Here is a 56,551-nt window from a genome sequence, read left to right as displayed (position 1 = left end):
TTGAGCGGTTGATGACGCGTCAGGCAGATAATTCGCAAACGCGGCCTGCGCCGACGCTAAAGCGTACAACCATGCGTATACTGATAGGATTATTAGTCCAGAATCCTGAGCTGGCGCCATTAGTGCCCTCTCTGGCAGCGTTAGACAAAACAAAGCTGCCAGGACTGGAGCTCTTTACCGAGCTGGTTAATACTTGTCTTTCGCAGCCTGGTCTGACCACCGGGCAGTTGCTCGAACATTATCGCGGTACAAAAGAAGCCGCTACCCTTGAAAAACTCTCAACGTGGGACGATATAGCAGATAAGGATATCGCAGAGAAAACGTTCACCGACGCGCTGGACCATATGTTTGATTCGGTGCTGGAGTTGAGACTAACAGAATTAATCGCCCGCTCGCGCACTCAGGGACTTAACGCGGCGGAGCGCGAAGAAGTGCGCATCATAACCGAAGCGCGCGCAAAGAAATAAATTCCGCGGCTTAATTGCCGATTGACGATCGGGTGCACCCGAGAGCCGCACTGCCGGGCAGCGGCAATAATAAAACAGCCCGCACCGCCCTGTGGATTTATATCGCTGTCGAAGCGTTCAGGCACTCAAGAGACGCCGTCGCTTGCAACATGTTGTGATATGAAACCCGGGGCATACGTTATTGTTGGCGGCAACGCCTACCGACACCAACCTCATGAAATAAGTGTGGATACCGTCTTATGGAGCAAAACCCGCAGTCACAGCTTAAGCTTCTTGTCACCCGTGGTAAGGAGCAGGGCTATCTGACCTATGCCGAGGTCAATGACCATCTGCCGGAAGATATCGTCGACTCCGATCAGATCGAAGACATCATCCAAATGATTAACGACATGGGCATCCAGGTGATGGAAGAAGCGCCGGACGCCGACGATCTGTTGCTTGCTGAAAACTCAAACAGCACCGACGAAGACGCGGAAGAAGCTGCGGCCCAGGTGCTCTCAAGCGTTGAATCTGAAATCGGGCGCACCACTGACCCGGTTCGTATGTACATGCGTGAAATGGGTACCGTTGAACTGTTGACCCGCGAAGGCGAAATTGACATCGCTAAGCGCATCGAAGACGGTATCAACCAGGTTCAGTGCTCCGTCGCTGAATACCCGGAAGCGATCACCTATCTGCTGGAGCAGTACGATCGCGTTGAAGCGGGCGAAGCGCGTCTTTCCGATCTGATCACGGGCTTTGTCGATCCGAACGCCGAAGAAGATCTGGCGCCTACCGCAACGCACGTCGGCTCTGAACTCTCTCAGGAAGAGATGGATGATGACGAAGATGAAGACGAAGAGTCTGACGACGACAGCAGCGACGACGACAACAGCATCGATCCGGAACTGGCCCGCGAGAAATTCGGCGAACTGCGTACCCAGTACGAAGTGACCCGCGACACTATCAAAGCGAAAGGCCGCAGCAACGCGGCGTCTCAGGAAGAGATCCTGAAGCTTTCTGAGGTGTTTAAACAGTTCCGCCTGGTGCCGAAACAGTTCGACTACCTGGTGAACAGCATGCGTATCATGATGGACCGCGTGCGTACCCAGGAACGTATCATCATGAAGATGTGCGTTGAACAGTGCAAAATGCCGAAGAAGAACTTCATCACTCTCTTCACCGGCAACGAAACCAGCGAAACCTGGTTTAACGCGGCTATCGCCATGAACAAACCGTGGTCTGAAAAGCTCCACGACGTGGCGGATGATGTTCACCGCAGCCTGCAAAAACTGCAGCAGATCGAAGAAGAAACCGGCCTGACTATCGAGCAAGTTAAAGATATCAACCGTCGCATGTCTATCGGCGAAGCGAAAGCCCGTCGTGCGAAGAAAGAGATGGTTGAAGCAAACTTGCGTCTGGTTATTTCTATCGCCAAGAAATACACCAACCGCGGTCTGCAGTTCCTCGATCTGATTCAGGAAGGCAACATCGGTCTGATGAAAGCGGTAGATAAGTTCGAATACCGCCGCGGTTATAAGTTCTCCACCTACGCCACCTGGTGGATCCGTCAGGCCATCACCCGCTCTATCGCGGATCAGGCGCGCACCATTCGTATTCCGGTGCATATGATTGAGACCATCAACAAGCTCAATCGTATCTCCCGCCAGATGCTGCAGGAGATGGGCCGCGAGCCGACGCCGGAAGAGCTGGCCGAGCGCATGCTGATGCCGGAAGACAAAATCCGTAAGGTGCTGAAAATCGCCAAAGAGCCTATCTCCATGGAAACGCCGATTGGCGACGATGAAGATTCGCATCTGGGCGATTTCATCGAGGATACCACCCTCGAGCTGCCGCTGGACTCCGCGACCACCGAAAGCCTGCGTGCGGCGACGCACGACGTGCTGGCCGGTCTCACCGCGCGTGAAGCGAAAGTGCTGCGTATGCGTTTCGGTATCGACATGAACACCGACCACACGCTGGAAGAAGTGGGTAAACAGTTCGACGTTACCCGCGAACGTATCCGTCAGATCGAAGCGAAGGCGCTGCGTAAGCTGCGTCATCCGAGCCGCTCTGAAGTGCTGCGCAGCTTCCTGGACGATTAATCGTCTCTGGCAACGCCTTTAAAAAGCCCTCTCCGGAGGGCTTTTTTATTGGCGACAGAAATAGCTGTGGCGGTGTTTTCGCCGTTCCTTTCAACAAACTGGCATGCAACAATAAATTGCCGTGATGTACGTGGATTAATCAGAAAAAACAATTTGTCACAGATATGGATTCTGCGTAATTTGCTGGGAGATTTTGCGTATAAAAATGAACCGTCGCGTTGATAACTTTGCAAGGACCCGGGATGAACAAGTCGCTGTTATTCATGACATGCGTTTTACTGGCCGGATGCGCCAGCCAGCCGCCAAAAAGCCAGGTAACGCCACTCGCGCCAGCGCCCGCTCCGGTCGCCGCCTCGCAGCCTGCGCAACAGGCGCCTGAAAGCAAACCTTTCGCCGCTGCCTCTGAAAGTACCGACAGCATGTCGACCTGCCGTAAAGAGCTCGACGCGCTCAAACATTACGGCCCGAAAACCTACAGCCGTTACGCTGCCGAAATGGATGCGTTATCCGCAAGATCGGGTAAATATCTGGCGCTTAAAGACGGGATGACGCCGGAACTGAACGACATCGTCATCACGATGTATCAGTCGCAAATCAAGACGCTCTGCTTCCGCATCCAGTCATCGCTCGGTAAGCTGATTATTGAACAGGCCGGCGGCTAAGCCACCTGCCCTCTTGAGAAGATAACGGCGCGGCGCAGGCTGCGCCGTTATATTATCTGCCGCGCGCCACCAGCGCTTCGTCGAGTTCCCGGTAGGCTTCTACGAGCTTATCGAGCGAGGCGCGATTCAGCCCGCTCGGGTTAGGCAGCACCCAAATCTCTGTCTTGCCGATTTTCAGATTCTGTTTACCCCATTTAACGCCGCGCTGGCTGAACGCCTGCTCGTACGCTTTTTTGCCCAGTACCGCGAGCGCGTCCGGCTGGAAATCCTCAATTTTTTTAACCAGATTACGCCCGCCTTCGTGCAACTCTTTCACGTCCACTTCGTTTGCCTGCACCGTAGGGCGCTCTACCAGTTTCGTAATGCCGCAGCGCGTATCCAGCAGATGCCGCTCTTCCTCAGGCTTCAGCTGGCGATCCGTGAACCCTGCCAGATGGATAACTTTCCAGAAGCGATTGCCAGGATGCGCAAAGTGAAAGCCCGTATGTGCGGACGACTTTCCCGGATTGATCCCACAAAAGACCACGCGCAAGCCCGGCTCAAGAATATCGTTGATCATGTCCTCTCCCGTTAACTCTCGGATCTGTAAAGTATAAAGCTTTACGCCGCGCTTGCTTACAAATTCAGCAGCCGCGACACCGAGACTGGATTGGCATCGCCAGTTACTTTATAATCCAGCGCCACGGCCCCTTAGCTCAGTGGTTAGAGCAGGCGACTCATAATCGCTTGGTCGTTGGTTCAAACCCAACAGGGGCCACCAAATTTTAGCTGTAAAATCATATAATTAAGCCACCTCGCAAGGGTGGCTTTTTTGTTGACTGTTGGGCTTCTGGCAACACAATAGAGGATTAAAAGGTACTTCAAGAGCAGCCTGCGTATATATATCGGGTCAACACCCGAAATGATGTAATCGTCTTAAATCCCCCAAAACCACTACTCACACCCGGCATAAAAATCATCTTTAGTATCCCCAAACCAGGCCATACATTTTTTGGCACCGGCTGGCACCTTCAGCGTGATTTTTTTTGCGGTGCCCTGATACTGGCACACCAGAAAAACGGCTGTGTTATGCGCCTTTGCATAGTTTTGCGAATCGCTTAATGTCCATACCATTTCATCGTCCGTATCCGGCAATAAGGACGCGAGTTCTTCCGGCGGGCCCTCAAACACATCGACCAGATTCAGCCTGTGGACGTGATTTTTATCTGGCAGAGTATTCGGGCACTGAATTTTTTCAGCCCATGCCGCGCCAGAAGAAAACATTACACCAATACTGATTAGAGCGGCTTTACTCCACCACATAATCATTATCTCCAACATACTCCAGGCGCGGCTGAGGAATAAAACGAATGAGGCGCTCACTAACGGAATGCGGTTTCGATACTCGCCTGCTATTGCTGTCAAGAGCATGCCCCATCCATTAATTCACCACAACGATGCCATGAGCGTTCTGTCCCGGATATATAGCTGCATGCGAACGCCCATCCGTATGATTACCATACCTTCCATTTTGATCGAATGTAGCTATCGCGGTTCCTGGAGCAATACTGTCATTGCCTTTTACTAATGCGCCTCGACGCCACGCTATGGTATGAGGCATATTGGCTGCTCGTTGTGTAAATGCGACACATTGACCATTACCAACAACTTGTCCTGTGTAAGCCCGCGGTGTTGTCGCAATGTAAGCCATTATTCTTTCCTCCCTGTTTTATCCAGCTTTATTCTCCAGAACGTTTTAAAATCAACAATATCCTTACTCGCACAAATCAAAAATCCAGAAACGGCTTAACGTGAACCCGTAACTTGCCCCCCTTTCCAACCGAACCGGGCAAACTCCACTACACTTTTCCCAACTTCCCCATGCTGAGGATTTCCCATGCTGCGTCCGTTACTGCTCATCTGCACTCTGCTGCCCTTTTTCGCCTGTGCGCATAATCTGGCGCAAGGAGAACGGGTGGCGCCGGTCGGCGTGGATGAGCGCGGCGAACTGACGCTTAATCAGGGCGAGATAGATTATCGCGACTGGAACAGCGCGCGGCTCAGCGGCAAGGTGGGGCTTGTGCTGCATGTGGCAGGCAGGCTCTCGGCGAAAGATCTGAATAAAGGCATCAGCGACGCCATCGCGGCGGCCCGCCTGCCGGCAGATAAATTTCAGGCCACCACGATAATCAACACTGACGATGCCATTCCAGGCAGCGCCATCTTTGTGCGCCGCAGTCTGGAAAGCACCAAAAAAGAGTACCCTTCCTCTATCTTCGTGCTCGACGGCACAGGCGCGGTGCAACGCGCCTGGCGGCTTCAGCCGGGCGGTTCAGCCGTGGTGGTACTGGATAAAGATGGCCGCATTCGCTTCGCCAAAGATGGCGCGCTGACGGCGGATGAAGTGCGCCAGGTCATGACGCTATTGCACACGCTGCTCATATAAACCTGTACAACGCGCCACAGAAATGTAAAGTTTTGTGCCACGTTGGGGTTAGCCGAAGAAATTTTTCGGGATTACGCTACGCTTTTTAAGAAAGCACCCGGAAAGTTGACCGTGAAGATAATCAGTTGTCCAGACACAAAAAATCCCACATTTCGCCTGATGCGACGACTGTTGCACGCCTGATGGCGGCACGCGCGCGCAGTTGCGCTTTCAATTTCTCCCATTCCACAGCGATAACGGACACCATCAGAGGCCTTAACATGAACGCTAACGCCGTGACATCTTCAGGGCAGGAAATCGAATTGCAGGCGCTGCACGATGCGCTGCAAACCCGCCTTGACGAGCTTCTGCCGCCGGGCCAGGAGCGCGATCTGGTCTGCGCCGCGATGCGCGAAGGCGCGCTGACGCCCGGTAAGCGGGTGCGCCCGTTGCTGCTTATCCTCACGGCGTGCGATCTCGGCTGCGACGCCAGCCAGCCTGCGCTGATGGATCTCGCCTGCGCCGTGGAGATGGTGCACGCCGCCTCGCTGATGCTGGACGACATTCCGTGTATGGATAACGCCCTGCTGCGCCGCGGTAAACCGACCATCCACCGCCAGTATGGCGAAAGCGTGGCGATCCTCGCGGCGGTCGCGTTGCTCAGCCGCGCATTCGGCGTCATCGCGCAGGCCAGCCCATTATCCGATAGCTGCAAAACCCAGGCGGTCAGCGAGCTTTCCAGCGCCGTCGGGTTGCAGGGGCTGGTACAGGGGCAGTTTCGCGATCTCAGCGAAGGCAACCAGGCCCGCAGCGCCGAGGCGATACTCGCGACCAACGATCTCAAAACCAGCGTGCTCTTTGACGCCACGCTGCAAATCGCCGCCATCGCCGCAGGCGCTTCCGCTTCAGTACGCCACAAGCTGCGCGAGTTTTCGCGCCATCTCGGCCAGGCGTTCCAGCTGCTTGACGATCTGGCGGACGGCCTGAGCAATACCGGCAAAGACATCAACAAAGACGCAGGAAAATCGACCCTGGTGGCGATGCTCGGCCCGGAGGCGGTGCATCAGCGCCTGCGCGATCACCTGCTGCGCGCCGACGAACATCTCGCCGGCGCCTGTTCACGCGGCGCGTCCACCCGCCGTTTTATGTACGCCTGGTTTGATAAACAGCTGGCCATGTTTGGCTGAACGCGCCCCGTGCCGCCGACAGCGACTGTTACTGGAGTATGAATGAAGGACATGGAACTGAGCCAACGCAAGAACGATCATCTGGATATCGTGCTGCACCCGGAGCGGGCTAAACAGACTGTTCGCACCGGCTTTGAACAGTGGCGCTTCGAGCACTGCGCGCTACCGGAGCTCTCGCTCGACGACATCGATCTCAGCACTCGCCTGTTTGGCCGCGCGATGAAAGCGCCGCTCCTGATTAGCTCCATGACCGGCGGCGCGCGGCGCGCGAGCGATATTAACCGGCATCTCGCCGAAGCGGCGCAAACGCTGGGGCTGGCGATGGGCGTCGGCTCGCAACGCGTGGCGCTGGAGAGCGAAGATAACTGGGGGCTGACGGGAGAGCTGCGCCAGTACGCGCCGGATATCCCGCTGCTGGCTAATCTCGGGGCCGCGCAGATAGGCAGCCTCCAGGGACTCGATTACGCCCGGCGCGCCGTCGATATGGTGGAGGCGGATGCGCTCATTATTCATCTCAATCCGTTGCAGGAGGCGCTCCAGACCGGCGGCGATCGCGACTGGCGTGGCGTGCTGGCGGCGATTGAACGCGTCGTAAACGCCCTGCCCGTGCCGGTGGTGGTGAAAGAAGTCGGCGCCGGGCTCTCGGTGCCGGTAGCGCGCCAGCTTAAAGAGGCGGGCGTCGCGATGCTGGATGTGGCAGGCGCAGGCGGCACCAGCTGGGCCGCGGTCGAAGGCGAACGCGCCGCCAGCACGCATGCGCGCAACGTGGCGATGGCCTTCGCCGACTGGGGCATTCCCACCGCCCAGGCGCTGCGCCAGATACATCAGGCGTTTCCGTCAATGCCGCTTATCGCCTCCGGCGGTATTCGCGACGGCATCGATGCCGCCAAAGCGCTCGCCATGGGCGCGACCCTGGTCGGCCAGGCCGCGGCGGTGCTCGGCAGCGCGACGACGTCCACCAGCGCCGTACTGGATCATTTCGCGGTGGTGATTGAGCAGTTGCGGGTCGCCTGTTTCTGTACCGGCAGCGCCAGCCTCAGCGCGCTGCGGGAAGCACGGCTGGTGCGCGCCGGGGATGAGGAATGAGCCACTACGCCGTCATCACGCCGCCGCTATACAGTCACGTTCATGCCATGCAGGCGCTCGCGCAGGCGCTTATCGCGCGCGGGCACCGCATCACTTTTATTCAGCAGGCCGAGGCCCGCACGCTGCTTGACGATCCGCGCATCGGCTTTTACCCGGTGGGCGAAGCGAGCCATCCGCCCGGCAGCCTCGCCCGCACCTTACGCCTGACCGCCCATCCCGGCGGCCCGGCCATCTTAAGCCTGATTAACGATCTGGCGCGCACCACCGACATGCTGTGCCGGGAACTGCCCGACGCGCTGACGCGCCTTGGCGTGGATGGGCTAATCGTCGATCAGATGGAAGCGGCAGGCGGTATCGTCGCCGACGCGCTGGGGCTGCCGTTCGTCTCGGTCGCCTGCGCCCTGCCGGTCAACCGCGAGGCGGGCCTGCCGTTGCCGGTGATGCCGTTTCGTTATGCGCAAACCCCGCGCGCCCGCAAAATTTATCAGACCAGCCAGCAGGTGCACGACTGGCTGATGGGGCGTCAGGGTAAAGTGATTGCCCACCACGCTCAGCGCTTTGGGCTGTCGCCCCGCCGCGGCCTGCATGACTGCCTCTCGCCGCTGGCGCAAATCAGCCAGACGCTCAGCGCGCTTGATTTCCCGCGCCACGCGCCGCCGCCCTGCTTTCACGCGGTCGGCCCGCTGCGCCCCCCGCTGCCGCCGGTAGCGGAAACGGCGCAGGATACGGCGCGCCCGCGCGTATTCGCCTCGCTCGGCACGTTACAGGGGCATCGTTACGGGCTGTTCCGCACCATCGCCCGCGCCTGCCGCGACGCGGATGTCGAGCTGCTGGTCGCGCACTGCGGCGGTCTGAATGACGCCCAGGCGAAAGCGCTGACGGCCAGCGGCGCCACGCAGGTGACCGCATTTACCGATCAGCCGCTGGCGCTCAGCCAGTCGCAGGCGGTTATTACTCACGGCGGGCTGAATACGGTGATGGACGCCATCGCCAGCGCCACGCCGCTGCTAGTGGTGCCGCTGGCGTTCGACCAGCCCGGCGTGGCGGCACGGGTAGAGCACTGCGGCATCGGGCAGCGCGTCTCGCGCTTCGCCGGACGCCATACTTTTGCCCGCAAGCTGAAAACGCTGCTTGGCGATACCAACGCCCGCACGCGCCTTGCCGCCATGCAGCGCGCGCTGGCGCAGGCGGGCGGCGCCGTCCGCGCGGCGCAGATTACCGAACAGGCGCTGGACGAACGCCGCCCTGTTTTCGCGCAGGCGCCCTCATGACGACGCAATGGGATCTGATTCTGGCGGGCGGCGGTCTGGCAAACGGGCTTATCGCCCTGCGCCTGCGCGCGCTGCAACCGGCGCTCAACGTGCTCTTACTGGAGGGGGGCGACGCGCCCGGCGGCAATCACACCTGGTCATTTCACGGGGCGGATCTCTCGGCCGAACAGCACGCCTGGCTCACACCGCTGGTGGCGCACCGCTGGGATGGCTACGAGGTGCGCTTCCCGGCGCTGACGCGCACGCTCGATGGCGGCTACTACAGCATTACGTCTGAGCGTTTCGCTCAGGTATTGCAGGAGACGCTGGGCGAGCGCCTCTGGCGCAACGCGCCGGTGGCAAGCCTGACGCCGCAACGCGTGACGCTTAGCGACGGGCGCACGCTGCACGCACGCGCGGTTATCGATGGCCGCGGCTGGCAGGCCAGCCCGCATCTCACCGTCGGCCAGCAGGCGTTTCTCGGCCAGCAGTGGCAGCTTGCCGCGCCCCACGGCCTGACGCGCCCTGTCCTGATGGACGCCACCGTGGCGCAGCAGGGCGGCTACCGGTTTGTATACACGCTGCCGCTCACGCCCGATTCCTTATTGATAGAAGACACCCACTACATCGACAACGCCACGCTCGATCCCGACCGCGCGCGGGAAAATATCGCCAGTTATGCGCGAGCGCAGGGCTGGCGGCTTGCGACCCTTGAGCGTGAGGAGCGCGGCAACCTGCCGATTACGCTCACCGGCGCGCCGCAGGCGTTCTGGCGCGAGGCGCAGGGTGTGCCACGCGCTGGCCTGCGCGCCGGACTGTTTCACGCGACGACCGGCTATTCGCTGCCCCACGCGGCAACGCTTGCCGACCTTATCGCCGCACAGCCGCCTGCGTCGTCAGCGGCGCTGTATGGGCTTACGGCAGATTACGCGCAGCGCCAGTGGCGGCGTCAGCGCTTTTTCCGGCTGCTGAACCGGATGCTGTTTCTGGCCGGAAAACCGGACCGACGCTGGCAGGTGATGCAGCGCTTTTATGGACTGAATGCGGGGCTTATCGCCCGGTTTTACGCCGGACGACTGACCCCAATGGATATGGCGCGACTGCTGACAGGCAAACCCCCGGTACCGGTGGGCGAAGCCATGCAGGCCGTGCTAAAGCAAACTCCCCGGCTGCGAGCTTTTCATCATGACTAAAACTGTTGTTATCGGGTCCGGCTTTGGCGGCCTGGCCCTGGCTATCCGCTTACAGGCGGCGGGCGTGCCCACCTTATTGCTGGAACAGCGCGATAAACCCGGCGGCCGAGCGTATGTCTATGAGGATCAGGGGTTTACTTTTGACGCCGGTCCGACGGTTATCACCGATCCCTCGGCTATAGAAGAGCTGTTCACGCTTGCCGGTAAAAACATCGCCGATTATGTCGATCTTTTACCCGTCACGCCGTTTTACCGCCTGTGCTGGGAGAACGGCCAGGTCTTTAACTACGACAACGATCAGGCGAGCCTTGAAGCGCAAATCGCCCGCTTTAACCCGCGCGACGTCGAAGGCTATCGCCAGTTCCTGGCATATTCACAGGCGGTCTTTAAAGAAGGCTATCTGAAGCTTGGCGCGGTGCCGTTCCTCTCGTTTCGCGATATGTTGCGCGCGGGGCCGCAGCTGGCGCGCCTTCAGGCCTGGCGCAGCGTCTACGGCATGGTGTCGAAATTTATCCAGGACGATCATCTGCGCCAGGCGTTCTCTTTTCATTCGCTGCTGGTGGGCGGCAATCCGTTCGCGACATCGTCTATCTATACGCTGATCCACGCGCTGGAGCGCCAGTGGGGCGTCTGGTTCGCCCGCGGCGGCACCGGCGCGCTGGTGCAGGGGCTGGTGAAGCTGTTTACCGATCTGGGCGGCGAAATCGAACTTAACGCCAAAGTCACGCGCCTCGACACCCAGGGCGATAAAATCAGCGGCGTGACGCTCGCCGACGGGCGACACATCCCCGCGCGCGCCGTGGCGTCGAATGCCGACGTGGTGCACACCTATAGCCATTTGCTGGGCCACCACCCGCGCGGCGTCGCGCAGGCGGCCTCGCTGCGCCGTAAGCGCATGAGCAACTCGCTGTTTGTGCTCTATTTCGGGCTTAATCACCACCACAGCCAGCTGGCGCACCACACCGTCTGCTTCGGGCCGCGCTACAAAGAACTGATCGAAGATATCTTCAAACGCGATTCACTCGCAGACGACTTCTCGCTCTATCTGCACGCGCCGTGCGTCACCGATCCGTCTCTGGCCCCGCCAGGCTGCGGCAGCTATTACGTGCTCGCGCCAGTGCCGCACCTCGGCACCGCGAACCTGAACTGGGATGTCGAAGGCCCGCGCCTGCGCGATCGGATTTTCGACTACCTGGAGCAGCACTACATGCCAGGCCTTCGCGATCAACTGGTGACGCACCGCATGTTCACGCCGTTCGATTTCCGCGACCAGCTCGGCGCCTATCATGGCTCGGCGTTTTCGGTGGAGCCTATCCTCACCCAGAGCGCCTGGTTCCGCCCGCATAACCGCGACGGTCGTATCGATAACCTCTATTTAGTCGGCGCGGGCACTCACCCCGGCGCGGGCATTCCGGGGGTTATCGGCTCGGCGAAGGCCACCGCCGGGCTGATGCTGGAGGGGCATGCATGAGTGACAAACCGCTGCTGACGCACGCGACTGAAACCATCGAAGCAGGCTCGAAAAGCTTTGCCACCGCCTCGAAACTGTTCGATGCGAAAACCCGGCGCAGCGCGCTGATGCTCTACGCCTGGTGCCGCCACTGCGATGACGTCACCGACGGCCAGACGCTCGGTTTTAAGGCGACGGATGCGCCCACCGACACCCCACAGGCGCGCATCGCCCTGCTGCGCGCATTGACGCTTGAAGCTTACGCGGGCAAACCGATGCGCGAGCCGAATTTCGCGGCGTTTCAGGAAGTTGCGCTGGAACATCAGATCCCGCCCGCGCTGGCGCTCGATCATCTGGAAGGCTTCGCGATGGACGTGCGCGACGAGCGCTATCACACCTTTGATGACACGCTGCGCTACTGCTATCACGTGGCGGGCGTGGTGGGGCTGATGATGGCGCGCGTGATGGGCGTGCGCGATGAGGCCGTGCTGGATCGCGCCTGCGATCTGGGCCTCGCGTTTCAGCTCACCAACATTGCGCGGGATATTGTCGAGGATGCCGCCATCGGGCGCTGTTATCTGCCTGAAGCGTGGCTTAAAGAGGAAGGACTGCGCGCTGACACGCTGGCAGACCGCGCGCGCCGCCCGGCGCTGGCGCGTCTCGCCGCGCGGCTGGTGGAGGAAGCGGAGCCGTATTACGCCTCGGCGCGGGCCGGGCTTGCCGGACTGCCGCTGCGCAGCGCCTGGGCTATCGCCACCGCGCATGGGGTCTACCGGGAGATCGGCGTGAAGGTGAAACGCGCGGGCGTCAACGCGTGGGATAAGCGTCAGGGCACCAGCAAGGCCGAGAAACTGGCCCTGCTGGCGAAAGGCGCCGCAATGGCCGTCAGCTCTCGCGGCGCGGCGTCGTCGCCTCGTCCTTCGGCGCTCTGGCAGCGGCCGCACGCGCAGGACGACCATTACGCTCACGCAACACCGCCTGCAGCTTAGCCACCGGCGGCGCGTAGAGAAAACCAAAGGAGACGCAGCCTTCGCGACCGCGCACCGCGTGATGCAGCCGGTGCGCCAGATAGAGCCGCTTCAGGTAACCCCGGCGCGGCACGTAGCGAAACGGCCAGCGCTGGTGAACCAGCCCGTCATGCACAATAAAGTAAAGCGCGCCGTAAAGCGTCATCCCGGCGCCAATCCACTGTAGCGGCCAGCGCCCGCCTGCGCCAAGCGCGATAAGCAAAATCGCCACGCCGGCAAACACCACCGCATAAAGATCGTTGACTTCAAACCACCCTTTGCGCGGCGAATGGTGGGAAAGGTGCCAGCCCCAACCCCAGCCATGCATCACATATTTGTGCGTCAGCGCCGCCGCCACTTCCATCGCCGCGACCGTCAGCAACACGATCGCCACGTTATACAGCACAATCATAATCTCTCCTGGGCCCGGTTGAAGGGAACGTCCTGTTGCCGGGAAACGTAAGCGCTATTCGCGCCGCAACCCAGAGAGTATAGCAACCCAGGCGGCGATGTCGGGGTTTCGCCGCCCCAGGCCCGAAGAATAAAAAACCCCGGCAAGCCGGGGTTAATGTGTGCCTGGGTTGACGCTTAAAAGTGTTCCCAGTCGCCCTGGGCGCCTGCCACGGCGAGCGCTTTGGGCGCAGGCGCAGTCATGACGACAGGGGCGGCGGCGGGCGCCGAAGGGCGCGGCGCGGCGGTGCCGACGTTAAAGATGGCGACCATCTGCTCCAGTTCGCGCGCCTGCTCTTCGAGCGACGAGGCTGCCGCGGACGACTCCTCCACCAGCGCGGCGTTCTGCTGGGTCGTGGTGTCCATTTCCGACATCGCCTGGCCAATCTGGGCGATGCCGCGGCTCTGTTCCGTACAGGCGCGGGCAATCTCATCCATAATCTCACGCACCTGGGCGACGGAGCCGACGATATCTTCCATCGCCTCGCCCGCGCTCGCTACCAGCTGAGCGCCGTTTTCAACGCGCTGGTTCGCTTCAGTGATAAGCGCGCCAATCTCTTTGGCGGCCGTGGCGCTGCGGCTTGCCAGCGTGCGGACTTCACCCGCCACTACGGCAAACCCGCGGCCCTGCTCGCCAGCGCGCGCGGCTTCCACGGCGGCGTTCAGCGCCAGGATGTTGGTCTGGAACGCGATACCGTTAATGACGCTGATGATATCGGCGATTTTCCCGGAGCTTGCCTGAATATTACGCATCGTCTCGACCACTTCGTTCACGACTTTCCCGCCGCGATCGGCGTTGGAGGAAGCCTGCGCCGCCAGCTGGCTCGCCTGCTGGGCGTTACCGGCGGTTTCTTTCACGGTCGAGGTCAGTTCTTCCATGCTCGCGGCGGTCTGTACCACAGCGGCGGACTGTTCTTCGGTGCGCGATGAGAGATCGATATTCCCGGCGGCGATTTCCGACGACGCGCGCGAAACGTTATCCACGCCGTGACGCACGCGGGTAATGATGCTCTTCAGGCTGTCGTTCATGGTGCCGACCGCCTGCATCAGCAGGCCCGGTTCGTCGCGGCGCAGCGAAGAGACGGTCACGGTCAGATCGCCCTGCGCGATGCGGTTCGCCACATCTAACGTTTCACGCAGCGGGCGAGTGATATTACGGGTAATGAAGGCGGCAACCAGCAGGCCAAACAGGACGCCTGCCAGCGTGCCGCCGAGCATCAGCGTTTCGACATGGGTAATGGATTTCGCCATGCGCATTTTACGAAACTCGTGGAAGTCGCTGACTGTTTCGTTCAACTGACTGGCGGCAGCGCTAAGCGCGGTCGACTGCGCCTGCTGTTCGCCAAACGCTGAAACAAACAGCGCGGCGCTGCTGTGCAGCATACGGGTCTGATCGGCAAGGGCGGAAAGCCACGGAAGCGGCGTATCCCGGGTGCTGGCGCCAAGCAGCGAGGCAGTCGCGTCGATGCCGGTCAGAAGGTCGTTGAGTTGATTCAGCGTTTCACGGTCACCGCGGCTAACCAGCGCGTCGACGGCGCTCTGCACCTGCTGCGCTTTCGCGGCGAGACGGGCGGCCAGCATGGCGGCCTGCGGGCTGGCGTCAGCCTGCTCGCTGTACATCGATGCCTGGTCGATAAAATGCGACGGCCACTGTTCATGCAGATCGGCGGCCAGCGTATTGCGCTGGCGCAGCGTTTGAATATATCTATCGCGTACTGTCAGATAGCTTTGCAGGTTCGTCTGCATGGCGGCAAACCGGGTGCGGCCTTCAGTATCCATATTAAATAGCGACAGCGAAGCGAGCTGTGATTCTACCTGACGCAGCGCATTCGCATTCAGCTCGGCATATTTTTCTTCACTGGTCAGCTGGAACAGCGTGCGGTTAATTCGCGCTTCGTTCAGGGCAGTCACGATACTGACGGTGAGCGTTTCCTTACGGGCGTTTTCATCCACCTGGCGGAAACCATAAATCCCGGCGCCAGCAATCAGCAGCATAATGCACAACACAATAATAAAACCCGACGTCAGTTTTTTGCCGACGCTGAGGTTATTCACTTTCTCGCCAAACGACGTCACTAAAGCCATTGCATTCACCATCACATTAAAATGATAAAAATTGTTTAACTGTTTATCGTCAGTGAAAGAATGATCCTTTAGCGAAGGGCCTCTCAAAACCCCATTCAAAAAAATTCAACGACTTTTACTGGCCGTATAAATTAAACGCAACGAAACGGCTAAATATATGTTAATAAAAATAGGTTCTCCCGCTCAATAAATTGCAAAAGTAGGCACTTAAGCGCAATTACTTTTCAGTAATCTCCACCTTTTCCTTTTTCCTTTTAACGCAAATTTTTGTTGCAGGCGCAGCGCAGTTTCCGACGGACTTTTTAATATTCTGATAATGCACACATTTTATTTTTTGAAATTTTTAAACCAGAGTGTCAATTAGTTTAGTGCCGCTAAATAGCAGTTTAACAGCATTTAACTTAGTCACTATTTTCACGAAAAATACGAGGTGGCGGAATAATTCACTCACGTTGATGGTGATACGGGTATCACACCTAAAAAGTGAAAAACAGGTAAAAATATATCATGTATCATTGTTAAGCCTGAGCGAATAATTCCCGTCTGAAACCAGTTTACTTTTTGGTGGTGTCGCAGGCTGTGCACAGTGAGTCTGTCGCGGCGCCCGTTCCACGAATAAAAAGCGCGGGCGCTACGGACGCCTAGACCCGCGCAAACCTTAGCGTCTCGCCTCAGCGTGTGGCGCCTGAGAGCGCCGCGCGCAGCGTCTCCTGCGTCATGCGCACGCAATACGCAGGCATCCCGCGCTCGAACCGCCAGCCCTCTGCCAGCGGCCCGGCATCCACCGCGTCAAAGCCAAACGCCTCGTAGAGCGCGATGACCTGTTTTTTATCTTCGCTGAAATCGCCGGCGAGCGGCAGCGCGCGACGCCCGGCTACGCCTGCGGGCAGACCGTCGCTCTCCAGCTGCTTCATCGGGATGGCGTTAAACGCTTTGGTTATCCGCGCGCCCGGCAGATTACGTGCCAGCAGCTCGCTGGTGGTGAGGGTTTTCGCGTCGAGCGCCGCCACCTGCCCATCACGATCCGGGTAGTAGTTCACGGCGTCAATCACCGCTTTGCCCGCAAGCTGCGGCGCCGGGAGCTGATCAATGGCGGTAAGCGGCACGGCGATCACAACAATATCGCCAAATTCCGCGGCCTGTGCGGGCGTGCCGGTTTCACACTGGATCATTGCCCGCAGGCTGAACAGCGTCTGCGGCCCGCGCGCGTTGCTGAGCATCGCCTGGTGCCCGGCGCGAAGGGCGAGCGTTGCTATAGCGCGCGCGACAAACCCGGCGCCGATAATTCCAATTTTCATGCTTGTTTCCTCAGTGGATGGTGTGAGAAAACAGTAATTCAACACGCTGGGTAGATAAATCGGCTTTCAGTCGCGAGAAAAACAACAAACAGGAGGCAATCATGGACCGACTCACCAGCATGACGGTGTTTGTGAAGGCGGCGGAACTGGGTTCATTTGCGGCTGCGGCCGAAGCGCTCGGCATGTCGCCGCAGATGGTGGCGAAGCATGTTGCCTGGCTTGAGGCGCGTCTTGGCGCAACACTGCTGAACCGCACCACTCGCCGTCAGAACCTGTCGGATATTGGCCGTAGCTACCTTGAGCGCTGCAAAGTGGTGCTGGATGAGGCGGAAGCCGCCGACAGGGTGGCGCAGGAGATGAAAGGCACGCCCTCCGGGACGCTACGTGTGAATGCGCCGGTGACCTTCGGCGCGACGGCGCTGGCGCCCTTTATCACCCGTTATCTGCGTCAATACCCCGAAACGCATATCGAACTGACCCTGAGCGACGCGATTGTGGATCCGCTTGAGGCGGGCTATGAAGTGATTATCCGCATTGGTGAACTGAACGACAGTTCGATGATTGCGAAACCCCTGCGGCCCTATAAGCTTATCGCCTGCGCCTCTCCGGTCTATCTGGCCCGTGAAGGCATACCACAAACCCCGTCCGATCTCGAACGTCACGCCTGCCTCGTTTACGGTATCTGGTCTTCCACCCATCCGTGCCGCTGGCGGTTCGAGAAAGACGGGAAAACCGAAGAGGCGCGCGTACAGGGGCGCTTTCGCGCTAATGACTGGAAGGCGCTGCTGCATGCCGCCGTCGAGGGGTATGGCGTGACGCTCGGCCCGGCGGATGTGCTGCGCGCAGAGATGGAAGCCGGACGGCTGGTGCAGATCCTGCCCGACTACACAGGCCCGTCGCGCCCGATGCATGTGCTGGTGCCACCAGGCAGACGCCAGACCGTGAAAATACGCAGCTTTATCGAGGCGCTCTGCGACGCCTTTCCCCCACCAGCAGCGCTGTTATAAGCGCGTTTCAACGACGCCGCGTCGAAATAACATCCAGAGCGTGACGAGTACGCGTGACCTGCCTCACATTACTCCCCCGCCTTTTTAAGACGGTTAACCGCTCGCCCCGCTATATGACCATTCAGGGCGGCTATCGTGCCGCTTAATCATTTCGCCACTCGCCGCTGCGCGCATTTTGTCATCATTAAGCGCGTTTTAGATCTTTCGGTTATCCGCCGTCTGCGCCGCCAGGGATGTTCGTCACAGCCGGTTTTATCTCTGTCTGACAAGCAGGTTTTCTATGGACAAAAAAACAGTAATGAAACATCTGCCCTGGGCGCTTCTTGGCGTTCTCGGGGCCTTTTGCCTTGCCGTGGTGGCGCTACGTCGCGGCGAGAGTATCAGCGCCTTGTGGATTGTGGTGGCCTCGGTCTCCGTCTACCTGGTGGCTTATCGCTACTACAGCCTGTATATCGCCAGCCGCGTGATGAAGCTCGACCCTACGCGCGCGACCCCGGCGGTGATTAATAACGACGGGCTGAACTATGTGCCCACCAACCGCTACGTGCTGTTCGGCCACCATTTCGCCGCTATCGCGGGCGCGGGGCCGCTGGTCGGCCCGGTACTGGCCGCGCAGATGGGTTATCTGCCCGGCACGCTGTGGCTGCTCGCAGGCGTGGTGCTGGCGGGCGCGGTGCAGGATTTCATGGTGCTGTTTATCTCCTCGCGTCGTAACGGCGCCTCGCTTGGCGAGATGATCAAAGAGGAGATGGGGCCGGTGCCGGGCACTATCGCGCTGTTCGGCTGCTTCTTGATCATGATTATCATCCTGGCGGTGCTGGCGCTGATTGTCGTCAAAGCGCTGGCGGAGAGCCCGTGGGGCGTCTTTACCGTCTGCTCGACGGTGCCTATCGCGCTGTTTATGGGCATCTACATGCGCTTTCTGCGCCCTGGCCGGGTGGGTGAAGTGTCGGTCATTGGCGTGGTGCTGCTGGTGGCGTCTATCTGGTTTGGCGGCGTGATCGCAGCCGATCCGTACTGGGGCCCGGCGCTGACCTTTAAAGACACCACCATCACCTACGCGCTGGTGGGTTATGCGTTTGTCTCCGCCCTGCTGCCGGTGTGGCTGATTCTGGCGCCGCGCGACTACCTGGCGACGTTCCTGAAAATCGGCGTCATTGTCGGCCTGGCGGTGGGCATTCTGATCCTCAACCCGGAACTGAAAATGCCTGCCGTGACGCAGTACATCGACGGCACCGGGCCGCTGTGGAAAGGCGCGCTGTTCCCGTTCCTGTTTATTACTATCGCCTGCGGCGCGGTCTCCGGCTTCCATGCGCTGATCGCCTCCGGCACCACGCCGAAACTGCTGGCGAACGAAACCGACGCGCGCTTTATCGGCTATGGCGCGATGCTGATGGAATCCTTCGTCGCCGTGATGGCGCTGGTGGCGGCCTCTATCATCGAACCGGGTCTCTATTTCGCGATGAATACCCCGCCCGCCGGGCTTGGCATCACGATGCCGAACCTGCATGAGCTGGGCACCGATAACGCGCCGCTGATCCTGGCGCAACTGAAAGATGTGTCTACCCATGCGGCGGCGACCGTGAGCGCCTGGGGCTTCGTGATTACGCCTGAGCAGATCATGCAGACCGCCAAAGATATCGGCGAACCGTCTGTACTGAACCGCGCGGGCGGCGCGCCGACGCTGGCGGTCGGTATCGCCCACGTGTTCCATAAGATAATCCCGGCCGCGGATATGGGCTTCTGGTATCACTTCGGGATCCTGTTCGAGGCGCTGTTTATCCTGACCGCACTGGACGCCGGCACCCGTTCGGGCCGCTTTATGTTCCAGGATCTGGTGGGTAACTTTGTGCCGTTCCTGAAGAAAACCGATTCGCTGGTGGCGGGTATCGTCGGCACCGCGGGCTGCGTCGGCCTGTGGGGGTATCTGCTCTATCAGGGCGTGGTCGACCCGCTTGGCGGCGTGAAGAGCCTGTGGCCGCTGTTCGGCATCTCTAACCAGATGCTGGCCGCCGTGGCGCTGGTGCTGGCGACCGTGGTGCTGGTGAAGATGAAGCGCACCCGTTATGTGTGGGTGACCGTGGTGCCTGCGGTGTGGCTGCTTATCTGCACCACCTGGGCGCTCGGGATGAAGCTTTTTAGCGATAACCCGCAGATGGAAGGCTTCTTCTACATGGCGAACGAGTACAAAACGCGTATCGCCGCAGGCGGCGCGGAGCTGACCGAGCAGCAGGTAGCCAACATGCACCATATCGTTATTAACAACTACACCAACGCGGGCCTGAGCATTCTGTTCCTGGTGGTGGTGTACAGCATCATTTTCTACGGCGTTCGCACCGTGATGAAGGCGCGTCATTCAGCGCAGCCCTGCGCGAAAGAAACGCCTTATGTACCGGTGCCGGAAGGCGGCGTGAAAACGTCGTCACACCATTAAGTTGACGGCGGGTTCGGCCTGTAAACGGCGGGTGCACGATGCTTACCCGCCCTACAAACGAGTCGGGTAAATGTAGGGTGGGTCCGCGAAGCGCACCCACCTTAAATCACGTCAACGCACACAATTGCAAGCCCCGGCCCGCATCACGCCGCCGGGCTTTTTCTGTCTGGGGAACATAATGTTTGGTAACTTAGGGCAAGCGAAAAAATACCTGGGTCAGGCGGCAAAAATGCTGATTGGGATACCGGACTATGATAACTACGTTGAGCATATGAAGACCAATCACCCTGATAAACCGTACATGACCTATGACGAGTTCTTCCGCGAGCGCCAGGAAGCGCGCTACGGCGGAAGCGGCGAAGGCGGCATGCGCTGCTGCTGACAATTACCGGAGGTAAAAATGCAACCTGTTGCGGTCACGCTGTTAACCGGCTTTCTCGGCGCCGGAAAAACCACGCTGCTGCGTCATATCCTTGAGGCCGATCACGGCTACAAAATCGCGGTGATTGAAAACGAATTCGGCGAAACGCCCATCGACAGCGAGATCCTCGGCAGCCGCGCCACACAAATGAAAACGCTCAGCAATGGCTGCATCTGCTGCACCCGTTCGCAGGAGCTGGAATCAGCGCTGCTCGATTTACTGGAGCTGCTGGACGGCGGCGTCAGCCCGTTTGATCGCGTCATTATCGAATGCACCGGCATGGCGGACCCCGGCCCCATTATCCAGACGTTTTTCTCCCACGACACCCTGTGTGAACGCTACCTGCTGGATGGCGTCATCACGCTGGTGGACGCGGTGCACGCCGGGCAGCAGATGGACCGCTACGCGCTGGCGCAGTCGCAAATCGGTTACGCCGATCGCATTCTGCTCACTAAAACCGACGTGGCGGGCGAAGACGAAGCCTTGCTGGCCCGCCTGCGCCGCATTAACGCGCGCGCGCCGGTGCATCCGGTGGCGCATGGCGAGGTGGATCTGGGCCTGATTTTCGACACGCAGGGCTTTATGCTGGAAGAGCGCATCGTACAGCCCGCGCCGCGCTTTCACTTCGCGGCTCCCGCGCAGACTGATATCACATCCATTGTGGTGAATTTTGATTATCCGGTGGCGCTGGATGCGATTTCCCGCGTGATGGAAGGGCTGCTGTTGCAGTTCGCCGACAATCTCATGCGATACAAAGGGATGCTGTTTATTAAAGACGAGCCGCGCCGCCTGCTGTTCCAGGGCGTCCAGCGACTTTACAGCGCCGACTGGGACCGCGAATGGTCGGGCGACGAAACGCCGCGAAGCACGCTGGTGTTTATCGGCGCGCACCTGCCGGAAGACGAGATCCGCGCCGCTTTCGCCGCACTGGCGCCGGGGGAGTGAATTTCAGTCAAACAGAGGAGATTAGCCTACCCGCGGCGGCTGGCGCGTGACATCCCCTCTTCCGGCCAGCAAGCCTTCAACGGAGATATCTTCATCCAGCATTTCCCAGTGGATGCCGTATGGACTGATTTCCCACTTTGCGCGTTCTTCATCGCTGGCGTTGAGTAAGCGCGGAAACCATGAAAGCGGCGCGCCAATGATGCGCGCGTCGGAAAGTTCCACCCACAAAGTTTGTTCGTCAAAGCTCACGCGCTTAGCTGAAATAGTCATACCAGGCTCCGGTAAGCTGTTGCTGGTGTTGGGTAACAAGAAGTAATAACTCTGCCACTTCACGCGGAGCGAATCCATGATTTCGTGCCAGGGATGTGAAAGGACTCAGCCAGAATTTCGCTTCCGCTCCGCCACGGCGCACATGAATATGCGCAGGCTCCCGCGGGTTGCCTTCATTGGAATAAAAAAAGAATCGATAGTCCTTTATACGAAGTATCACTGGCATGTGAACCGCGCCTCCTGGCCGTTTTTCCTGAACAACCAGTACCATCGGCGCCCTATACCGCCAACAGAGTTCCTCTTTTTTTACAGCCCGTCTTCCAGAAAAACCCGGCCAGGAATTCCTTTACGGATAATCAACGCCATCCTCCAGCCAGAAGTCGTCTTCAGGGAGGTCATCCGGGAAATAAACATCGTCGTCGCGGTAGAGCGCGAGTTGTGCGGGGGGAAACCGCGGGCTGGCAGGAGGCAACACGTCGTCGGTCACATGTAATGGCGGTTCGCCGGGCAGCGGCCCTGTGGGCGGCGCATCTTCTTCACAATGCCCCGGCGCAGCGTCAAAACCGGCAGCCGCGCAACGATCGGCTGATGCGCTAACGGCTCCGCTTCCGGCCTGGTAATTTTGCGTCCAGAGTACGGCGACGTTCAACATGATGATAGCGAGCAAGAAGAAAGAAATAAGGCTCCCTGCTGAAATATCCCGTTTCATCCGCGTCCTCGCGTCTTAATGAAGTTACCCGTAGAGGGTAGTGCTAAAAAGTAAGACAAAGAGGAAGCGATTGTGATTCTCTGTAACTGAATGTATCTGGCGGGATAACGTGAAGCAGGAAAAAAACGGGAGTCGGCGCTCCCGTTACGGTTACTTTAAGCTGCCCACCAGCGCCTGACGCTGTTCTTCGAGCTGAATGGTGCGGGTACAGACTTCACGGCCAAACTGCTGGAAATCCGCCTCCTGGTTTTTCCATTCGTTCTGGATGGCGGTTTGCAGGCCGCCCAGGCTCCCGAGCACGCCTTGCAGCGGGTTGCCGCCGCCTTTCAGCACCGCTTTGGCGCCCATTTCGTTAATGCTGTCCTGCAGAATGCCGCCCATCGCCTGATTCACCAGCTGCTGGCCGTCGGCGCGCACCTGATCGATAGCTTTATAGTGGAACGTCAGCCCGTCGTCGCGATGCTCAATGATTCGGTTCATCTGCGTTTTTAGCTGGGCGTCGAGTTTTGTAAGACGCCCGCGCATGCTGCTGTTTTCACCCACCTCTTTGGCGATGATTTTATCCAGCGCGACGCGGCCTTTCTCAACGCGCGACAGCGCGCCCTGATCGACCCACGGCAGCGTGGCGCGCAGCGCTTTCTGGTAGTCGAGCGCCTGCTGGCGCTGGGCTGCGGAAAGCGTTACCGGCTTGCCGTTAAACTGCACCGCGCCGTCAGGGCCGATGACCAGGTCGCCGTTTTCGCCCACCACCTGCACATGCTGAGGCTTAAGCACCACGTCGTCGCGCGGCGTGACGCTGCATTTGTATTCCGCCTGGGCCTGCATCGCCGTCACCAGCAATACGCCCAGCAGCGCTTTACGCATCATACTCGCTCCTGAAAAGCTAACGGGTCGGCAGAACCGACCCGTTTTTTAACTTAATCCCACCAGATGTCGACCAGTTCGCTGACCTGGACATCCGTCATGCCGCGCGCTTCCAGCCATTTGCGCACGACTTCGCGATCTTCCTCGGTGCATTTGCCGATCTGCTGGCGGAACACCAGCCCTTCCCAGGCCTGGTTGCCGCTCCCGCCGAAGGCGAGACCGTTTGGCTCGATTGCCTCGTTGATAAGCTCGTCGACCGTGGTATTGATCTGCTCATCCGTGGCGCCTTGCGGGAAACGCCAGGTTACCGTAAAGCCCAGTTCCTGAAATTCGTCGATGTGCATCTTCTTACGCAGACGACGGCTACGGTTCTTCGCCATTATTTTACTCTCCCGAACATTAAGTCCCATACGCCGTGGCCAAGACGATGGCCACGCTGTTCAAATTTGGTCACCGGGCGTGAAGCCGGGCGCGGTACATAATCCTGAGTCGGGGACAGGTTCTCATATCCTTCCACCGAAGACATTACTTCGAGCATATGTTCAGCATAAGGTTCCCAGTCGGTCGCCATATGGAAGACGCCGCCGGGCTGTAATTTGCTCAGAACCAGCTGCGCGAACGGCGCCTGTACGATACGGCGCTTATTATGGCGCGCTTTGTGCCACGGATCCGGGAAAAAGAGCTGCACCATATGCAGCGAGCCGTCCGGGATCATTTTCTCCAGCACTTCCACCGCGTCATGACACATCACCCGCAGGTTTTCGACGCCCTCTTCATGGGCGGCGCTCAGGCACGCGCCCACGCCCGGCGAGTGCACTTCAATGCCTAAAAAATTCTGCTGCGGATTGGTTTTCGCCATCTCCACCAGCGACGAACCCATGCCGAAGCCGATTTCCAGCGTGACCGGCGCGTCGCGGCCAAACAGCGCGACGAGATCGAGCGGCTCTGCGCTATATTCAACGCCCATCACCGGCCAGTAGTGGTCCAGCGCGTGCTGCTGCCCTTTGGTCAGGCGCCCCTGGCGGCGGACGAAGCTGCGAATACGGCGCAGCGGGCGACCGTTTTCATCAAATTCCGGTGAAATGACGTCGTTATTCATGGCGATTAGTCTGTTTGAGTAGTGGTTCAGGAAACGGGCATTATCCAAAGATAGTTGCCCGATGCAAGCACAGGAAAGTTCCTGTTTACAGCCTGCAGGGCGTGTGCTGGAATCACAACCCCTGATTTCTTCAAGCCGGAAGCCACGCGTTAATGATGCAGGCACAGCAGTTCTCCCGCCAGGTGCTCGACTGGTACGATAAATATGGGCGCAAAACCCTTCCCTGGCAGCAGGAGAAAACCCCTTACAAAGTATGGCTCTCGGAAGTCATGCTGCAACAAACGCAGGTTACCACCGTTATCCCTTATTTTGAGCGGTTTATGGCGCGCTTTCCTGACGTGACGGCGCTGGCTAACGCGCCGCTCGACGATGTGCTGCACCTGTGGACCGGCCTTGGCTACTACGCCCGCGCCCGCAATTTACATAAGGCGGCGCAGCAGGTGGCGACGCTGCACGGCGGCGCATTCCCCGAAACGTTCGAAGAGGTCGCCGCGCTGCCGGGCGTCGGGCGCTCCACCGCAGGCGCGGTGCTGTCGTTGTCGCTTGGCAAACATTTCCCTATCCTCGACGGCAACGTGAAACGCGTGCTGGCGCGCTGTTACGCGGTCGAAGGGTGGCCGGGTAAAAAGGAAGTGGAAAACCGCCTGTGGCAGATAAGCGAAAGGGTGACGCCCGCAGAAGGCGTGGCGCGCTTTAACCAGGCGATGATGGATCTCGGCGCGATGGTCTGCACCCGCTCGAAACCCAAATGCGAGATCTGCCCGCTCAATAATGGTTGCGAGGCGTTCGCCCACCAGAGCTATGCGAAGTACCCCGGCAAGAAGCCCAAACAAATGCTGCCGGAGAAAACCGGCTATTTTCTGCTGCTGCAGCATGAAGGCTCGCTCTTTTTACAGCAGCGCCCGCCGGTGGGCTTATGGGGCGGTCTGTACTGTTTCCCGCAGTTTGAGAGCGAAGCCGCGCTACGGGAATGGCTGGACTCGCGCGGCATTGCCGCAGACGGCCTGACGCAGCTCACCGCTTTTCGCCACACCTTCAGCCATTTCCATCTGGATATCGTGCCGATGTGGCTTGGCGTGCAGCAGACCGCCGCCTGCATGGATGAAGCGTCGGGTCTCTGGTATAACTTAGCGCAGCCGCCAGCGGTGGGCCTCGCCGCCCCCGTAGAGCGCCTGTTACAGCAAGTGCGCGCAGAGCCGGTGGCGTCCCGCCCCGTTCGCGCCATTCATGAGGATTGATGATGAGCAGAACTATTTTTTGTACTTTTCTTCAGCGCGACGCCGAAGGCCAGGATTTCCAGCTCTATCCGGGCGAACTGGGTAAGCGTATCTATAACGAAATCTCGAAAGAAGCCTGGGCGCAATGGCAGAAGACGCAGACCATGCTTATCAACGAGAAAAAACTCAATATGATGAACCCGGAGCATCGCAAGCTGCTGGAGCAGGAGATGGTGAATTTCCTGTTTGAAGGCAAAAATGTGCACATCGAAGGCTACACGCCGCCGGAACAACAGTAAGGGCCTCTGGCCCTTTCATTTAACCCAACAGCACGCCCGGAATGATGAAAAAAATATTTGCGCTCGCTTTGATTGCGCCGTTGCTCATCTCCTGTTCCAGCAAAAAAAACGCCGAAAACGCCTATAACGAGGCCTGGATTAAGGACACCAACGGGTTTGACATTCTGATGGGCCAGTTTGCCCATAACATTGAAAACATCTGGGGATTTAACGAAGTTTTAATCGCGGGTCCGAAGGACTACGTGAAATACACCGATCAATACCAGACACGCAGCCACATTAACTTCGACGACGGCACCATTACGGTTGAGACGATCGCCGGGACCGAGCCCGCGGCGCGCCTGCGTCAGGCGATTATTACCACACTGCTGATGGGCGACGATCCGGGCTCAATCGATCTCTACTCTGACGTTAACGACATTCAGATCTCCCGCGAGCCGTTCCTCTACGGCCAGGTGGTGGATAACACCGGGCAACCGATCCGCTGGGAAGGCCGCGCGTCGAAATTCGCGGACTACCTCCTGCAAACGCGCCTGAAGAGCCGCAGCAACGGCCTGCGGATTATCTACAGCGTGACCATTAACCTGGTGCCGAACCACCTCGACAAGCGTGCCCATAAATATATCGGCATGGTGCGGCAGGCCTCGCGCAAATATGGCGTGGATGAATCGCTGATCCTGGCGATTATGCAGACCGAATCGTCATTTAACCCCTATGCGGTCAGCCATGCCGACGCGCTCGGGCTGATGCAGGTGGTGCAGCACAGCGCCGGTAAGGATGTTTTCCGCTCCCAGGGCAAATGGGGCACGCCGAGCCGCAGCTATCTGTTCGATCCGCAAAGCAACATCGATACCGGCACCGCGTATCTGGCGATGCTCGACAATGTGTATCTGGGCGGCATCGCCAACCCGACCTCGCGTCGTTACGCCGTGATCACCGCCTATAACGGCGGCGCGGGTAGTGTGCTGCGCGTGTTCTCAAGCGACAAAGATCGGGCGGTGAATATCATCAACCAGCTGTCGCCGGGCGATGTGTACGAGACGCTGACCAGCCGTCATCCGTCGGCGGAATCGCGGCGTTATCTCTACAAGGTGAATACCGCGCAGAGGATGTATCGCCGTAAATAAGCGTGTCGATGGTTTGAGTGCGTAGCGCTGGTTTGGCGGGTGATGGCGGTTCGGTGGGTGCGCTGCGCTTACCCACCCTACAAAAGACGGATAATCTGTTATCTGGTGGGTGCGCTGCGCTTACCCACCCTACAATAGCGTTTGGCTGAATCGTAGGGCGGGTAAGCGCAGCGCACCCGCCTTTTTTAATGCCGCATCACCAAGGCAGCGCCGCCAGCAGCCAGCTCACCGCCAGCAAATCCGCGCTGCCGCCGGGGCTTAAGTTGCGCGCGATAAGCGCCCTGTCCATCTCCCGCAACGCCTCGTCGTCCCAGCCGCGCGCCAGCAGATTGCTCGCGTATTCCTGCACGTAACGCAGCCCCGCCAGCCCCCCGCGTGACGCCAGATTGGTATCCGGATTAACCGCCATCAGCCGCAGCAGCGCCTGCTGCAACCCCCTCTCGCCCTGCGCGTGCGGCCAGAACGGCAAAACGTGGCGGCGCACCGTCGCAAAGCCGCTCTCCACCTCGCCGCGCGCGCCGGTCAGGCCAAACTGCCTGTACAACCGCTCCCCCGCCGTCGCCGCCCGCCGCCCATGCGCCAGCTCGCGCGCCACCAGGCCGCATGTCAGCGCGCTCACCATCATACAGAGCGTGGTTTGCGTCAGCGGTTCACCCTGCGCCGCCAGCCGGCCCGCGGCGGCGCACAGCAGGCCGAGCGAGAAAATGCCGCCCTTATGCGTATTCACGCCGCCGGTGGCGCTGAACATCGCCTGTTCACACGCGAGCCCCGCCGGGCGCAGCCGCCGCAGGATCTCGCTGTCCGGTTGACCAGCGTCCTGCGCGCCCTGCTGATAAAACACCCGCAGCCACGGCGCAATCGCCCCGATGCTGGCGACAAACAGCGCGTGATCCATATCCCGGTGCGCGCCGCTATTGGCGCGGTCCACCAGCCCCGGTTTTGGCGTCAGGTTCAGTTCGGCGTACAGCGCCGCCACCGCGAGCGACGGCACATCAGGCAGACGCGCCGGGCGCGGATCAGTCGCGGGCAAACCAGTCATCGATCATCTTCTCCACGCGTCCGACCACCTCTTCCAGCGGATGACGACGCGAACGCGCGCAGGCATGCGCCGGTTCATCGCACAACAGACAGCGCCGCCCCGGACGGTCGAGCGACGCGCGCCCCACCTGGCCCGCCTGCGGACAGTGAATGTCGAAATCCCACAGCCTGCCGAGCGGATGCGTCTGCTCAAGCGCCACGCACAGCGCTTTGATCTCGCTCGCCGGGTGCGCCACGCTCCAGAGCGCCGTCGGGCCGGTATGCGCGTGAAACACCTCGTGCGCGCGCCACGGCCAGCGATGCTGCCAGAGCAGTTGATCGCAGGCCTGCACCGCCACCGCGAACGCGTTGCGATAGCGCACGCTGTCTTTCACTGGGCCAGGGGTGACCAGCGAGAGCGAAATGACCGGCTGGCCGTAGCGGGCAAGCCACGCCTGCTGGCGACGGGCGCGCGTCTCTTTCGCCGCCAGCAGCTCATCAAGCGTGACGCCCGGATTCACGGGCGTATCAAGTTCCATACGTTACTCCTTAACCTGACGCACCACGTCGATGACGCTGCCGTCGCGGTAGCGCACCACGCCGACGATGCGGTCGGTGAATTCAATGGGTTTCGGCTCGCCGGCGATCGCCACGGCGCGTTCGCACAGCGCATGAATATCGACAACGTTTAGCCCCGCGGCGACCAGACGTTCACGCACCTCGGGCCGCGCCGGGTTAACCGCAATGCCGTGATCGGTAACCAGCACGTCAATGCTCTCCCCCGGGGTCAGGCGGGTGGTGACGCGTTTGACGACCGTTGGAATACGGCTGCGCAGCAGCGGCGCCACCACAATCGTGAGATTCGCCGCCGCGGCCACGTCGCAATGCCCGCCGGACGCGCCGCGCATCACGCCATCGGAGCCGGTTATCACGTTGACGTTAAAACCGACGTCGATTTCCAGCGCGCTCAGGATGACCACATCAAGCTTGTCGCAGCAGGCCGCTTTGCTGGCGGGGCTGGCGTAAACATTGGTGGAGATTTCGATGTGCTTCGGGTTGCGGGCCAGCGACGCCGCCGCCTGGCTGTCAAAGCACTGGGTGTCGAGCAGCACCTCGATCAGCCCTTTTTCATGCAGATCCACCAGGCTGCCGGTAATGCCGCCGAGCGCGAAGCGCGCTTTTATGCCGTGGCGCGCCATTTTCTCGCCCATAAAGCGCGTGCAGGCGGTGGATGCCGCGCCGGAGCCGGTCTGCATCGAGAAGCCGTCGTTGAAATAGCCGGAGTGTTCGATAACGTCGGCGGCGTAGCGGGCAATCATCAGCTCGCGCGGGTTGCTGGTGACGCGCGCCGCGCCGACGCTGATTTTCGCCGGGTCGCCCACGCTCTCCACCGGCACCACGAAATCCACGCGATCCTGCGACAGGCTCGCGGGCATATTCGGGTACGGCGCCAGGGTTTCGGTCAGCAGCACGACGTGGCGGGCGAACTGCGCATCCACCATCGCGTAGCCGAGCGAGCCGCAGCAGGATTTGCCGTGGCTGCCGTTGGCGTTGCCGAATTCATCGCTGCACGGCACGCCGAGAAACGCCACGTCAATCTTCAGCTCGCCATCCTGCAACAGTTTGACGCGCCCGCCGTGGGAGTGGATCTGCACCGGCTCCGCCATCAGCCCGTGGGAGACCGCCTCGGCGAGTTTGCCGCGCATGCCGGAGGTGTAAATCCGCGTAATAACGCCGCTTTGGATATGCTCAATCAGCGGATCGTTGCAGGTCATCAGCGAGCTTGACGCCAGCGTCAGGTTTTTAAAGCCCATCTGCGCGAGCGTCGCCACCACCTGGTTTATCACCCGGTCGCCTTCACGAAACGCGTGGTGAAAGGAAATCGTCATGCCGTCGCGCAGGCCGCTTTTGCGCACCGCCTCTTCCAGCGACGCGCACAGTTTACGGGTGTGTTTCTGCTCATCATCCGCCAGCCATGGCGTGGCGGTGTGGGCGGTGTCGAAGGGTGTGAGGCTGCGCAGGTGCGGAAACTGTACATGCAGAAGTTCTGTCTGGTTCATGATTCTCTCCTTAACGGCGCACGCCGGAGGCGGCGGCGCGTTCCAGCACCACCTGCGCATGGTTGATAATCGGCGCGTCAATCATCTTGCCGTTGAGCGACACCACGCCAAGCCCGTTGCGCTCGCCCTCTTCGGCGGCGGCAATCACGCGGCGGGCGTAATCCACTTCCTCCTGCGTCGGCGCATAGGCGTTGTGCAGGAGATCTATCTGACGCGGGTTGATAAGCGATTTGCCGTTAAAGCCCATCTTGCGAATAAGCTCGACCTCTTTTAAAAAGCCCGCTTCGTCATTGACGTCAGACCACACCACGTCGAACGCGTCGATCCCGGCGGCGCGCGCCGCATGCAGCACCGCGCAGCGGGCGTAGAAGAGTTCCGTGCCGTCGCCGCGCTCGGTCTGCATATCCATCACGTAATCGAACGCCGCGAGCGCAATGCCGATAAGGCGCGGGGAACTGCGGGCGATCGCCACGGCGTTAATGACGCCTACCGCCGACTCAATGGCCGCCATGATGCGCGTCGAGCCAGGCTCGCGCCCGCATTCGCGCTCAATGCGCGCCAGGTGGCCTTCCAGCTCGTCGATATCCTCCGGCGAGTCGGTTTTCGGCAGCCGGATCACGTCGACGCCTGCGCGCACCGCCGCTTCGAGATCGGGCAGCCCGAACGGCGTGCTGAGCGGGTTGATGCGCACCACGGTTTCGATATCCCGGTACATCGGGTGTTGCAGGGCATGGAAGACCAGCAGGCGCGCGGTGTCTTTCTCGCGCAGCGCCACGGCGTCTTCGAGATCGAACATGATGGCGTCAGGCCGGTAGATAAACGCAGTGGAGAGCATGGCGGCGTTCGCGCCGGGCAGAAACAGCATACTGCGGCGAAGTTTGCTCATTTGAGCGCCTCCCAGCGCAACGGCTGCGCCTCGCAGGCGCGCAGTACCGCGCTTTGCAGTCGGGCGCGGATAACGCAATCCAGCGCGCCTTTATCCTCGATAATCACCAGCCCTTCGTACACCTCCATGGCCGCGAGCGTCTCTTTCACCACGCGGCGGATCTGGTCGCCGAACTGCTTTATCACATCGCTGTAGATTTCAATCTCCAGCTCGCCCGCCGCCGGGGCGATTTTCACCATCAGGTCGCTGGACTCGGCGGTCCCCGCCAGCGCCTCCTTGACTATCTTCATTACGGTTGTCCTGTCAGATAAGAATTCAGGCCACTTCAGCGCGATAACGTTGCGTAAGAAGGGCGTAAGTGCTGTCCGGCACCCGTTCGCGAATCGAAGAAAAATGCTGCGCCCTGAGCAGGCGGCGCACTTCGGATGCGGAAATCGCCTCGCCCGCGGCGTGGCTAAGTCGTGGAATTTCGATAACGTCTACCGGCGGCGCGCTCACCGGCGCGCGCTCAAGCCACGTGTGCATGGCCTGGTTGTAGGCGCGCGTCACCGGGCAGAACGGCTCGCTGCCGACGAAGCGTCGGTTAATGCCGAGCGCCGGCGCGATATAGCGGCGGAAAATCTGCAAATCCAGCCCGCTCCAGGCCTGCTCCACCAGCCCGCGCTCCTTGAGGAAGTAGCCCGGAAAGGTGGCGCGTGAAATGAGATACGCCGAGCCTTCGTGCACCGTGACGTTCGGCAGATGCGCGACGCCTGCCCGCACCATCGCGAGCCGTTCGCGGTAAGGGAAAAACGACGCCTCTTCGCGCACCACAAAGAGGTGCAGCCAGTCACTCGCACTCGCCGCCTGTTCGGCCAGAAAACGGTGGCCGAGCGTAAACGGGTTGGCGTTCATCACTACCGCGCCGATACGCGCGCCGGGCTGTTTCAGCCTGCCGAGCTGCTGGCAGTAACGGCGGATGCCGGAGGGCGTGTTTTCAAGAAGCGCCGCGATGTCGTCGCACTGCGCGAGCGGCCAGAAGCCGCAGCGGCGAAAGCGCTCCAGGTTGTACGGACGCGTGCAGAGAAACAGATGAAAGTGGCCGAGGCTCATCGCCAGGTTTTCCACCTCTACCAGCAGACGGGCGCTAAGGTTTTCGCCGCGCCAGCGCTCATCCACCGCCACGCCTTTAATCACGTTGCCCGCAAGCCCCGCGCAGCCCGCGATATCGCCCTGCGCCACGGCAACCACGACATGCGTGACGTCCTCATCCATCCCCAGTTGATGGCTGGCGAGAAACGCCGCGACGCGCGTTTTCTCCTGCGGCTGGCGGGCGAGCGCCACGGTGACCAGTTCCAGATTGCTCATACGTCCGTCCGGCTTCGCTTAGTGGGCAGGCGCCGGTTGCGCGACGGGCGCTTCGGCTATCACATTGCACAGATGACCGATCCGCTCGATCTCCACCTCGATTTTGTCGCCCGGCTTCATAAAGAGCGGCGGCGTGCGTTTTTTACCGACGCCGCCAGGCGATCCGGTGATGATCACATCGCCTGCGCTTAAGCGGGTGAAGGTGCTGATGTACTCGATAAGCTCCGCCACGCCGTGGATCATGCTGCGGGTGTTGTCATCCTGCACCATGCGTCCGTTAAGCCAGGTGCGGATGGCGAGCTGGTGCGGATCGGGGATCTCATCGGCGGTTGTCATCCACGGGCCGAACGCGCCGGTCTGCCGCCAGTTTTTACCCGCCGTAAACCAGGTGTGCTGCCAGTCGCGCGCCGAACCGTCCATGTAGCAGCTGTAGCCCGCCACGTGCGAGAGCGCCGCCTCGCGCGCGATGTTCTCGCCGCCGCGCCCGATGATCACCGCAAGCTCCCCTTCGTAATCAAACTCGCTGGAGTGGCGCGGTTTGAGCACCGGCGCGTTATGGCCGGTCTGCGAATCGGGGAAGCGAACAAACAGCGTCGGCGCCGGGTTGTGCTGGTCAAACTCTTTGCGTTTCTCGGCGTAATTCATGCCCACACAGAGGATCTTCTCCGGCTGTTCGATAACCGGTAAAAACATCACGTCGCTGAGCGCCATATCGGCGGGCGCATCGGCGTAGCCACGCGCCTTGTCCAGCGCGTCCTGCGCCAGCAGCGTTTTGAGATCCGCATAATGCGCCCCGAGACGAGAGCCGAGATCCACCACGCCTTTATCCGTGACAATGCCGTAGCTGCGGCGGCCCTGATGGAGATAACTCGCAAGTTTCATAACAACGTATCCTGAGGATTAAATAAGGAAATTGCTCAGCACCAGCAGGGAGAGCGAGACGTTAATCGCGCCGCCGATGCGGGTGGCAATCTGAGCGAAAGGCATTAAGGTCATGCGGTTGCCCGCAGTAAGAATGGCGACGTCGCCAGTACCGCCCTGCCCGCTCTGGCAACAGGAGACGATGGCCACATCAATCGGATGCATGCCGATTTTCTTGCCGACGAAAAAGCCCGTCGCCACCAGCGCCGACACGGTGCTGACAATCACCAGCAGGTTGTTGAGCGTAAAGGCGTGCATCAGCTCTTCCCACGGGGTGATCGCCACGCCGACGGCGAAGAGGATCGGGTAGGTGACTGAGATCTGGAAGAATTTGTAGACCACCTGCGAGCCTTCCAGCAGGCGCGGAGAAACGCCATGCGCCAGCTTGATAAAGACCGCGATAAACAGCATGCCAACCGGCGCAGGCAGGCCAGTCAGTTTATGGCCGAGCATACCGAGCATGTAGAGCAGGACCGCCAGCAGCGCGCCGGAGGCAATAGTGGTGACGTCAGCCTTGCCGCTAAAGGCGGTGGCCAGCGTCTGGGTTTGCGGTTTGTCGCCGCGATCCGGCATCAGTTCGCCTTCGCCGGTCAGGTGCGGGTAGCGTTTGCCAAGCTGATTAAGGCAACCGGCGATGATAATCGCGGTAAGGCTGCCGAGCATAACGATAGGCAGCACGCGGCCCAGCGCCACGCCCTGATCCATATGCAGCAGCGTCGCGTAACCGATGGAAAGCGGGATCGCCCCTTCGCCCACGCCGCCCGCCATGATAGGCAGGATCAGGAAGAAGAAGATCTGGAACGGATCCATGCCCAGCGCGATGCCCACGCCCATCCCCACCAGCATGCCGACGATTTCGCCGCACAGCATCGGGAAGAAAATGCGCAGAAAGCCCTGAATCAGCGTGGTGCGGTTCATGCTCATGATGCTGCCGACGATAATGCAGCAGATGTAGAGATAGAGAATGTTGGTGGATTTATAGAATTTGGTGGTGGATTCCACGACCACATCCGGCAGCCAGCCGTAATAGACCAGCGCGGAGGGGATGAAGGTGGCGCAAATCGCCGCCGCGCCCATTTTGCCGACCACCGGCAGGCGCTTGCCGAACTCGCCGCAGGCGAAGCCGAAGAACGCGAGCGTGGCGACCATCACCACGATATCGCTCGGCAGTTTGCCGCCCAGGCAGTCAATGGCGATAAGCGCGCCGGAGAGGACAAACAGCGGCAGTGGAATAATCCCGATTTTCCAGGAATCCATGATATGCCACCACTTTTCTTTCAGTGATATTGGCTTCGTATCAGACGGGGTGCGGGGTACAACGTAAGAATCATCGGTTGTGCTCATTGTTATTAAGCTCCGTAGTTATATTTCCCGTTAAGCCTAAAAGAGGTTACCCTTACAATTTGTGAGGAAGGCCGAATCAATACCGGTAATTTAATGGCACCTATGGCGTTTATGGTTTTAATTAACACGATGTGATCCACGCATAATTTACAGGCGTGGTTTTTATGGCGTTTATTCAGCGCGGCCTTTTTTCGGCCTAAAAACGTAACGCGGGTAAACAGTTACCGCCGCGCGCTATGCCATGTGCAGGGGATCACAAGTTTCAGGCGCCGTTCCGGTAAGCGCCTGAAAAAATGGTACAGTTCTCTACTGTTTGCATTCCGGCGCGCCAATGAATGATGAAGTTTTCCTTTCGTATTAAGTTATTTATTCATCTCATCATATTCTTCTCCGTATTGTTTACGGCGCTCGGCGTTTATTATTATCTCGACGTCAGCCGCCAGCTTTATCAGGAGATGAGCAGCCGCGCGAGAATACAGGCGGAAGAGATTTCTCTCATTCCGTCATTACGCGAAGCCGTCAGGCAACGTAATATTCCGGCGATTAATACCTTTATGACGGGCATGGCGCGTCACAGCGACGCCAGCTTTATGGTTATTGGCGATGAGAAAGGTCTGCACCTGTTTCATTCTGTCTTTCATGACCGCATCGGCACGCCGCTTATCGGCGGCGATAATCAGGAAGTCCTGGAAGGCAAAACCATTACCAGCATTCGCCGGGGCGGGCTTGGGGTGTCGCTGCGCAGCAAAGCGCCGATTTTTGACGAGCAGGGTAACGTCATCGGCGTTGTCTCGGTCGGCTATCTGACCAGCTATCTCGACACCATTACGCTTGGCAAAGTGGTGAATATCCTGATTGGCGCGCTGCTACTGCTGCTGGCGCTGTTTATCTTTTCGTGGTTCTTCACCCGCAGCATTAAAAAACAGATGTTTTTTCTGGAGCCGCGAGAAATCGGGCTGCTGGTGCGCCAGCAAAAGGCGCTGATGGAATCCATCTACGAAGGCGTTATCGCCATCGACGAACATTCGCGCATCGCGGTGATTAACCGCGCCGCCAAGCGGCTGCTGGGGCTGAACGTGTCGTCGCGTTCGCTGCGCGGGCAGCCGCTGGAGGCGGTACTGAACCCGGTCTCTTTTTTCTCGCCGCAGGTGATGCTGGAAAACGACACGCATGATGAGATTTGCGTGTTCAACCATCTGACAGTGATCGCAAGCCGGGTGCGCATTCTGCTGGAAGGCGAGCTGCAGGGCTGGGTGATTACGTTTCGCGATCGCAAGGATATCGACAGCCTGAGCGTGCAGCTAAGCCAGGTGAAACGCTACGCGGATAACCTGCGCATTCTTCGCCACGAGCAGTTGAACCGGATGTCGACGCTCGCGGGGCTGCTGCATCTGGGCCATTACGACCAGGCGCTGGGCTATATTCAGGCCCAGACCGAGCATACCCAGGAGCTGCTCGATTTTATCTCCGGGCGGTTTCGTTCGCCTACCTTATGCGGCCTGCTGATTGGCAAATGCGCCAGAGCGCGGGAGAAAGGCGTGACGCTGTCCTTTGATCCGGCCTGCGAAATGGCGCGCGCGTTCCGCGGGCTTGGCGAGGCGGAGCTGATTTCGGTTATCGGCAATCTGCTGGATAACGCCATCGAAGCCACCCAGCGCGCTGAAGCGCCGCACGATCCGGTCGAGGTATTGATCCGCCTGAATGAGCGAGAGTTGATCATCGAAGTGGCGGATCGCGGTGTGGGGATCGCGCCCGCGCTTCGCGACAGGATCTTCGAGCCGGGTTTTACCACCAAACGCCGCGGCGATCACGGTATCGGCCTGCATCTTATCGCCAGCTATGTGAAGCTCGCGGGCGGGACGCTGGAAGTATCAGTGAATACGCCGCGCGGCACGATTTTCTCACTTTTTATTCCTGACGCGCCTGACGTTCGTCCGGCCCAACCGCAGGGAGAACCTGATTATGCCACCTGAGATGACCGACGTACTGATTGTGGAAGATGAAAACCAGCTGGCGGCGCTGCACGCCGAAATGGTGAAGCAGCACCCGTATTTGCGGCTGGTGGGCATGGCGGCGACGCTCGCCGACGCCGAGCGGCAGATCCGCGACAAGCGCCCACATCTGGTGTTGCTGGATAATTATCTGCCGGACGGCAAAGGCATTACGCTGACGGAGAGCCTGACGCTCAAGAACAGCGCCTGTTCGGTCATTTTCATTACCGCCGCGAGCGACATGGACACCTGTAGCCAGGCTATCCGCAACGGCGCGTTCGATTATCTGTTAAAGCCAGTGTCGTGGAAGCGCCTGAACCACTCGCTGGAGCGCTTTGTGCAGTTTCGCGAGCAGCAGCGGGTGTGGAAGATTGTGGATCAGCAGAATGTGGATTCGCTGTATCAGTTGCAGGCGCGTAGCTTCCGGCCAGACTCCGGCGCAAAGGGGATTGAGGAGAGTACGCTGACGCTGGTGCAGCGGCTGTTTGTAGACAGCCGCGAGCAGATTTTTTCAGTTGATGACGTGGTGAGCGCGACGGGCCTAAGCAAAACCACCACGCGACGGTATCTGGAGCACTGCGTGGAGAGCGGGTTTCTGACGGTGGAGATGTTATACGGCAAGATTGGGCACCCGCGGCGGCTGTACCGCCGGGCGGATGGAGAAGCGTGATTTTTGGTTTTTTATGGCAGGTATGGTTTTTCGGCGGGGCCGGTTTTATGGCGGGTGCGCTGCGCTTACCCGCCCTACGTAAAACGACGCCCTGATTGTAGGGCGGGTAAGCAACGCGCACCCGCCATCCCATAACGCGCCCCGTCCAATAACGCCTTACGCCCGCAACATATACCCGTACAACCGCTTAATGCCGTCCGGGTCGGTCTGGCTGTAAACGCCCTGCAACTCCGGCGAAAAACCCGGTAACAGGTTCACGCCCTCTTCCAGCGCCAGGAAATAACGCAACGCCGCGCCGCCCCATACTTCGCCTGGCACCACGCACAACACGCCCGGCGGATACGGCAGCGCGCCTTCCGCCGCCACGCGCCCTTCGGCCTCGCTCAGACGCACCAGCTCCACGTTGCCGCGAATGTATTCGATATTCGCCTGTTGCGGGTTCATCACCGCCTGCGGCAGCTCCGCTTTACGGAACATCGCGCGCTGCAACGCCTTGACGTCAAAACTCACGTACAGGTTATGCATCTCCTGACAGAGCTGGCGCAGCGTGTAGCCTTTATAGCGCACCGGGTATTTCTGGCAAATCGTCGGCAACACGTCGGCAAGCGGCGTGTCGTCTTCAATATGCTGCTCGAAGCGCGCCAGCATCGCGACCAGATGCGCCATCTTCTGCGCGCTTTCGGCGGGTGTGAGCAAAAACAGGATCGAGTTAAGATCCGCTTTTTCCGGCACGATGCCGTTTTCTCGCAGGTAATTGGCAAGGATCGCCGCCGGGACGCCGAAATCGCTGTACTCGCCAGTTTCGGCATCGATACCGGGCGTGGTGAGTAGCAGCTTGCACGGGTCCACAAAATATTGCTCGCGCGCGTAACCGGCGAAACCGTGCCACGCCGCGCCCGGCTCAAAGCTGAAAAAGCGTCGCTCGCGGGCAATCGCGTCTGTCGGATGATCCTGCCATGGCCGCCCCGCCACCGTATCCGGGATAAACGGTTTGATCATCCGGCAGTTGGCGATGATCGCCTTACGCGCCTCGATCCCAAGCGCCACGCACTCGGCCCACAGCCGCTTGCCGCTCTCCCCTTCGTGGATTTTGGCGTTCACATCCAGCGCCGCGAACAGCGGATAAAACGGGCTTGTCGAGGCGTGTAGCATAAAGGCGTTATTGAGCCGCTTGTGCGGGCAAAAACGCGCCTGACCGCGGATATGGTTATCTTTTTTGTGGATCTGCGACGTCTGCGAGAACCCGGCCTGCTGTTTATGTACGGACTGCGTGACGAAAATCCCCGGATCGTTTTCATTGAGATCCAGCAGCAGCGGCGAGCAGTCGGCCATCATCGGGATAAACTGTTCGTAGCCGACCCACGCGGAATCAAACAGGATGTAGTCGCAGAGGTGGCCGATTTTATCCACCACCTGACGGGCGTTATAGACGGTGCCGTCGTAAGTGCCGAGCTGGATCACCGCCAGACGGAACGGACGCGCCTCCTGCGCGCGCGACGGCGCCACTTCGGCAATCAGCTCACGCAAATACGCTTCGTCGAAACAGCGCTCGTCGATCCCGCCGATAAACCCGAACGGGTTACGCGCCGCTTCGAGATAGACCGGCGTGGCGCCGGCCTGGATCAGCGCCCCGTGATGGTTCGATTTATGGTTATTACGATCGAACAGCACCAGATCGCCCTGCGTCAGCAGCGCGTTGGTCACGACTTTATTGGCCGCCGACGTGCCGTTCAGCACGAAATAGGTTTTATCGGCGTGAAACACTTTCGCGGCAAATTTCTGCGCGTGTTTGGCGGAGCCTTCGTGGATCAGCAAATCGCCCAGTTTGACGTCGGCGTTGCACATATCGGCGCGAAACACGTTTTCACCAAAGAAATCATAAAACTGCCTGCCCGCCGGGTGCTTTTTAAAGAACTCGCCGTGCTGGTGGCCAGGGCACGCGAAGGTGCTGTTCTGCATCTCCACATACTGTGTGAGCGTGTCGAAAAACGGCGGCAGCAGATTTTCTTCATACGCGAGTGCGGCGGTTTCAAGCGCCAGGAACTCTTGCGACGTTCCCGTGAGCGTGCCGCTGACCGGCGCGTCGCAGCTTTCGCCGTTCTGAAGATACACAAAAACCGGCAGGTTAAACCCGGTGCGCTTAAGCAGCGCGAGAATGCCGCTGCGCGTATCGGCCACAGAGAGCACCACGGCGGCCACGTCGGTAAAGTCGGTGCCATCGAGCCCCACCACATCGCGGGACGTCGAAAGCAGAGGAGCCACGGCGTGGCTGGCGGCAATTTTTAACGATTTCATAAGCACAAAAACCCTGAGTGTCGGTGTAAGCGCCTTCGGGCACGGCAACGGGACGGTATCCCGGCGAAACGATGATGGCCTGACTGGTTACCAGCTCCGACCGCGAGACATCAGTAAAAGCAGAACGCGCCTGGTTTTACTGTTGTCCGGCAGTGAGCGTACGGTGGCCTCACCGCATGGTGGGCATGGGGAAGTATGGCGGACAGACATGACGGGCGCGCGGCATTGTGCAATGTCGCGAAGAAATGACGGCTGATAGCAAACGCGCGGTCATAGCGGCATACCCTGTCTGGTGGAGAAAAGTCGCGCAATCATGTCACCTTACGCCGCGCGGGGCAAGGCAGCGCGGAGAGAATATCGCTTTTTTAAGCATGATTTTAATCCGCTCGTTTTTTATCATTTTGATTATTATGAGATTAAATAAACCGTTAAAATAAGTAAGCATAAGACACGCATAAAAATGCCTTTATCAGGCGCGCTTTTCTCCACCTGACATCGGGCTTATGCTGACCCCCATCGCGACACAGACTTAAGCAGGAGCACAATGTGGTAACCGGACCTTTTATCAATGCGGCGGCAGTGCTGCTGGGCGGATTGCTTGGCGCGGCGTTAAGCCAGCGGCTTCCCGAGCGGCTGCGCAGTTCGATGCCCTCCATTTTCGGGCTGGCGTCGCTCGGTATTGGCATTTTGCTGGTAGTGAAGTGTGTGAACCTGCCGGTGATGGTGCTCTCGATGCTGCTCGGCGCGCTGATTGGCGAGCTTTGCTACATCGAAAAAGGGATCGTGAATCTGGTGCATGGCCTGAACGGCGTGGCGCGCCGGTTACGGCCCGGTAAAAACGCGCGGCCCGCGCAGGATAATTTCGTCCAGAGTTTTGTGGCGATCATCGTGCTGTTTTGCGCGAGCGGAACCGGCATTTTTGGGGCGATGCGCGAAGGCATGACCGGCGATAACAGCCTGCTTATCGCCAAGGCGTTTCTTGATTTTTTTACCGCCACGATTTTCGCCACGACGCTTGGCGCCGCCGTCGCGGCGATCTCCATCCCGATGCTGCTCATCCAGCTAACGCTCGCCGCCGGCGCGGTATTTATCCTGCCGCTGACGACGCCCGCGATGATGGGCGATTTCACCGCGACGGGCGGTCTGTTGTTGCTGGCGACGGGCCTGCGCATCTGCGGCATCAAGATGTTTGCGGTGGTCAATCTGTTACCTGCGCTGTTGATTTCTATGCCCCTTTCAGCGCTCTGGACGCGTTTCTTCGCGTAACGCGGTGAAATGACTATTTCGCAAACAAAGTGGCGCAGGAATGGGCGGATGGCGCAGAATTCGCGGAATTTCGTTGACGTCGAAAGGTGAATCGGGTTTAATGCGCCCCGTTGCCCGGATAGCTCAGTCGGTAGAGCAGGGGATTGAAAATCCCCGTGTCCTTGGTTCGATTCCGAGTCCGGGCACCATTCATTTAAAGAACCCGCCCACAAGGCGGGTTTTTGCTTTTGGCGAGCCGGACTCTTCATCGAACTGCGTTCGATTCACTCGTCGCATCCCTGCGACTCGCCCTGCGGGCAGCGCGGTGCGCTGTGCAAAAACGCTCCCGGCGTTTTTGTCCGGTCCGGGCACCACTCATTTAAAGAACCCAGCCTATGGCTGGGTTTTTGCTTTTTGGGAAAATGACTCTCCCGCGAACACGTTCGATGATTCGCTGTATGAGGTTTAAGGGTTCGGCAAATTGCTCAAAGAGTGGCAAGCGGCGGAAGGTCTACATCAAAACGGGCAAGCCACCGGGCAGTTGAGCTGCCGTCAAAACGGATTTCACCGGCAATCGATCCATAACCCATACTATCCAATTCTGGTGCCCGAATAGGTTTAAGCACCTTATTCACTTTCACGTACAGTTCAGGGTATGGGTTATCCTTAACCCAGCCTAACTCCGGCCATTCTCCCGCGCGGATAATAACGCCAGTATCATAGTTTATTATTTCAATCGGCGGGTTACTGAGAGCGCTACGTAAATACTGAATCCCACCCAATTTACTTAGCCATTCATTGCTAAAAAAGGTATACCAGTTAACGGAGCGTAGGCCCGTCCTTAACTGTTTGTCGGTACGTCCACCTGGAATATCTATACCAATGAACTCCTGAGCAAGATCATATTCTAAATGTTGGTATCGTTCTTCCTCCTGACATTGCTGCACACCTAAACCCATTAAACCATGGACGGGATCTAAAATCGTGCAAAACCGGATGAGCAAATTTTTAAGTTCTTCCTTTTTTACTAACTCTGCAACTGGTAAATAAAAACAAAAATAACTCATACGCCTATGAACCATTTCATACCAGCCAGCCGGAGATCCAGCGCTTACCGAGTAGTCACTGGCATAACGGAACCCTTTATCCGAATACCAGTGAAAATAAAAATCATCACCAAAACTGTCAGCGATTACTCCTTTCAATTTTTTAGCTAAGGCTGCGTTGTAATTTTTATCTTTATTAGGATCATCAATATATCCCCACTTTAATTTCGCACCGAACTCATTGTGGTACAGTTGCCAGGCTTCAGCAATTCTGGCCCGGTTTTCTTTGGTATATCCTTTATCCAGGTAAAACCATGCCACTAAACCCACCTGTAAGGCGTTATGATGTTCCGGGTCATCCTCCGCACCGTAAGTAAAATCGTATTCGGCCTGCTTAAATTTCTCAAAAAAATCCATTTATCCGCTCCTTAATCGGGCCAGTAAACAAAATCCTGAGCTTGCTTCAGGGTAAATGTATTTGATGGCTGTTCTTCAGGTTCAGCCGCCGTCGCCATGCCGAGGCCGCCTGCTGGCAGCAAAAAAGTAGTTGCCGTTCTGGTATACCGCACCGCAGTCCCGGCAATCATGCCCGTCAGGCTTTCTCCCGTCGCTACAGCTACAGCGGCAGCTCCCACGCCTGCCGTGGCGGGTATAACAACCATTTGCCCCCCAGCAATGCCCCGAGAAACCCGGGGGCTCGCTCCCGCTCCTGCACCTGCCAGGCGATGACCCTGGCATCTTGCTGTGGTTTTAAGATATTGACCTCCATGCCCGCAGGGGGCACCCAGTAGTCGCCGGCAAGCTGGTAGAAATGGTGTTGTACCTGGCGAAACTCCTCGTGCCATATTCGATTTTCAGGTAGCTGCCGCCGCCGATAAGCGTGATGCGCTTATTGCCGACAAAGGAAATATCGAGACCAGCATTTTTAGTACAATGCTTTTATTTTTAGTTTTGTTTAAATAAAATGCTTACATATTAAAATTAACCTTAGCCACCATACTTGATGAAATGAATATAAATATTTTTATCACCAACAACTCCTACCTTCTCGTCATCCTCCGTAGACGTCCTTAGCTGGATAACAAAAATTTGGCTCTCTTTAGGCAAACACTGGTCATTATTTAATTTACCTTTTAAACAATAATAGTCATCCCCCATCCAATAATCCAATTCACTTTTATCATAGGGTGTCCTCAATTTATTATCTATAAAAAGTATGCTGTCGCAGTAATTATTGAGAGGAGCCCAATCATTAATAATACCTTCACTAAAACGTAACCACATTCTTTTTAAAGAAATTCTCGACAAAGGCGCATTGTCAACTACTACCACCGTGGACTTACAAGTTTCCCCCCAGATGTCATTATATTGACTTTGCTGGTAGATGTTGCTTACCCCCCCTTGCCTTAGATAAAAAACATAGAACACATAAAAGGCGCATGTTACTATGAAAACAGACACCAAATTTAATTTCCTCATGCTAGTTCCCTTCAACCCAAACGCTAAAATTCGCCTCATTAATAAATGGCTTGAAGCCATAGTGCTGGTAACGTTGCAAGATAAACCATGAGCAAAACCAAGGTATAACTTCAAACCCTTTACCATTCATATCTGCTATATCAAGGCCAAAATGATCCTGAATGCAAAATGACAGTCGTGCTTTGAAAGTTACGCGATTTGGCATATCAACGTTAGCATCAAAAACATCTAGTTCATCAATGTATATGTTTGTTGAATATGTATCATGAATAGTGATGCCGAGTCCATTAACCCAATCGTAATCATCAAATTTTGGAAGCTTTATTCGGCTCCCTATGTCGTTAGTCAAACTCTTCAGATCCAACCTGGATAATGATTTAAAATTATTTTCATTTAATCTGTTACTGATCTGGTTTTTAATTTCATCAACGCATAGCTTAGTGGTCTTATGCTCTAAAAAAGCTTTATTAAGAAGCTCATGCTTCAATATCCCGCCTTCATTCCGTCTAAATTTTTCAAGCATAATTCTAATCAACGGAGAATATTCCCCCCAAGCAGTCCATTCAGCCATATCGTCCATTGTGGCGAAATGCTCTTCCAATGTTTTTTCAAATTTAAAGAAAGTCTTCTTAAGCTCCTTACCAGAAATATTGATCTTGTTTACCTTTCCCTGCTCAAGGATCTGCTCTTTGGTTAAATCACCGTGTCGCATATCATCAACCGTGAAATCATTCATTTTTTTATGCTTAATACTATTAGCACTGGAATAGATGAGCCGGCGCTCTGCTTTCTGTAGTTGAATAATCAGGCCTCGGGGATCGAAATGCCAGACCTGGCCAGTTAACTCGCTCTGAATACTAGCTGGCAGTTTTTCAAAAAAAGATAACGCCTTCACATATTCCTTTAGGGCCGTGTAACTATTATCATTCATGGGTTCAGAGAGCGACGTATTTGGCTTTTTTAACCATGAAAATCGTGCATCAAATGATGAAAAGTCCCACTCCAGGGGAAATTTACAAATAAACCGGGTGAAATTCGTATACCGTTTCTCCCGAGCTTCTTTTACTATTTTTGAATTGCATTGGCTGTCTGGGGTTAAATCATCGTCTACAAGAATCCATCCGGCCCAGTCCGGGAAATCAGCATCTGTCCAGGTCTTAATTTTAGGTGAGGATACATCCACCCATCCCTCGCCGCCAGGGTAAATCACCTTAACCCACTCACTGTATATTTCATATCCTCTGATGACCGGTGTAGGCTCGCAAATATAGTCCACAGCTATCGCCGTTTCTCCCACTAATTCGTAACTTTCATCAACCTTACGCATCGTCCGTGTTTTCGAGCCTTCATGGACAATATAGAGATCTATGGAGGTGTGACAAAATGGGAAGAGTGATAATTCATAAGGCGAGTTTCCATTATATACAGGCGTTGCCACAGGAAAATAAAAGTAGCGATTACCGTAGCGAGATGCCACTCTACTCGAAGCACTAATGTCCAGATAGCCGCGGTCACGACCACAAATTACCTTCAACATTTCAGCAGAGCAGCATATCTGAAAATGGTAAGCGTTACGTCCACCAACCATACCTGTAGTGCCAATAATCTGCCCCCGTCTGACGTTAATACCAGACTTGCTCAGAATTTCGGGGCGCACCTGTTTCATATGCATTGTGAGTGAATAAAACACGCAGGTTTCCGGAATTTCACCAATCAGCATTTCATGGCGGATAAGCACACAACCGTTATCCGTAGCACCCTCATAGTTGAGAGGTTTCGTGCCTCGTTGCTCTAATGAAGCCGGATAGGTTGCCCAGACAACCACACCATCAGCAACCGCCCTCAGCGGGTTAGCGAACACGCCTGAATCAGTATGAGGAATGTGAATTCCGCCATGCCATGACTCAACGCCATTTACAGGGAAACCCCGAGCCGGGTCGACAGGCATAGTGCGCATAACCCAGGAGGCATAATCTTCATCATCCTTACGGGGAAATAAAATTGGCGGTGAAATATGCATTAGCGAACTCCTTGCTTATGAAAATAAAAATGCGTTGAGTGGCACAGGCATTTCCTCAACGCTATTGTGTGAAGGCAAATCAACGGCCATCGCAGTAGCCGCCCCCACATACGTTCGCGGCACCCTGCGCAGATACACCGCGGTCGTGCCATATTCGATTTTCCCTTGTTCTATTTTCAGGTAGCTGCCGCCGCCGATAAGCGTGATGCGCTTCTTGCCGGCAAAGGAAATATCGCGGGTGGAGGTCATCGTCAGCGTCTTCTGGGCCGCCAGGCTCATCCTGCCGTTCTGTGCCTGCATCTCGACGGGTCCCTCGCTGGATTTCAGGCTCAGCGGGCCGGTGTGGGCAAACAGGCCGAGTTTGTCTCCCGTCAGCGCTGTCATGTTCCCCATCACGCCGACACTGATATCGCCCCCGGCATTGATGGCCACGTTTTTCGCGGCGGCAAGCTGCATATGCTCACCGCTGGTAAACGCCACGCCTTGCGGGCCATGGGCATGAATCATCTGGTTAAGCGGCTTGAGGCGCTCGTTAAACATGACGGTCTGGCTGGCGATATCCGCCTGTAATGCCTGCGCCTGCTCTGCGGCGCGACCAAGCTCTTCAATCTGTTGCAGACAAAGCGTGATCTCTTTCAGGGCCGTTTCCATGTCCAGCACTTCGCCTGCGGCTCTGGCCTGCCCTTCGGCGGTGATGAACAGCCCTTTCGCCACGCGAATGACGCCATACTCATCGGTACGCAGCTCAAAGCCCGCGCCCCGCGGTTTTCCCTGCGCGTCGACGACATGCCCCTCATTAAGCTGTGACGCGCCATAAGGCGTGGTCAGCGCGATATGCTCTTCGCCGCGCCGGTCTTCCATGCGTAGCTCGTTGTCGCCTGCGGTACGCAGAATGTTCTGGCTACGGTTGTCGCGATTCACCACATCCGCATGTTCAGAATCGTGCAGCGCATGGGCGATGTAGGGCTGATCGATATCGCCATGACGCCAGGCGATCGCGACCTCCGTACCGTCGATAAGCGGCATATGCCAGCCTGCGTCCTCGGCGGTATAAGGCTTCGCCATTCTCAACCACGCGTAGCCAAAACCTGGATCGCTGTCGCTGCGGTCAACATCAAGCCTGACCCGGTAACGACCATACTCATCAAGATGAGCGTAGATATCGTGTTTTTCCCGACTTTCCACATGGGCGGGCAGCGTTCCGTGAATTTCAGGGCGCGGCGGGCAATCCGGGCGAAAGCCGTAACGCTCAGTGTACGGTTGCCCCCACACCGAAACATGCAGCCGGGAGTCACGCGCGCCCCGGTATGTCAGCAGGGTCATCAGCACGCCATTTTTCAGCGCGGTGATGACATCACCCAGGGGTTCCAGCACCTGGCCGGGCGCCAGATGTGGCGCGTTGCTGAAAAGATGCAGGCGGGTTGATTTGTTCAGTTCACGCTCATGGTCAATGCGCGCATAAAATGCGCCGCTCTCCGTCGCGGGTTCAGGATCGTGCTCGTCCCCCTCTTCGGGATAGATGTCGCCATAGCGGTAATGCTCGCCTGTCGTCACCGCCTCACTGCGCACAGCAACCTGCGCCTGCATGGGCGATGTGGCGCTACGGTAGTTATAACGGTTCACATGAGCCAGCCCTGATACGACGGTGTGCCAGGTACGCACGCCCCAGACGCTTTCTTCCGCCGACAGCCCGGACGGCTCCCGGTAAGGCAACCGGATATCGAATTCATACTGAAGTTGCGTGTCGCCAAAAATCACCACATCGAGTTCTGTCGCGTCGTTCATGACAAAGCGAAACCAGATGCCCACTTCGGCCAGGATCCGCTGAATAAATTCAAGGTCGGTTTCCCGCCACTGGGTAATGATGTCGCGGCACGGATATTCGCGAGAAAGCCGAAACGCAAAATCCGGCCCTTCCAGGCCATGCGCCCGCAGTACCTGTTCGACGACTTCAGGCACGGATTGATTCTGAAATATGGCGCAGCGACGGGTGCGGGAGAGTAAAGCGAGACGGGATTGCAGCGTGACCGCATAATGAGACTGGTCAGCGTTTGTCGAAAGCCACTCAAAACGGGTAATGACACCGTAAATAGTTTTTCGCCCATTCATATCAAAACGGGCATATTTCATCAGAACATCTTTACGCTGAACGGTCTGCGGCGCGGTAAATTCAATTCGCCATGAGAAGGCTTCACTCAGCCCCTCTCGCCCTTTGAATATCAGCACATCAGGTTTTATCGGGCAGTCATTAATATCAAGATGGTAGAGCGATAAAGAAAGAGCGCTGGTGATTGCTGTATGTTCCATTCGCTTACATGTCCCTGTAATAATTACGCTTGCGGCGTTACCCCCCTCAAAAACATAAAAATTATTCTGTTTAAATTACGTCATAAAAACAAGCCACTCGCCGCTAACACGCGTTATCACAGCAGCCACTTTCGGAAAAGGACACAGATGAAAAGGAGTATAATTTGAATTTTAATACGCTATTGCGGCGATGTTTTGATAAAAGGATTAAGTCGGTACTTTCCTGCCACCATCATAAAAAACAGTCAGATGTTTTTATATATTAATAAATTTATTTTATTGTTTCTGTCATTTAAAAATAGGATTTTCCGGTCAGGTGATGACGACAGCGCTACGCGCCTCACCCCCCTCTGTTTTACGCTAACCGTAACGGTGAATGAAGCGAGCGCTACGACCTCACCCCTCACCCGTGTTATCTCTTACTCACCGGCAAACCGGCGCGCTCAACAGTAAACCTGGCCATAACGCGGCCCAGTCGGAGCCATGATCCATGCCCGGCACCACTTCAACCTGCGCGCAGCGCTCGCCCACGGCGTTTTGAAAACGCCTGGCGACGGCGGGCGGCACCGTGCTGTCATCCGCGCCGCTGAAATGCATTTGCGGCAGGTTTGCAAGTTTCACAGCCACGTCTGCCGCGCTTTGCGCATCCGGCATCGCGGAAACGCGGTGCAGCGCATTGACGTAAGCGACATCGAGGTTCCCCGCCACCGTGCGCAGCGAAACCACGTCCGTGCGCCGCGCCGCAAGCAGCGCGGCAATGTTCCCGCCCCCGGAATAACCCACCAGTTCAATGCGGGCCTGCGGGTAGCGCTGCACAACCTGACTTACGACTTTATCCGTGGCTTCAACGACGTTTGATGAGAAGCGTTTATCAGTCCAGAGATGAACGTTACAGGCGGACGGTAACGGCGGCCCGATAAACTGGCACGGTCGCGCCAGGTACAAAATGTTACCGGACGGGTCGGCCGCCGCCAGCGTCAGGCCAAGAGGGTTATGCGGCGTCGGGTCATCAGAGGGGCGCGTGCGGCTCACCCAGGCAAAGCCATCTCCCTCGATGTAGACCCGCAGGCGCGTAACAGGCGGCGTGATACGCTGCCAGGTAAGAAGAGGTATTCCGTTCGCGGATATCTCCTCACGAATGAAACCACGATTTTTTGCGAGCTCGCTCGCACTTTCACGATAATCCCGGCTGGCGCATCCCGCGAACAATAAAGCCATACCAATCAATAATACACGCGTAAAAGACAGGTTTTTTTTCGCCATTTTTCTTATCCGCCAGAATTATATTTAACCGAAACTCTAAAGTTCCTTATTGGGTGCGCCGAAAATAGTTAAGCCTCGCTTATCGTTTTCTTTGCCAGCAAATGTGTATCGCGCAACGGAATGTAAGCAGACAAATCGGAACGTAACACATAACGGCTCTTTCCCTTAACCTTAAGCGCGACATCGCACGGTACATCATGAAGAAATCACGGTTTAGTCAGCAAGGAACCTTGCTGGTAGCGTTAACCTCTGCCCAGGGACTGCTGGCGCCTTATGCTTTTGCGGTGTCGAGCGACTACACAATTTCCGACCAGCAATCTGATGTTCAGCTCTCCGCCTCCTACGACCGGGTTCAGGTAACGAATACCGGGTCGGCGTTCAGTAATTCAGGCGCGGCGCTCAGCATCGGTCAGGGCGTCGCGGTCGGTTTACTCGATAACGACGGCACAATATCTGCTGAAGGCAACAGCCTGAATACCAACACCTATTCTTACGGCCTGAAAAACGAGGGCACGATCGATACTATCGATAACTCGGGTAGCATTAAAATGACCGCCGCCAGCAATAATTATTACTCCGGCAGCGCCATTAACCTGACTGAAACAAGCCAGGTCGGCACACTGATTAACAGCGGTACGATTGAAGGCCCTGACTCCTACTATAATTATGGCGGCAACTATAGTCAGGGCGGCATAACTAACAGCGGTACGCTCGGCACCCTGAAAAATGTCACATCAGGCGTCATTACGGGCAGAACCGGCGTGAATAACAGTGGCAAAATCGATCTGCTGGAAAACGCAGGCATTATTAACTCCACTACCACCACCAATACCAGCGGGTACAATTATAGCAGCGGCGCAGTTTCTAACGCGGGCACTATTAATACGCTGCATAACACCGGCACTATCGGTAACGTTAATACTAACAACAGTTATTATAATTCAGGTATTTTCAATACCAACACAGGTGTTATTAAATCGTTAATCAACGACGGGCATATCACCAGTAGCTATATTGGCGTGTATAACATGGGCCATATTGATACGCTGACTAATAACGCCGATATCACTGGCAACCTGGTAGGTCTTTATAGCGTAAACAATACCAATAACGAGACGTCCGCCAGCACCATTATTAATAATGGCACTATCAGCGGCAGTTATGGCTTTTATACCACGAATTATAATACTCAAACTTCAGCGATTACGCTGATCAACAACGGCACGATTAACGGCAGCAGCCAGGGTATTTATATCGCAGGCAATAACGGCGCCAGCACGGTCATTACCAATAACGGGACGATTACCGGCAAAGGCAATGCTATTTATAGCCAGGGCAATACCACCTCCGCGCTGACTATCACCAACAGCGGCGTTATTGAAGGCAATATCATAGCCAACGGCGGCGCAGCGCTGGAATTTATCGGCGGCACGGATAAGCAGGGCGTTCTCACGGGCACACGTATTGTTAGCGATGACGAGACAGTTTCCAGCACTGACAGCATCGGCGTGATTACCAGCAACGGCGACGTTATCTTCCGCTCCGGCTCAATGCTGCTGAATGACAACATTAATATTGCCAGTCTCTCGATGCAAAGCCTCTCAAGCGATGACAGCAATACCGGCACCGTCGGCACCGTCCTTAACGATGCCGCTCAGCTTCAGGTTAACGCCCCGATCGCTATTACCGGCAATTACCACCAGAACGCTGGCGCGGCGCTTATCCTCGGCGTGAGCGACACGGCGTCAGCCGGCGGCGATATCGCGCAGGACACCGGTTATGGCCGCCTGAATGTCACGGGCTCCGCCACCGTAGATCAAGGCTCCACCGTATCGCTTGCCCGTTCCGGCAACACCTATAAGTTTGCGCCCGGCCAGCGCTATGTGGTGATTAACGCCAACACCAACGGCACGAACTATAACGCTGACAAACTGGCGTATAAGGCAGTGGGTTATGACGGTCTGGTCACAGGCTCAACCTATGTTGACGAGGCGAACAGCGCGCTGGTCGTAACGCTGCAAAAAGCGCCGACGCCGCCTGTTGTCACGCCGCCGGTCGTTGAGAAACCGCCGGTTGATGGCACCCCGCCTGTCGTCGGAAAACCGCCAGTGGTAACGCCGCCGGTTGTCGGCAAGCCACCGGTCGTGGTCACTCCGCCTGCTCCGCCAGCGGCCAAACCAGGCCCGACGACCCCGAACGCGACGTCGTCGCTGAGCGGTCTGGCCCATTACTCCGGCATCGCGCCGCAGCTGCTTGAGCTTTACAACGCCTCGCTGGCGATTGAAGGCACGAAAGAAGCCAACCGCGTGGGCGAGCGTCTGTCCACCAGTCAGAATATCAGCGTCAGCACGGCGAGCGGCGTGGCGACGTCCACCGCAATGGGTGTCGTCGGCAATCATCTGGACACTATCCGCACGCCGCAGACAGCGGGCCTGAGCGGCGTCTCCACCGGTGACGGCTACAGCGACTGGATCGTTTGGGCTCAACCGTACGGCGGTTATGCCCGTCAGGACAGCACCAGCGAAGTGAGTGGGTACAGCGCGAAATTCGGCGGCCTGCTGTTTGGCGCGGATCGTACCGTCGCCGAAGACTGGCGCGTGGGTGCGGCGCTGAACTACAGCAACACCTCCGTACACGGTAAAGATAACCTGAGCGGCAACAACTCGACGGCGAATAACTATGGCGTGATTGGGTATGCCGGCTACTCAGGCGACCCGTGGTTTATGAACCTCTCTGCCGCGCTGACTCGTCAGAACTACGACACGGTTCGTCGCGCCGACTTCACCGGCTTCTCCGGCACGGCAAACGGCAAGTTCAACGGTCAGTCCGTGACGCTGCAAAGCGAATTCGGCTACCCGTTCACGCTGCCGGCTGAGGTTGTCCTCACCCCGATGGCGGGCCTGACTTACGGTTATCAGCACGTGGATGGTTATAAAGAGAGCGGCGGCAACGGCATGGCGCTGGACGTAGGTTCGTCGCACACGCAGTCGGTCACCAGCGACCTTGGCGCGCGCATCGAGAAAGGCATCGACACCGGTTTTGGCCGCCTGACGCCGTTCGCGCAAGTCTCCTGGATCCACGAGTATGACCACCGTCGCACGAGCAACACCGCGACCTACGCCGCAGACACCATTGGCGAGACGCAGTTCACCACCAAAGGCGCGGCGCCGGTTAAGGATATGGCGGGTCTGTCGGTCGGCAGTACATTGTTTAACGCTAACGACCTGAGCATTGACGCCCGCTACGATCTCCAGGCAGGCGAGCGTTACCAGGCGCACACCTTCAGCCTGCGTCTGAACAAATCGTTCTGAGTGCTAACGCTGTAAAACCCACGGGGCCGGTAAGCGGCCCCGTTTTTTATTTCAGGCTTCCCCCGCGCGTTTCTGTCGCCTTTGCCCTGCTCTCCCCTTTCTTGCCGAACGCGACGGGTCGGTTTAATCATGAACCTGCGCGGGAGTGCGTCTACCCTTAATAAAAACGTTCACCGTTGCACGGGGCCAGCGCCGCGCTTCCGGCGTTGTTTTTACGCCGTTCAACGAAACCGTATATTGACTTAAGTGAAGGATCGCTGATGCCTCTCTCCCGCCCGCTGTATCTCTCTGTCGGCACATGGCTGTTGGCGCTGCTGCTTATTCTCACCGCGCTCACCACCGAACGCAGGCTGACCTGGCTCATGGAAGTGATGCCGGTGTTTATCGTGGTGCCGGTGCTGTGGGCGACCGCAAAACGCTATCCGCTGACGCCGCTGCTCTATGCGTTGATTTTCATCGGCTGCGTGTCGCTTATCGTCGGCGGCATGTATTCCTACGCGCGCGTGCCCGTGGGGTTCATGGTGCAGGAGTGGTTCGGGATGGCGCGCAACCCGTATGACAGGTTCGGCCATGTGTTGCAGGGGCTGGTGATATCGCTCTCGGCGCGGGAAGTGCTGGCGCGCGGCGGCTACCGGTTCGGCGCGAAAATGCTCGCGTTTCTGGTCTGTTGCGTGACGCTTGCTATCAGCGCCTTTTACGAGCTGATTGAGTGGTGGGTGGCGCTGGCGCTCGGCAAAGACGCCGATGATTTTCTCGGTACGCAGGGCGACGAATGGGATACCCAGGCGGATATGCTCTGCGCGCTCCTCGGCGCGTTTATCTCAGTCTTTGCGCTGGCGCGCGGCCATACCCGCCAGCTTAAACGGATAGCGCGCAGACCATAAAGCCGCCCGCAGGCGGCCTGATGCGTTTAGCGCTTGCGCATTTCCGGCAGGAAGAGATCGCCGCGCAGTACGCCGCTGCCCAGCACATCCTGCGTCTTCTCGTTCAGCCAGCCCACAATGCGCGCGGCCATCACATCCATCGAATATTCGATAGCCGGAATGGTCGGCACGCCGGGCATTTGCAGCGTGCCCGCGAGGCTGAAGACCATAATGTCGTCCGGTACGGATTTATTGAAGGCCTGGAGCTGCGGGATCACCCGCTGCGCCTCCTGGTCATCCGCCACCAGCAGCGCGTTGAAATTGAGCGTGGTGGCGTTATTCAGCAGTTCCTGTAACGCCACGGAGGAAGAGGTCGCATCCATAAACACCAGGTTGCGGTTAAACGGCAGGAAGTTACGCTCCAGCGCCAGTTTATAGCCGAGCAACACCTGGTCGGCGAAGCCATTGCCCTGCGGATAAATCAGGGCTATCTGGCGACGATTTTGCCGAATCAGATAGTTACAGGCGGTTTCCACGGCGAAGGCGTGATCGTAATGCAGACTGGGGGCGTTTTCGCTCTCCATGCAGTCCACAAGGATCACATTTTCCTGGGTGATATTTAACGGAAACCGCGCGCCGATAATCAGCACATCGTCGCACAGGCCGCTGGTGAGTTCGTCCAGCGCGTTCATGACTTCATGCTTGCTGTTGGCGAAGCGCAGCAGCAGGTGTTTCTGGTGCTGGCTGAGCTGTTTTTCCAGCGCGTACAGGTAGCCCGTCGTCTGGTTGATATTCTCCTGCGCGCAGATAACGCCGATGCAGCCGGTGCTCTGGCTCAACAGCGACTGCGCGATAACGTTTGGCCGGTAATTGAGCTCATCCACGGCTTTCAGCACGGCCTGACGGCTGGCTTCCTTGACGCCGCGTGATCCGCTCAACACCCGTGACACCGTGGCTTTCGACACCCCGGCCAGACGCGATACATCGTTGATTGTTGACATCTTTTTCCCCTGGCAGAAACCTGGCTTTCTGCGTCAAACTTTCATCAAAAATTGTTCAGATGATAACCGGTTGAAGTATATCCGTTTCCCGAAATCATGGAAACCGATTTTCCGTTTCGTGTCCGTACTACGCATTTCGCCCGAAAAGCTGTGATGCAAATCCAATTAATTCGCGCGACAGGGCGGAGATCATGACGGGTTTCACACTTCTCTTTTTTATAAATGGAAATCGGTTTCCATATCCTATCCAATCATCTCCGCAATAAGTTTTTACATTTAAGGATGAGACCATGTACAAGATTATGCTGTGTTGCTCTGCGGGGATGTCCACCAGTCTGCTGGTGAGAAAGATGGTTGACGCGGCAGGAGAACGGGACCTTCCCGTACAGATTGAAGCCTGGGGCGTTGCCGAATTTGATACGCAGTTTCCAAAGTATCAGGTGGTGCTGCTCGGGCCGCAGGTGAAGTATATGTTACCGACGCTGTCGCAAAAGGCTGCCGCTCACGGCATTCCTGTTCAGGCCATCGACATGATGGATTACGGAATGCAGCGTGGCGACAAAGTGCTGGATTACGCGCTCTCGCTTATTGAAGCCGCGCATTAGAAACAGGATCTCGCCCATGAGTTCTTTATATCAGTCGATGGTTGCCGTCATTGAACAGACGATTACGCCGCTCGCCGGGAAACTCGGCCAGCAGAAATATGTTATCGCCATTCGCGACGGCTTCACCGCGGCGCTGCCGTTTATGATTATCGGCTCGTTTATGCTGGTGTTTATCTTCCCGCCGTTCTCTGCCGATACCACGGTCGGCTTTGCCCGCGCCTGGCTCGATTTCTCGCAGACGTATCGGGAACAGCTAATGCTGCCGTTTAATCTCAGCATGGGCGTAATGACCTTTTTTATCTCCGTCGGCGTCGGCGCGAGCCTGGGGCGTCAGTTCCAGCTCGATCCGGTGATGGCGGGCCTGCTGGCCTTTATGGCGTTTCTGCTGGTGGCGGCGCCTTATGCCGATGGCAAAATCTCCACGCAGTATCTCTCCGGCCAGGGCATTTTCACCGCGCTGATTACGGCGATTTATTCCACCCGCGTCTATGCGTGGCTCAAGGAGCATAAGGTCACCATTCGTCTGCCGAAAGAGGTGCCGACCGGCGTGGCGCGCTCGTTTGAGATCCTTATCCCGGTGATGGCGGTGATGGGAACGCTGCATCCGCTGAACCTGTTTATTGAAGCGCAAACCGGCATGATCATGCCGCAGGCGATCATGCATCTGCTGGAGCCGCTGGTCTCCGCGTCCGACTCCCTGCCCGCGGTGCTGCTCTCTGTGCTGCTGTGCCAGATCTTCTGGTTTGCGGGCATTCACGGCTCGCTTATCGTCACCGGCATCATGAACCCATTCTGGATGGCGAATCTGTCGGCCAACCAGGCGGCGCTGGCCGCAGGCGCCGCGCTGCCGCACACTTATCTGCAGGGGTTCTGGGATCACTACCTGCTGATCGGCGGCGTCGGCTGTACCCTGCCGCTGGCGTTTTTACTGCTGAAAAGCCGTGCGACGCACCTGCGCACCATCGGCAAAATGGGCATCGTGCCGAGCTTTTTTAATATCAACGAACCGATCCTCTTCGGCGCGCCCATTATTATGAACCCGATCCTGTTTATTCCGTTCGTCTGCGTGCCGCTGGTGAACGCCGTTCTCGCCTGGACCGCCACCCGGCTGGGGCTGATCGAGCAGGTCGTGTCGCTCACGCCCTGGACGACCCCGGCCCCCATCGGCGCGTCCTGGGCCGCCAACTGGGCGCTGGCGCCGGTGGTGATGTGCCTTATCTGTATGGTGATGTCGGCGCTGATTTACCTGCCGTTCCTGCGCGCTTATGAACGCTCGCTGATGAAAACCGAAGAACTGAAAGCGCGTAACGCCGCCCCTCAGGCGCAAACCGTGACCGGATAATCACGGCCGCGCCAGGGAAGGCGCACAGGAAATAACGGTGCCGGAATCCGGAAAAGAATAAGCACTCAACGCGTGGCGGTATTTCGCCCTGCGGGGACGGTGACGTCCTGTCATTCCCTTTCATTAATGAAGAGTAATACAACATGATTGCACTGGAAGAAGCGGTAATGGAAATCATCGTCAATGCGGGACAGTCGCGCAGCCTCTGCTTTGAGGCGCTGCACGCCGCGCGGGCGGGTAATTTCAGCGAGGCGCAACATCTGCTGCGCGAAGCCGACGGCTACGCCCGGCAGGCGCACAAGATGCAGACGAAGCTTATTGAGCAGGACGCGGGCGAAGGCCGCCAGCCGATGACCTTAATTATGGTGCACGCGCAGGATCATTTAATGAATTCCCTGCTGGCGCGCGAATTTTCTGAAGAGCTGATGCATTTATATCAGCGTCAGTAAATAAAACATTTTATTCGCGGCAGAAGCCATTCTGCGGGCGATAAATAAACCGCTGTACCCGAAACGACGTAAAT

At 57.7% G+C, this 56,551-nt stretch carries 53 protein-coding genes and 2 tRNA genes (1 of these 55 only partly in view); 27 read left to right on the top strand and 28 right to left on the bottom strand.

The window, feature by feature from the left end:
* The 3 genes from dnaG to AB8W27_RS03290 all read left to right on the top strand — a co-directional run.
* Positions 1-467, top strand: the final stretch of a protein-coding gene (dnaG, locus tag AB8W27_RS03300; protein ID WP_041923922.1) for a DNA primase. It extends 1,279 nt beyond the left edge of the window; 467 of the gene's 1,746 nt are visible here — the last part of the coding sequence; its start codon lies beyond the left edge, outside the window; it ends in the stop codon at positions 465-467.
* Between the two features lie 239 nt (positions 468-706).
* On the top strand, positions 707-2,551 hold the full coding sequence (gene rpoD, locus AB8W27_RS03295) for an RNA polymerase sigma factor RpoD (protein WP_015742471.1): 1,845 nt from the start codon (positions 707-709) through the stop codon (positions 2,549-2,551).
* Positions 2,552-2,793: 242 nt separating this feature from the next.
* Entirely contained in the window at positions 2,794-3,213 is a 420-nt protein-coding gene (locus AB8W27_RS03290; protein WP_015742472.1) for a hypothetical protein, read from the top strand.
* A 52-nt stretch (positions 3,214-3,265) separates the two neighbouring features.
* On the opposite strand, the gene mug is transcribed toward AB8W27_RS03290, so the two are convergent.
* Positions 3,266-3,772, bottom strand: coding sequence for a G/U mismatch-specific DNA glycosylase (gene mug / locus AB8W27_RS03285; RefSeq protein ID WP_007764082.1), 507 nt, complete (start codon positions 3,770-3,772; stop codon positions 3,266-3,268).
* Positions 3,773-3,897: 125 nt separating this feature from the next.
* Between mug and AB8W27_RS03280 the strand changes: the two genes are divergently transcribed.
* Positions 3,898-3,973 (top strand) — tRNA-Ile (locus AB8W27_RS03280).
* A 173-nt stretch (positions 3,974-4,146) separates the two neighbouring features.
* Here the strand turns inward: AB8W27_RS03280 and AB8W27_RS03275 are convergent.
* Positions 4,147-4,518 (bottom strand): STY0301 family protein, encoded by a 372-nt coding sequence (locus AB8W27_RS03275; protein WP_345955359.1) that lies wholly within the window; start codon positions 4,516-4,518, stop codon positions 4,147-4,149.
* 115 nt (positions 4,519-4,633) lie between these two features.
* Positions 4,634-4,903 carry a BPSL0067 family protein gene (locus AB8W27_RS03270; RefSeq protein WP_015742475.1) on the bottom strand — a complete coding sequence of 90 codons (270 nt, stop codon included), beginning with the start codon at positions 4,901-4,903 and terminating at the stop codon, positions 4,634-4,636.
* 186 nt (positions 4,904-5,089) lie between these two features.
* On the opposite strand from AB8W27_RS03270, the gene AB8W27_RS03265 reads away from it, so the two are divergent.
* From AB8W27_RS03265 to crtB, 7 genes are all read left to right on the top strand, one after another.
* A complete protein-coding gene (locus AB8W27_RS03265; RefSeq protein WP_041923923.1) occupies positions 5,090-5,638 on the top strand; it encodes a YtfJ family protein in 549 nt (182 codons plus the stop codon).
* 260 nt (positions 5,639-5,898) lie between these two features.
* Positions 5,899-6,804: a polyprenyl synthetase family protein gene (locus AB8W27_RS03260; RefSeq protein WP_007764088.1), complete on the top strand. Its 906-nt coding sequence runs from the start codon at positions 5,899-5,901 to the stop codon at positions 6,802-6,804.
* Positions 6,805-6,846: 42 nt separating this feature from the next.
* Positions 6,847-7,890, top strand: coding sequence for a type 2 isopentenyl-diphosphate Delta-isomerase (gene fni, locus AB8W27_RS03255; protein ID WP_015742478.1), 1,044 nt, complete (start codon positions 6,847-6,849; stop codon positions 7,888-7,890).
* Entirely contained in the window at positions 7,887-9,161 is a 1,275-nt protein-coding gene (locus tag AB8W27_RS03250; RefSeq protein WP_015742479.1) for a glycosyltransferase, read from the top strand. The genes fni and AB8W27_RS03250 overlap by 4 nt, the downstream gene beginning before the upstream one ends.
* The gene (crtY, locus tag AB8W27_RS03245) at positions 9,158-10,333 is read left to right on the top strand and encodes a lycopene beta-cyclase CrtY (protein WP_041923924.1); all 1,176 of its coding nucleotides are present in this window, start codon (positions 9,158-9,160) and stop codon (positions 10,331-10,333) included. Before AB8W27_RS03250 ends, crtY begins: the two co-directional genes overlap by 4 nt.
* Positions 10,326-11,804 carry a phytoene desaturase gene (locus tag AB8W27_RS03240; RefSeq protein ID WP_015742481.1) on the top strand — a complete coding sequence of 493 codons (1,479 nt, stop codon included), beginning with the start codon at positions 10,326-10,328 and terminating at the stop codon, positions 11,802-11,804. Before crtY ends, AB8W27_RS03240 begins: the two co-directional genes overlap by 8 nt.
* Complete coding sequence (gene crtB / locus AB8W27_RS03235) at positions 11,801-12,772, top strand: 15-cis-phytoene synthase CrtB (protein WP_015742482.1); 972 nt, start codon at positions 11,801-11,803, stop codon at positions 12,770-12,772. The genes AB8W27_RS03240 and crtB overlap by 4 nt, the downstream gene beginning before the upstream one ends.
* On the opposite strand, the gene AB8W27_RS03230 is transcribed toward crtB, so the two are convergent.
* The 3 genes from AB8W27_RS03230 to AB8W27_RS03220 form a co-directional block, all read right to left on the bottom strand.
* Positions 12,669-13,202, bottom strand: coding sequence for a sterol desaturase family protein (locus AB8W27_RS03230; protein ID WP_071820318.1), 534 nt, complete (start codon positions 13,200-13,202; stop codon positions 12,669-12,671). The genes crtB and AB8W27_RS03230 overlap by 104 nt on opposite strands.
* 176 nt (positions 13,203-13,378) lie before the next feature.
* A complete protein-coding gene (locus tag AB8W27_RS03225) occupies positions 13,379-15,325 on the bottom strand; it encodes a methyl-accepting chemotaxis protein (RefSeq protein ID WP_041923925.1) in 1,947 nt (648 codons plus the stop codon).
* 671 nt (positions 15,326-15,996) lie between these two features.
* A complete protein-coding gene (locus tag AB8W27_RS03220; RefSeq protein ID WP_041923926.1) occupies positions 15,997-16,623 on the bottom strand; it encodes an NADPH-dependent F420 reductase in 627 nt (208 codons plus the stop codon).
* A 101-nt stretch (positions 16,624-16,724) separates the two neighbouring features.
* On the opposite strand from AB8W27_RS03220, the gene AB8W27_RS03215 reads away from it, so the two are divergent.
* From AB8W27_RS03215 to yjiA, 4 genes are all read left to right on the top strand, one after another.
* Positions 16,725-17,630, top strand: a complete 906-nt coding sequence (locus tag AB8W27_RS03215) for a LysR family transcriptional regulator (protein ID WP_041923927.1) — start codon at positions 16,725-16,727, stop codon at positions 17,628-17,630.
* A gap of 280 nt (positions 17,631-17,910) precedes the next feature.
* Positions 17,911-20,064, top strand: coding sequence for a carbon starvation CstA family protein (locus AB8W27_RS03210; protein WP_015742487.1), 2,154 nt, complete (start codon positions 17,911-17,913; stop codon positions 20,062-20,064).
* Between the two features lie 178 nt (positions 20,065-20,242).
* Positions 20,243-20,446 (top strand): YbdD/YjiX family protein, encoded by a 204-nt coding sequence (locus AB8W27_RS03205; protein WP_007764106.1) that lies wholly within the window; start codon positions 20,243-20,245, stop codon positions 20,444-20,446.
* 18 nt (positions 20,447-20,464) lie between these two features.
* Positions 20,465-21,430, top strand: coding sequence for a GTPase (yjiA, locus tag AB8W27_RS03200; protein WP_015742488.1), 966 nt, complete (start codon positions 20,465-20,467; stop codon positions 21,428-21,430).
* Between the two features lie 21 nt (positions 21,431-21,451).
* On the opposite strand, the gene AB8W27_RS03195 is transcribed toward yjiA, so the two are convergent.
* The 6 genes from AB8W27_RS03195 to trmB all read right to left on the bottom strand — a co-directional run bounded on the left by AB8W27_RS03195 (position 21,452) and on the right by trmB (position 24,372).
* Positions 21,452-21,700 (bottom strand): DUF2442 domain-containing protein, encoded by a 249-nt coding sequence (locus tag AB8W27_RS03195; protein WP_015742489.1) that lies wholly within the window; start codon positions 21,698-21,700, stop codon positions 21,452-21,454.
* Complete coding sequence (locus AB8W27_RS03190; protein ID WP_071820319.1) at positions 21,684-21,926, bottom strand: DUF4160 domain-containing protein; 243 nt, start codon at positions 21,924-21,926, stop codon at positions 21,684-21,686. The genes AB8W27_RS03195 and AB8W27_RS03190 overlap by 17 nt, the downstream gene beginning before the upstream one ends.
* A 120-nt stretch (positions 21,927-22,046) precedes the next feature.
* Positions 22,047-22,409 carry a hypothetical protein gene (locus tag AB8W27_RS03185; RefSeq protein ID WP_071820320.1) on the bottom strand — a complete coding sequence of 121 codons (363 nt, stop codon included), beginning with the start codon at positions 22,407-22,409 and terminating at the stop codon, positions 22,047-22,049.
* Between the two features lie 150 nt (positions 22,410-22,559).
* Positions 22,560-23,276, bottom strand: a complete 717-nt coding sequence (locus AB8W27_RS03180) for a DUF2884 domain-containing protein (protein WP_007764111.1) — start codon at positions 23,274-23,276, stop codon at positions 22,560-22,562.
* Between the two features lie 50 nt (positions 23,277-23,326).
* Entirely contained in the window at positions 23,327-23,653 is a 327-nt protein-coding gene (locus AB8W27_RS03175; protein ID WP_007764112.1) for a YggL family protein, read from the bottom strand.
* Positions 23,653-24,372 (bottom strand): tRNA (guanosine(46)-N7)-methyltransferase TrmB, encoded by a 720-nt coding sequence (gene trmB / locus AB8W27_RS03170; protein WP_032806787.1) that lies wholly within the window; start codon positions 24,370-24,372, stop codon positions 23,653-23,655. The genes AB8W27_RS03175 and trmB overlap by 1 nt, the downstream gene beginning before the upstream one ends.
* A 155-nt stretch (positions 24,373-24,527) precedes the next feature.
* Here trmB and mutY point away from each other — a divergent pair, with 155 nt between their 5' ends.
* The 3 genes from mutY to mltC are packed head-to-tail and all read left to right on the top strand — an operon-like array spanning position 24,528 to position 27,015.
* On the top strand, positions 24,528-25,610 hold the full coding sequence (gene mutY / locus AB8W27_RS03165) for an A/G-specific adenine glycosylase (protein ID WP_282913975.1): 1,083 nt from the start codon (positions 24,528-24,530) through the stop codon (positions 25,608-25,610).
* A gap of 2 nt (positions 25,611-25,612) precedes the next feature.
* Positions 25,613-25,888, top strand: a complete 276-nt coding sequence (locus AB8W27_RS03160; RefSeq protein ID WP_007674938.1) for an oxidative damage protection protein — start codon at positions 25,613-25,615, stop codon at positions 25,886-25,888.
* A 44-nt stretch (positions 25,889-25,932) separates the two neighbouring features.
* Positions 25,933-27,015, top strand: coding sequence for a membrane-bound lytic murein transglycosylase MltC (gene mltC, locus AB8W27_RS03155; protein ID WP_041923928.1), 1,083 nt, complete (start codon positions 25,933-25,935; stop codon positions 27,013-27,015).
* A 196-nt stretch (positions 27,016-27,211) separates the two neighbouring features.
* Here the strand turns inward: mltC and citG are convergent, their stop codons facing one another.
* The 8 genes from citG to AB8W27_RS03115 are packed head-to-tail and all read right to left on the bottom strand — an operon-like array spanning position 27,212 to position 34,590.
* Positions 27,212-28,054, bottom strand: a complete 843-nt coding sequence (gene citG, locus AB8W27_RS03150) for a triphosphoribosyl-dephospho-CoA synthase CitG (RefSeq protein WP_041923929.1) — start codon at positions 28,052-28,054, stop codon at positions 27,212-27,214.
* Positions 28,032-28,571 carry a citrate lyase holo-[acyl-carrier protein] synthase gene (gene citX / locus AB8W27_RS03145; protein ID WP_015742497.1) on the bottom strand — a complete coding sequence of 180 codons (540 nt, stop codon included), beginning with the start codon at positions 28,569-28,571 and terminating at the stop codon, positions 28,032-28,034. The genes citG and citX overlap by 23 nt, the downstream gene beginning before the upstream one ends.
* 3 nt (positions 28,572-28,574) lie before the next feature.
* Complete coding sequence (citF, locus tag AB8W27_RS03140) at positions 28,575-30,092, bottom strand: citrate lyase subunit alpha (protein WP_015742498.1); 1,518 nt, start codon at positions 30,090-30,092, stop codon at positions 28,575-28,577.
* 10 nt (positions 30,093-30,102) lie between these two features.
* Positions 30,103-30,978, bottom strand: a complete 876-nt coding sequence (gene citE / locus AB8W27_RS03135; protein ID WP_015742499.1) for a citrate (pro-3S)-lyase subunit beta — start codon at positions 30,976-30,978, stop codon at positions 30,103-30,105.
* Positions 30,975-31,268: a citrate lyase acyl carrier protein gene (gene citD, locus AB8W27_RS03130; RefSeq protein ID WP_004388224.1), complete on the bottom strand. Its 294-nt coding sequence runs from the start codon at positions 31,266-31,268 to the stop codon at positions 30,975-30,977. Before citD ends, citE begins: the two co-directional genes overlap by 4 nt.
* Before the next feature lie 25 nt (positions 31,269-31,293).
* A complete protein-coding gene (gene citC / locus AB8W27_RS03125; RefSeq protein WP_007764131.1) occupies positions 31,294-32,325 on the bottom strand; it encodes a [citrate (pro-3S)-lyase] ligase in 1,032 nt (343 codons plus the stop codon).
* Positions 32,326-32,343: 18 nt separating this feature from the next.
* Positions 32,344-33,207 (bottom strand): fumarylacetoacetate hydrolase family protein, encoded by an 864-nt coding sequence (locus AB8W27_RS03120; RefSeq protein ID WP_015742500.1) that lies wholly within the window; start codon positions 33,205-33,207, stop codon positions 32,344-32,346.
* Between the two features lie 18 nt (positions 33,208-33,225).
* Positions 33,226-34,590 carry a 2-hydroxycarboxylate transporter family protein gene (locus AB8W27_RS03115; protein WP_015742501.1) on the bottom strand — a complete coding sequence of 455 codons (1,365 nt, stop codon included), beginning with the start codon at positions 34,588-34,590 and terminating at the stop codon, positions 33,226-33,228.
* A 338-nt stretch (positions 34,591-34,928) separates the two neighbouring features.
* Between AB8W27_RS03115 and AB8W27_RS03110 the strand changes: the two genes are divergently transcribed.
* Positions 34,929-36,563, top strand: coding sequence for a sensor histidine kinase (locus AB8W27_RS03110; protein WP_041924209.1), 1,635 nt, complete (start codon positions 34,929-34,931; stop codon positions 36,561-36,563).
* Positions 36,553-37,251 (top strand): response regulator, encoded by a 699-nt coding sequence (locus AB8W27_RS03105; protein ID WP_041923930.1) that lies wholly within the window; start codon positions 36,553-36,555, stop codon positions 37,249-37,251. The genes AB8W27_RS03110 and AB8W27_RS03105 overlap by 11 nt, the downstream gene beginning before the upstream one ends.
* A gap of 156 nt (positions 37,252-37,407) precedes the next feature.
* Here the strand turns inward: AB8W27_RS03105 and AB8W27_RS03100 are convergent, their stop codons facing one another.
* Positions 37,408-39,546 (bottom strand): ornithine decarboxylase, encoded by a 2,139-nt coding sequence (locus AB8W27_RS03100; RefSeq protein WP_015742504.1) that lies wholly within the window; start codon positions 39,544-39,546, stop codon positions 37,408-37,410.
* A 546-nt stretch (positions 39,547-40,092) separates the two neighbouring features.
* On the opposite strand from AB8W27_RS03100, the gene AB8W27_RS03095 reads away from it, so the two are divergent.
* The gene (locus AB8W27_RS03095; RefSeq protein WP_015742506.1) at positions 40,093-40,812 is read left to right on the top strand and encodes a DUF554 domain-containing protein; all 720 of its coding nucleotides are present in this window, start codon (positions 40,093-40,095) and stop codon (positions 40,810-40,812) included.
* Positions 40,813-40,924: 112 nt separating this feature from the next.
* Positions 40,925-41,000 (top strand) — tRNA-Phe (locus tag AB8W27_RS03090).
* Positions 41,001-41,276: 276 nt separating this feature from the next.
* Here the strand turns inward: AB8W27_RS03090 and AB8W27_RS03085 are convergent.
* The 6 genes from AB8W27_RS03085 to AB8W27_RS03060 form a co-directional block, all read right to left on the bottom strand.
* A complete protein-coding gene (locus tag AB8W27_RS03085; RefSeq protein WP_015742507.1) occupies positions 41,277-42,254 on the bottom strand; it encodes a type VI immunity family protein in 978 nt (325 codons plus the stop codon).
* An 11-nt stretch (positions 42,255-42,265) separates the two neighbouring features.
* The gene (locus tag AB8W27_RS03080) at positions 42,266-42,499 is read right to left on the bottom strand and encodes a hypothetical protein (RefSeq protein WP_041923931.1); all 234 of its coding nucleotides are present in this window, start codon (positions 42,497-42,499) and stop codon (positions 42,266-42,268) included.
* 325 nt (positions 42,500-42,824) lie between these two features.
* Positions 42,825-43,316, bottom strand: a complete 492-nt coding sequence (locus AB8W27_RS03075) for a hypothetical protein (protein ID WP_015742509.1) — start codon at positions 43,314-43,316, stop codon at positions 42,825-42,827.
* A gap of 1 nt (position 43,317) precedes the next feature.
* The gene (locus AB8W27_RS03070; protein WP_015742510.1) at positions 43,318-45,336 is read right to left on the bottom strand and encodes a DUF3289 family protein; all 2,019 of its coding nucleotides are present in this window, start codon (positions 45,334-45,336) and stop codon (positions 43,318-43,320) included.
* Positions 45,337-45,351: 15 nt separating this feature from the next.
* Positions 45,352-47,643 (bottom strand): type VI secretion system Vgr family protein, encoded by a 2,292-nt coding sequence (locus tag AB8W27_RS03065; RefSeq protein ID WP_015742511.1) that lies wholly within the window; start codon positions 47,641-47,643, stop codon positions 45,352-45,354.
* 423 nt (positions 47,644-48,066) lie between these two features.
* Positions 48,067-48,906, bottom strand: coding sequence for a S9 family peptidase (locus tag AB8W27_RS03060; protein WP_015742513.1), 840 nt, complete (start codon positions 48,904-48,906; stop codon positions 48,067-48,069).
* A gap of 197 nt (positions 48,907-49,103) precedes the next feature.
* Between AB8W27_RS03060 and AB8W27_RS03055 the strand changes: the two genes are divergently transcribed.
* Positions 49,104-52,217: an autotransporter domain-containing protein gene (locus AB8W27_RS03055; protein ID WP_041923932.1), complete on the top strand. Its 3,114-nt coding sequence runs from the start codon at positions 49,104-49,106 to the stop codon at positions 52,215-52,217.
* A 260-nt stretch (positions 52,218-52,477) separates the two neighbouring features.
* On the top strand, positions 52,478-53,101 hold the full coding sequence (locus tag AB8W27_RS03050) for a DUF2238 domain-containing protein (protein WP_041923933.1): 624 nt from the start codon (positions 52,478-52,480) through the stop codon (positions 53,099-53,101).
* Positions 53,102-53,127: 26 nt separating this feature from the next.
* On the opposite strand, the gene AB8W27_RS03045 is transcribed toward AB8W27_RS03050, so the two are convergent.
* Positions 53,128-54,081: a LacI family DNA-binding transcriptional regulator gene (locus AB8W27_RS03045; protein ID WP_007764195.1), complete on the bottom strand. Its 954-nt coding sequence runs from the start codon at positions 54,079-54,081 to the stop codon at positions 53,128-53,130.
* Positions 54,082-54,371: 290 nt separating this feature from the next.
* Here AB8W27_RS03045 and AB8W27_RS03040 point away from each other — a divergent pair, with 290 nt between their 5' ends.
* The 3 genes from AB8W27_RS03040 (at position 54,372) to AB8W27_RS03030 (ending at position 56,477) form a co-directional block, all read left to right on the top strand.
* On the top strand, positions 54,372-54,686 hold the full coding sequence (locus AB8W27_RS03040) for a PTS sugar transporter subunit IIB (protein WP_004384873.1): 315 nt from the start codon (positions 54,372-54,374) through the stop codon (positions 54,684-54,686).
* Between the two features lie 16 nt (positions 54,687-54,702).
* The gene (locus AB8W27_RS03035; RefSeq protein WP_041923934.1) at positions 54,703-56,028 is read left to right on the top strand and encodes a PTS sugar transporter subunit IIC; all 1,326 of its coding nucleotides are present in this window, start codon (positions 54,703-54,705) and stop codon (positions 56,026-56,028) included.
* Between the two features lie 143 nt (positions 56,029-56,171).
* Entirely contained in the window at positions 56,172-56,477 is a 306-nt protein-coding gene (locus AB8W27_RS03030; protein WP_007764199.1) for a PTS lactose/cellobiose transporter subunit IIA, read from the top strand.
* Positions 56,478-56,551 lie beyond the last annotated feature (74 nt).

It is taken from the genome of Cronobacter turicensis (assembly GCF_041222865.1).
In the GTDB taxonomy this organism is placed as follows: Bacteria; Pseudomonadota; Gammaproteobacteria; order Enterobacterales; family Enterobacteriaceae; genus Cronobacter; species Cronobacter turicensis.
The sequence above is the reverse complement of the archived record's forward strand: the minus strand, read 5'-3'. Positions and strand labels throughout refer to the sequence as shown.

What these genes read in the sequence shown, in the direction of transcription:
- citG (WP_041923929.1), bottom strand. Translation starts at nt 28,054, where the DNA reads ATGACTGGTTTGCCCGCGACTGATCCGCGCCCGGCGCGTCTGCCTGAT.
- AB8W27_RS03230 (WP_071820318.1), bottom strand. Translation starts at nt 13,202, where the DNA reads ATGATTGTGCTGTATAACGTGGCGATCGTGTTGCTGACGGTCGCGGCG.
- trmB (WP_032806787.1), bottom strand. Translation starts at nt 24,372, where the DNA reads ATGAATAACGACGTCATTTCACCGGAATTTGATGAAAACGGTCGCCCG.
- AB8W27_RS03270 (WP_015742475.1), bottom strand. Translation starts at nt 4,903, where the DNA reads ATGGCTTACATTGCGACAACACCGCGGGCTTACACAGGACAAGTTGTT.
- citC (WP_007764131.1), bottom strand. Translation starts at nt 32,325, where the DNA reads ATGAGCAATCTGGAACTGGTCACCGTGGCGCTCGCCCGCCAGCCGCAG.
- citD (WP_004388224.1), bottom strand. Translation starts at nt 31,268, where the DNA reads ATGAAGATAGTCAAGGAGGCGCTGGCGGGGACCGCCGAGTCCAGCGAC.
- AB8W27_RS03105 (WP_041923930.1), top strand. Translation starts at nt 36,553, where the DNA reads ATGCCACCTGAGATGACCGACGTACTGATTGTGGAAGATGAAAACCAG.
- AB8W27_RS03045 (WP_007764195.1), bottom strand. Translation starts at nt 54,081, where the DNA reads ATGTCAACAATCAACGATGTATCGCGTCTGGCCGGGGTGTCGAAAGCC.
- AB8W27_RS03055 (WP_041923932.1), top strand. Translation starts at nt 49,104, where the DNA reads ATGAAGAAATCACGGTTTAGTCAGCAAGGAACCTTGCTGGTAGCGTTA.
- AB8W27_RS03205 (WP_007764106.1), top strand. Translation starts at nt 20,243, where the DNA reads ATGTTTGGTAACTTAGGGCAAGCGAAAAAATACCTGGGTCAGGCGGCA.
- AB8W27_RS03080 (WP_041923931.1), bottom strand. Translation starts at nt 42,499, where the DNA reads ATGGTTGTTATACCCGCCACGGCAGGCGTGGGAGCTGCCGCTGTAGCT.
- AB8W27_RS03085 (WP_015742507.1), bottom strand. Translation starts at nt 42,254, where the DNA reads ATGGATTTTTTTGAGAAATTTAAGCAGGCCGAATACGATTTTACTTAC.
- crtY (WP_041923924.1), top strand. Translation starts at nt 9,158, where the DNA reads ATGACGACGCAATGGGATCTGATTCTGGCGGGCGGCGGTCTGGCAAAC.
- AB8W27_RS03100 (WP_015742504.1), bottom strand. Translation starts at nt 39,546, where the DNA reads ATGAAATCGTTAAAAATTGCCGCCAGCCACGCCGTGGCTCCTCTGCTT.
- citX (WP_015742497.1), bottom strand. Translation starts at nt 28,571, where the DNA reads ATGGAACTTGATACGCCCGTGAATCCGGGCGTCACGCTTGATGAGCTG.
- AB8W27_RS03110 (WP_041924209.1), top strand. Translation starts at nt 34,929, where the DNA reads ATGAAGTTTTCCTTTCGTATTAAGTTATTTATTCATCTCATCATATTC.
- yjiA (WP_015742488.1), top strand. Translation starts at nt 20,465, where the DNA reads ATGCAACCTGTTGCGGTCACGCTGTTAACCGGCTTTCTCGGCGCCGGA.
- AB8W27_RS03175 (WP_007764112.1), bottom strand. Translation starts at nt 23,653, where the DNA reads ATGGCGAAGAACCGTAGCCGTCGTCTGCGTAAGAAGATGCACATCGAC.
- AB8W27_RS03215 (WP_041923927.1), top strand. Translation starts at nt 16,725, where the DNA reads ATGGACCGACTCACCAGCATGACGGTGTTTGTGAAGGCGGCGGAACTG.
- AB8W27_RS03120 (WP_015742500.1), bottom strand. Translation starts at nt 33,207, where the DNA reads ATGAAACTTGCGAGTTATCTCCATCAGGGCCGCCGCAGCTACGGCATT.
- AB8W27_RS03185 (WP_071820320.1), bottom strand. Translation starts at nt 22,409, where the DNA reads ATGAAACGGGATATTTCAGCAGGGAGCCTTATTTCTTTCTTCTTGCTC.
- citE (WP_015742499.1), bottom strand. Translation starts at nt 30,978, where the DNA reads ATGAGCAAACTTCGCCGCAGTATGCTGTTTCTGCCCGGCGCGAACGCC.
- AB8W27_RS03075 (WP_015742509.1), bottom strand. Translation starts at nt 43,316, where the DNA reads ATGAGGAAATTAAATTTGGTGTCTGTTTTCATAGTAACATGCGCCTTT.
- AB8W27_RS03265 (WP_041923923.1), top strand. Translation starts at nt 5,090, where the DNA reads ATGCTGCGTCCGTTACTGCTCATCTGCACTCTGCTGCCCTTTTTCGCC.
- AB8W27_RS03240 (WP_015742481.1), top strand. Translation starts at nt 10,326, where the DNA reads ATGACTAAAACTGTTGTTATCGGGTCCGGCTTTGGCGGCCTGGCCCTG.
- AB8W27_RS03260 (WP_007764088.1), top strand. Translation starts at nt 5,899, where the DNA reads ATGAACGCTAACGCCGTGACATCTTCAGGGCAGGAAATCGAATTGCAG.
- citF (WP_015742498.1), bottom strand. Translation starts at nt 30,092, where the DNA reads ATGAACCAGACAGAACTTCTGCATGTACAGTTTCCGCACCTGCGCAGC.
- crtB (WP_015742482.1), top strand. Translation starts at nt 11,801, where the DNA reads ATGAGTGACAAACCGCTGCTGACGCACGCGACTGAAACCATCGAAGCA.
- fni (WP_015742478.1), top strand. Translation starts at nt 6,847, where the DNA reads ATGAAGGACATGGAACTGAGCCAACGCAAGAACGATCATCTGGATATC.
- AB8W27_RS03065 (WP_015742511.1), bottom strand. Translation starts at nt 47,643, where the DNA reads ATGGAACATACAGCAATCACCAGCGCTCTTTCTTTATCGCTCTACCAT.
- AB8W27_RS03225 (WP_041923925.1), bottom strand. Translation starts at nt 15,325, where the DNA reads ATGGCTTTAGTGACGTCGTTTGGCGAGAAAGTGAATAACCTCAGCGTC.
- rpoD (WP_015742471.1), top strand. Translation starts at nt 707, where the DNA reads ATGGAGCAAAACCCGCAGTCACAGCTTAAGCTTCTTGTCACCCGTGGT.
- AB8W27_RS03290 (WP_015742472.1), top strand. Translation starts at nt 2,794, where the DNA reads ATGAACAAGTCGCTGTTATTCATGACATGCGTTTTACTGGCCGGATGC.
- AB8W27_RS03250 (WP_015742479.1), top strand. Translation starts at nt 7,887, where the DNA reads ATGAGCCACTACGCCGTCATCACGCCGCCGCTATACAGTCACGTTCAT.
- AB8W27_RS03160 (WP_007674938.1), top strand. Translation starts at nt 25,613, where the DNA reads ATGAGCAGAACTATTTTTTGTACTTTTCTTCAGCGCGACGCCGAAGGC.
- AB8W27_RS03220 (WP_041923926.1), bottom strand. Translation starts at nt 16,623, where the DNA reads ATGAAAATTGGAATTATCGGCGCCGGGTTTGTCGCGCGCGCTATAGCA.
- mutY (WP_282913975.1), top strand. Translation starts at nt 24,528, where the DNA reads ATGCAGGCACAGCAGTTCTCCCGCCAGGTGCTCGACTGGTACGATAAA.
- AB8W27_RS03060 (WP_015742513.1), bottom strand. Translation starts at nt 48,906, where the DNA reads ATGGCGAAAAAAAACCTGTCTTTTACGCGTGTATTATTGATTGGTATG.
- AB8W27_RS03210 (WP_015742487.1), top strand. Translation starts at nt 17,911, where the DNA reads ATGGACAAAAAAACAGTAATGAAACATCTGCCCTGGGCGCTTCTTGGC.
- AB8W27_RS03190 (WP_071820319.1), bottom strand. Translation starts at nt 21,926, where the DNA reads ATGCCAGTGATACTTCGTATAAAGGACTATCGATTCTTTTTTTATTCC.
- AB8W27_RS03070 (WP_015742510.1), bottom strand. Translation starts at nt 45,336, where the DNA reads ATGCATATTTCACCGCCAATTTTATTTCCCCGTAAGGATGATGAAGAT.
- AB8W27_RS03050 (WP_041923933.1), top strand. Translation starts at nt 52,478, where the DNA reads ATGCCTCTCTCCCGCCCGCTGTATCTCTCTGTCGGCACATGGCTGTTG.
- mug (WP_007764082.1), bottom strand. Translation starts at nt 3,772, where the DNA reads ATGATCAACGATATTCTTGAGCCGGGCTTGCGCGTGGTCTTTTGTGGG.
- mltC (WP_041923928.1), top strand. Translation starts at nt 25,933, where the DNA reads ATGAAAAAAATATTTGCGCTCGCTTTGATTGCGCCGTTGCTCATCTCC.
- AB8W27_RS03195 (WP_015742489.1), bottom strand. Translation starts at nt 21,700, where the DNA reads ATGACTATTTCAGCTAAGCGCGTGAGCTTTGACGAACAAACTTTGTGG.
- AB8W27_RS03030 (WP_007764199.1), top strand. Translation starts at nt 56,172, where the DNA reads ATGATTGCACTGGAAGAAGCGGTAATGGAAATCATCGTCAATGCGGGA.
- AB8W27_RS03115 (WP_015742501.1), bottom strand. Translation starts at nt 34,590, where the DNA reads ATGAGCACAACCGATGATTCTTACGTTGTACCCCGCACCCCGTCTGAT.
- AB8W27_RS03180 (WP_007764111.1), bottom strand. Translation starts at nt 23,276, where the DNA reads ATGATGCGTAAAGCGCTGCTGGGCGTATTGCTGGTGACGGCGATGCAG.
- AB8W27_RS03040 (WP_004384873.1), top strand. Translation starts at nt 54,372, where the DNA reads ATGTACAAGATTATGCTGTGTTGCTCTGCGGGGATGTCCACCAGTCTG.
- AB8W27_RS03035 (WP_041923934.1), top strand. Translation starts at nt 54,703, where the DNA reads ATGAGTTCTTTATATCAGTCGATGGTTGCCGTCATTGAACAGACGATT.